This is a genomic window from Agrobacterium sp. BT-220-3 (assembly GCF_025910175.1).
GTDB classification, from domain to species: domain Bacteria; phylum Pseudomonadota; class Alphaproteobacteria; order Rhizobiales; family Rhizobiaceae; genus Agrobacterium; species Agrobacterium oryzihabitans.
On record NZ_JAPAIX010000016.1, the window covers coordinates 1 to 47,445 of the forward strand.

The following is a 47,445-nucleotide window of genomic DNA, read 5'->3' on the forward strand; positions in this document are numbered from 1 at the left end:
GCCGGGCTGTGGTTCCGGCGCGGTCGTCTCGTCATGGTATCTCCTGTTCACGGCATCTAAGCCGAAGTCAGGCAGAAATTCCACTTATCCCCGCTGTTCAAATTTCCCGAGCCAGCTCTCATCCAAGATAAGCAAATTGATTTGAACCTGCTCAAGGACCTTCGGATCGGTTGCCCGCTCAATCGAGTCGATAATATCCATCGCCGTCGCTACACCGGAGTTATCGTTGTACCCTCCGTCGACCAAACGGAGGTATGCGCGCTTCTGGATATTGTCACCATCGTCTGGAGTGAACGGCAGTTCGGCTTCGACGGAAGCAGGGGGAGTAACGAACGGAAAGCGAGCGCTTATGGCCGCTGCAGTACTAAGAGCTAGGTTCTTCGACGCATTCAAGTCCACGAAATAGTCGATAGTGAAATGACTGTTGGCATAATTCTCAGCCTCTCCTTCACGATCTAGCGCCGCCTGCAATCTCTCAGACTCTGAAAGATGAGGTCTCTGCCACTTGGCGTGAGAAATTGTGAGGGGAGAGATTACAACCCGACTGCCGGTCTCAACATCGGTGGCATTGAGGAAAAGAGCAGGACGGATGGACTTCGGCGTCCAATTCAACATATCCGAAGAAGTGTAAGGGTTCGGTTGATTGGGGAATATCTCTGCCCAAGACAGTTCGAAAGATCTCTCAAGTGATCTTACCCTATCAAAAGTCTGAATAGGATAAGGTATAAATCGTTGGGCAAAGTCATTGAAAAGTGTGGCGGCGAGCAACGGCGACAGAAAATCGGCTGAAAAAAAGGCCTTCGTCTGACGCGCGAGCTCACCAGACTCCTCTTGTGGCGCCTCGCATCCCTTGTGATCATTGGCTGGTGGTGCGGCGCCGAGAAGGCTATGGAAAAGCGAAGACCCGACGCTTCCTCCTGAGACACCGCTAATCGCGAAAATGTGCGATGCGAAGTCCGGGCATCGATCCTGCATCTTCGCTAGATAGAGGGCCGAATAGTACCCAGCGTATGCACCGCCACCTGCTGCAGCCACGATGTAGACCGGATATTTTGAGCTCTCGAACTTAGTTATGTCTGGACGGTGGGCGAGCCAATCAGCGAAGTCGTAGGTAGATGGACGCTGAGCGCTTGAGACGCTCGCGCTCTGTTCGGCACCTACATCAGCCGACCTCACTCGGTGATTGTCGTTGAGGTTGAAGCCCGAAAACACGAAGGCCAGACCCGCCAAGATGGAAATCATAGGGATTCCGGTTTTCGTATTGAATATCACTAGAATATTTAGCGCGAACGCCAATGAAAACCCGAAACAAAACAGCAGACCAACGGGCGCAACCACACTTGGCAAAGATTGAGGTGAAATAGTGAAGGCGACGCAGAACAAGGCAAAGGGTGCGACTGCGACAACTAACATAGTCCACGACGCCATTTCCTGGCGAAGTATCCCGGTCCGCCTAGGGAAATGCCTGAGAAGAAGCCAGCCTAACACACATGTTTGAGCCAAAAATAGTGCGGGTGGCGTTATGCCTGCCTCCAGCATGGACGTGGCGAATTGCGAAAGAGATACGTCCTCGGGTGCAACTGCATAGGCGACGGCGACACTGATCGTCACAGCTGCATAGATAGAAAAATGAACCACACGCCAAAGTCGCTCGCCTTGTGCACTATTGCGCCTGCGGACATGGGCGGCTACCAAGGCGACCACGACCCCAACAAGTAGTGCGACTAGAGTTTTGGAGTAACGAAGTAGAGCATTCATTGCTGAATCAAGTTCGTCAATACTTCCTGGAACGGTGGCAATGACCAAGCTCGCTATCGGAAGCAAGCTAAGCCCCACACAAAACCACCAGGGATCAATCCGCCACGAGATTTTCTGCCTTAGCGTGTTGGAGTTATCCGTGCAGCAGGCCTCGTACGTAGTCGAGGAAACTATTATCGCGTAAAGTGTGCCCGTGACGACTGTAGCCAGGAGGAAAGGGAACTTGATTTTAAGTTCCGTATTCTCGTCGAGGTACGAGAAAAGAAGTTCGCGGGTTTGATCGGGAACGAAAATTGCGCCCATCAGAATCATCGTGACCGCAATGCCTCCGCGCAGACGACTGACACCTGCGAACACGTTAGCGACAGACATATGTCCCTCCCTTTTGACGCGTCTATTCAATCAGAGGGTGTCACCTTGATCCAGCCCACTCTGGCTGTTTTGAAAAGCTTTTTCGTCATCCCAAGATGTCGGATAAAAGCGCGATGGAAATGCCCCGAGCTATCGCTTAGTCGTCGGCATGCAACCACCGATATCAATATTCGCTGGAAGTTCTTGTGTAAAAGCAAGATATCGACATCTCTTGTCAGTTCACGCTTATGAGCATTCGCTAAGTTGCTGATCGCCGAACAACAGCGTCAAAAATTTGCTCAGCAACCCTTAGTCCGTTCACGCCACTCGTAGCGCCGTTTCTTCCTGGAAGCGGTAGCGTTGCGGAATGCATTCGGTCTTCCGATGACTGGATCGATTGAGCTCAAGCGTGACCAAACTGTCATCAGCGAATGCAGGACTCAACTCCAATCGCAAATACTCAAACAACTGGCGATCATGCACTGCGATCATAATCTGCCGGCCATGCTCCTTTGAGAGTGTTCGCAGCAGCGCCGCGAAATGAGCGATATGGATGTCGTCCATTGACTGCACCGGATCGTCCAGAATCAACCATGGCAATTGCGCAGGCACCGACAGGTGGAGGGCAATGAACAAGGTCAGCGCAGCAGTATTGAGGTTTCCGGCACTGAGCATTGCCCCAGGTGTACCGCCTGCGACTTCATCACCCAAATCCCGATGTGGTGTGTACAGCGCCGGCTGCAGGCGACGCGTCCCTGAGGTCGGAATGCGAAACGCCGGTACAAACGTTTCACCCGGCGCCAAGCGGACGAACAGGTCGCGCCATAGTTTGTTCAAGCGGTCGTTGAACTCGCGCCGGATGATGGTCGAACGAACGGTGTCAACTTCACTAAGAATCGTTTGCGCTTGACCACGCAATGCCTTTCCACGTTCGAGCGCCTGCGCCACGCGCTCTACAACGGCCTGATGTCCGGCGATCACACGGTCGATTTCTTCCACACGCGACTTCATTCCACTGATATCCAGAACGATATCACGCACTCTGGTCCGGACTCTCACGCGTTCATCAAGCCGCTGACGCTCCTCCGTCAGCAGTGCTTCGATACGCATTGCAAATGCAATGAGTGCCTCCCCTTCGCTAAGGCTTTCGAACTGCATCGCACCAGCGATATCGGCCAGATTGCCTTGGATCGCTAAACGGCGGCTCTGCCGCTGCTGAAACTGGGCGAATGCACGGCGGGAGGCAACGTCCGCTTCCACCAAGCGTTGCCCCGCTTCGGAAACCTCACGTACTGCATCAAGTAATTGAAGTGCGTCACCCACCTCACTCGCACGGCGCCCCTGAGCAGCCAACACCTGAGGATCGATCTGCCGAGCCACTAGTTGCTCGATTTGCTCCCCCACCCGATCAAGGGCACTCTGCTGCTGATTGCGGGTCTGACCCAACACGATCAAACGCTCTGCAGAACTCGAAAGAGCACGCGTGCGCGCATGCACGTGATCTTGCAACGCGCCCTCATCCAGCTCGCTGTAATCGCGTCCGCATACTGGGCAATGATCGCCCTCGATTAAGCTCGCAATCTCTGCCAACGCCGCGCTCAAGGCACCGGCATTGCCGGAGATCGCCGCCACCTCGCGATCGATGCTTTGCAACTGCGTAATGGCAACCTCGAATCGGTCTCGTGCCTGCGTCAACGCCGCGGCTTCATCTTGATTGCGCTTCACACGGGCCGTCAGCTGCGCTTGTTCTACTGAAAGCAACCGATGCGCTTCAGCATAGAATTCATTGAGGTTTCCACCTAACGCAACGTCCGGCAACAACGCCTCAACCCGCAACCTTACATCCAGCGCTTGCGCACCATGTGCTTCTCGCCAACTGTTCAACGTCGCGCCAGACTCTCTCACGCGTGCGGCCAACACCTCCTCGGTATCGGCGTCATTATCGGCGCCGTCTGCCATATCGCGACGGATCGAGGCGAGCATACGTAGATGGTCAGTGACGCTGGCCAGCCGGGCCTCATCCTCAACAGCTTCGCGCTCAATCTCCTGAACACCATCTTCCGGCGATCTGTCCTTCGGCTGCAGATCCAACCCTTGGAATAAGGACACCAGCTCCAATCGCCGGTTTGTCAACATTTTCACAATGGGAGCTTTATTGTCACGCTGCACCTTTACGAGCGCTTCTAGACGCTCCTTCTCCTTCTCGACATGCGACCAGCGATCAACGGCTCGACGAAGATTGCGGACGTCCACGACAGGCTTCAGCCCCGCCTCCAATGCATCAAGCCGATCCAACCCCAGCAGACTGCTGACGAAGCGCGCCAACGGCGAGTCGAGCTCTGATCCGGACTCCTGATAAATTTGCAACAACTGTCCCAACAAAGACTGGGGAAGGTAGGCGCGCTCGGCGAAGAATTCCGCAAGCTCAGCAGTCAGCGACACCCCTACCTTCACAGCGCTAGGCGTCAGATCGGTCCGATAAGTCGCGAGTTGGTGTTCCATTCCAACTTTGGCCTCAACGTATCCACTTGTGGCGCGCTTATGCAGCAATTGCTTCTGGTAGTGCGGATCGGCGCGACGCAGCGCATCGACTTGGCCGGTCAACGCCAATTGGATCGCCGATAAGAGGCTCGTTTTACCCGCACCGTTTTCACCGTGTATCAGCACCACCTTCGCATCCAACGGTGCATGAACATGCCCGCGGATACTACGGAAATTTTCGATATCAATGCTATGCAGTTGTGCATACATCAGGACGTCTCCTTGACTTCCATGCGCCTACTGATGAAGCGCCCTAGTTCGCGCTCCACGGCACCATCACCCTGGCGCGAACTCTCAAGTAACGCAGTCACGAACTCTTGATCGAGTGACGCCGGCAGTCGTGCCAGCAAGGTGTCTTCGGCTGTCTGCCCGCCCTCCGATCCCTCCTCGCGCGGAGGAATGTCGAGCGGGAGCAGTAGCCGAATGCGATCATCCAGTTGCTGAAACGCCAGCGCATCTTCCGGCACGCCATCCAGATCGACCTTGATCGGTTCGACAATCAGCACGCGGCAAATTTCGGCTAGTCCATCCATGTCACTGCCTGTAGCCGCACCCGCAAGCACGACGGTCAAAACTAGGCGCGAGCCAGAAATATCCAAGGCACGGCTGAGCGCTTCAATCCGTCGGCGCACACGCGGGAACTCGGTATCACCAGCATCGCCGGTGGTCGTGTCGACCAAAATGACCAGATCTAACGCCCTGCCATCTTGTCCCCGGAGCGCGCCGGTGAACTCAAAATTCACCGAAGCCACCTTGAAGGGTGTGGCAACGTCTCGATAACCCGCATCGCGCAGGCGTTGGCCGATAGCCAAGATCAGCGGTGAATGACTCATAGCGCCAACTCCGTGTAAAACTCACGCGCAATGCCCACGGTATCTGCCCCGCGTTCCAGCACCTTCTGCAGACTGATGTGCTGGGTATCCACACGGCCAGTTCGTCCCGGCGCCGCTCTCACGCGCCTCGCGTTGCCGCCACGCTCCATCATCTCGCTCCATGTTGCATCGGCATGGATCACGATCGCGCCGTTGTCGTCCAATGCGCCAGCATTTTGCAAGCTCAACGCCTCGCCAGCCCCCTTCACGACAAAAACGGGCCGAATCGGAGCCCCCTCCCATGTGCCTTGCGCGCGCAGCGCCCCTTGGGACAGCGGCTCATTAGAACGAGTAACAAGTTGCCAACGGCCGTCCGTCTGCCCGTGGTGGAGCATGGCCATCGCGATCGCGAAATCACCTAACCTCGCCGTTACCGCATTGGCGTCAGCCGCAAGTTGCTTCGGGCCGGACGCGCTGACCCGCTCGTACTCACCGGCAATTTTGGGCAGCCCTCCGGTACGGAAAACTGCGAGGACACGCGACCAAGCTGAAAGCGCTTGAACCACAAATGGCGTTCTACTCTCATCACTGGCATCAACCACCGCATGCCCTGCGACAGCATTGCGCAACTCCCGAAGAAAGGCAACGCAATCATCGATCGCCACATCTCGCCCAACGCCGTGCAGACGTTCGCGCATCAACAATACAAGTTTCCGCTCCAACACGCCGAACACCAACGCGATCAGCACCTGCTCTGCCCATGCCCGCAAGTGCGAAGCGGATTCAATCGCCGCCATATGTTCGTTATAATGATCCCCATAGACAATCTTCAGGACATCCCGCTGCCCTTCTTTGATCGTATCCTCGCAAAAGACATGCCCTGGTGCCCCGGGATGGGCCGGCCACGGCCACGGGTTGGCTTTCTTGGCCCTAGAGAACACACCTTGCAGATTGGCATCTTGGATCGAAAGACCCATCACCAATGAATGGTGGTTTGTCGCCAACCCCGTAATTGCTGCAACGACCGCCGCAAATTTGTCCTGAGTGGGCCACTCTGTGATTTGCGTGTGACTACCGGTCAGATAGGGCCTGAAGGTGCCCGCCTCATCAGTGGCATGACGGATACAGCCGTGAAACTTCAGCAACCGCGCATTCCCTGCGCCTCCTCGCAGATGATTCGGATCAACAACGACCTGCAGCAATCCATCCGCACCGCCGCTGAGCTGCGCAACAGCCGCCTCAATAAAACCGTCCCAGTTCCCCGATGCCATTTCCCGCACGGCACCTTCCAGCACGAGAACTGCAATACAAAGATGCTCGGCAGCTGGAGCAGTCGGACGCGAAAATACCGTTCGAATGTCGACGGCCTCCCACAGCATGAAATCCGCGGACTGACCGGGAATACGGATGTCCAAAAATCTGGAATACTTGTTCCAGATTTTGTTGCGTATCGCCGCAGACTGCGGCCATTCCACAAAAGGTTGATCATAGAGGGGACGCAGATCCGCCAGCGTACCCTCGCCCATAAGCAACGCTTCTTCCAACTTTGGACAGAACACCTCTTTCGTCGCCGGAGCCACAGCACGCACGCGCAGCGCCTCGATCCCAACCTCTATCAAGCCTCCAAGACTGGGAGCTTTTCTCGATATGCCTGAGCCAATCCACAAAGCGAACTCGCCATTGGCAACCCCTTCTGCTACCCTTGAGAAGTCGCCATCGAACATCTCGAGCACTTCCCGTACGGTCACTTCACTTGCAGTGGGCACCTTTCCCCCTTGTCATCTATGCGGTGAACTACCGATTACTTACCGTCCAAACTCATCCGTAAACAGTAACAGCACCTCACAGGTAATATAAACACATCAAACAACTTAACTATGTATTTATCGACCGACTGGGTTGGAAGGACTAAAAGCGCACCGAAGCTGCGAGGATCGACTCCACGTTCTTTGGCTGCAGTGGGCGCTTCTGGCCTACCAGGATGCCCTTGTTCCGTGGATATCGATTACGCAGTACGCCGGTGTCCGTGCCAAAGCCTCGCCACTCCTCCCACCGCGTCGCCTCAGTCAGGCCACCGGATTATAGCACGTCTCGTCGCTACTCGGCCCGAAGCGCACAAAAGTAACGAGAAATCAGTTGACGGATGGGGCGCATTTCGGATGCTTGCCTGACCATCGTGCAATCCATTCCGATTTTGAGGTCTTACTTGGAAACTGAACGTTTGATCCTGCGCCCGCCCTGCCGTGCGGACATTCCACAGCTATTTGAATTCCTTGGAGATCCTGTGGCGATGCAGCATACCCATAGAGATAAATCGCTGAGGGAATGTCAGAGAAGGGTAATGATTCATGAATGGCGAAGACGCCGTGATGGGAGTGCGCCATGGGTGGTAATACGTCGCGCAGACGGCCGTATCATAGGATGGGGTGGCTTGTACGAGGACCCATTTGATCCAGGTTGGGATTTCGAGGTTGGGTACTACTTCCGCCCGGAAGTTTGGGGAAATGGTTACGCTTCCGAGCTCATCAGCGCAGCATTGAGCTTTGCAGATAGTGAGCTAAAGCTACCGGAAGTCTGGGCAATGGCCCATCCGGATAACAGCGGCTCGAAGAGGGTTTTAGAGAAGGCTGGTTTTGTATTCGCGCGCCACATCCATGATCGAAACCGCCTTTTGTTTCGCAGGCCGCATCCAGTCGCATGACCACGTCCGCAATTGGCGGAAGCCGTCATAACGGCAGTCACCCCAAACCGCGCCATGTAGCCGCCCTTAATCGTCGTTCTCGCCCCGCGCCACGCTCCTCCGCGGGCTAACCTTCAAAACAAACGCATTGAAGCTTGGTACCAGACCCCTTACACGCTGCTCGCAATTTCCTGATGATTGCGATAGCCCGCCACTCATTTAGGGAGCGCGCATCAGTATGCATGGAAGCTGACAAAGGAACACAGATGTCGATCACTGTACAGAAGACAATCCCCGCTGCGCGTATGCACCAGTTCCATCAGATGGTTGATAGGTGGCTTGAGGAGGGGCCAATCAAGCTCGCGACGAATGCCACAATAACCGCAATGGACAATGCCGGAATCCCGAAAGCTGAACAGTCCGCTATCATCGAGGATCGCGATATCATCATGAAACACAATATGCGTCTCGGTGTAATCAGCGAAGTATTCGCACCAGCCATCGAGAGAACAGTGAATTCGTCTCGGTCGGGAAGTGAAGCACAGGATGAGATTGCTCGGTTAATTGTGACTGCAGTTGGCATCCGTCAGGAAGATGATAGTGAACTGGTCACATTCACCTTTACGACTGAAGATGAGGCAGACGCATTCGACAAAGCCATCTAATGCATCGCGAGCGGTTTTGAATTTGATTGATTGACAGGCACCCTGCCGATGATAATTACGTTCGTCTTCTGTGGCCCTAACCGGCCATCTGCCGTTGGAGAAATAGTCGCAAATGTCCTGATTTTTGCTACAGGGGCGGCAAACGTCGTTTGACGGACGTTCCCTTGATGACGGCGGTGCTGGTGACGGCGCGCTCGGAGAGCGCTTCAAGAACATCGTCCATCTGCTCGATCGTATGAACCACGAGGCGGGCAAGGAATGGATCGTCGCCGGTGATCTTGTCGCATTCGACAAATTCCGGGCGCTCCTGAATGAGGCGTTCGATGAGGTGGAGTTTGCCAGGCAGCGGCCGGATTCGCACCATCGCCCTGATCTGGTAGCCAATGGCGAGCGTGTCCACATCGACGGTAAAGCCCTGGATGACGCCGGTGGCCTCAAGCCGGCGAACACGCTCCGACACGCTCGGCGATGACATTCCGACAAGGCGGGCGAGCTCGCTCATCGACAAGCGAGCATCGGAATCGAGGGCGGCAAGAATCTGCGCGTCCGTCGCGTCCAGAGTTGACTTCCTAAATTAAAGGTTTTGAGCTGGGTTCGCCTTCTACATAACAGGTAATCTACAGAAGCAGCCTTTGCTTTTGCATATAAATCGAGCGGATCGCATTGCATGATGGCTCCAATAGGAGAAAATCATGCTGCTTGGGATCATCGCCGGCCTCACCACTTGCGCCCTATGGGGGCTGACCTTCATCGCGCCCCGCGCCGTCGGGCCGTTCACGGCATGGGACTTGACGATTGCCCGCTATGGCATCTTCGGCCTGGCCTGCCTGTTGCTGATGGCTGACCGACGGTTTCGCCCCATCGGCATTACTCGCTCACGGATTCTGATCGGGTTGCTCCTTGGCGGGGCCGGATATGTCGGGTACTTCATCAGCGTTGCTTTCGGCGTCCAGCTCGCCGGTGCTGACGTACCCCCTTCATCATCGGCACCATGCCGGTGTTCCTGGCCATCATTGCCAATATCCGGGACCGTTCCGCACCCTGGAAAGCTCTCGCTCTGCCCTTGGCGCTGATCGCGATCGGAGTAGCTATCGTAAACGCCGCGACGGTCAGCGCCACCGACGTCGCGGATACAAATGCAATTTTGCACGGAGTTCTCGCCAGCTTGGCGGCACTGGCGATCTGGATCGTCTATGGTCTGGCGAACGCGGCTGTCATGCGAGCGGCAGACGCGCCGGACGGACTGCAATGGACAGGGTCGCAAGGAATTGGCGCGGCGATCGGAAGCCTTCTCCTGTTACCATTAGCTTCGTTTGATCTCGCGGACACGGCATCCGCTTCGGAGACCACTCGCTTTATCGTATGGGCGCTGGTGACGGGGCTGGCCGCGTCCTGGTTTGCAACCTGGTGCTGGGTAGTTGCCTCCTGTCGCTTGCCGCTGGCGCTCGCGACTCAGCTCATCGTAGCTGAAACGATCTTCAGTCTCGCCTACGGCTTCATGTTTGAGGGCCGTTTCCCAACCCCTGCCGAAGCAATTGGGGTAGCTATGCAGTTTGTCGGCGTCTGTTCCGCCATTGTTGTTTTCAGCAAGCCGCGTACGCCGTCCAGTTTGTCACGAAACTCCCAATTGAAGCGACACTTGTTTTTCTGACTTTTGCGACGCTGCAGAATAGGGAGTTTTGCGGTAGCCGCAATGTCTGGTGTTGGCGCTCTACGGAAGTGATAACCGGACCGACTGCTTATATGCGTCCGCCCAAGTTGTCTCAACGGCCGAAATGAAGGCGCGTTGCCGACGTTCAACCGCCGCGCGCCGAAGGACAGCTTCGAGCCCAATCTGGACATCGACGAGCAACTATGCGCACCGTGGATCATGTCCCTGACGCAAGACCTCGAGAAAATTCTGGTGACTGTTCTGCCAACCGATCCCAGCTTTCGGCGGATCGAACAGGCGTTGATAGACAGCTGCATTCGTGACACTCGACAATACGCTTTGGAGGGTTCCAAAGAGGCCTTTCTGTTTTCCGCGATGCGCCTGCTCGCGCTTCCCGACAACGGACACACACGGCTGATCCCGAATGATTCCATCTCGGTCCTCCCTTTGAGGTTTGTGAGCGTCGGTAAGGCGGTCCAGTTAACTGACACGGCACTGGAAACAACTGCTCCAAGAGGAGAGCTGATAGCAGTCAACGGCACACCTTTGGGCCAAATTGAAGCCGCCGCAGAGAAATTTTTGGCCGGAACGCGCCAGAGGAAACGCGTCATCGGACCGATTCTTCTCGCATGGCCGTATGCGTTAGCTCAGCTCGGTTTTTCTTCAAAAGAGAATACGACTGAATATCGCGTGAAAGACGAGAATGGGCAGATAACCGATTTGAAAGTGGAGAACGGGCATACGGTTCCTGCATCGATGCTCTACCCGAGAAACGAGCATGGGAAGGCTGATCCCGCCTGGGGACCCGAGAGATTTGTGGAGATTAAGGACTGGCAGGGGCTTGGGCTTTCAATATTACTGCCAAGTTTCTTCGATCCAAGCGAAAGTGCGCTGCCGAAAGCCGTCTCTAGTGCAGCGAAGCATGTAAGCACCTTCTCGAACAAAAGACTCTTGATTGACGTTCGCGGAAACACCGGTGGCGACTTCCTTCAAACGATGCCCTTGATCGACGCCATCTCTGAAAACGCAAGCAGGCAGGTTGTTGTGCTTGTCGATAAATTCACGTTTTCCGCAGCGATAGTGTTTGTAGCCATCCTCAAACATCGTCTGGGACGTCGGCTCAAAATCATCGGGGAAGAAATGGGCGACGGATTGATGTTTTTTGCCGAGGGAGGGTTGCTCGATTTGCCGATCAGCGGAGCGGTCGTTCGATACTCGTCAGCCTTTCACGACTGGGAGAACGGAACCAGCAACGAAACCACACCGGCTGAGATCGCGCGGCAAGTGGTACCGGCAGGAAAGCTGAACGTGGATTGGGAATGGGTCGTAAGGTCTACTGCCGAGAATGCACAAGGCGCGTTCTATCAACAAGTTCTAAAGAGTCTGGACCATTAGACGAACGGCGGCTCGGTCCGCACTGCTGGCGGCCGACCCTCGGAAAATGGATCAAGACGCTGCGCAAGGAACTGACCCGGTTGCGCGAGCTTCTGCGCAATGGGCGCTGTCTGGTCTGACCGCAGGCCCGTCTACCAGACCATGTCGCAGGCCTTGACGGCCTCGACCCGCGTGACGATGCTGTCTCGATGAAAGACCATCGCATCGAAAAGGTTCTAGACGACGCAGGTGTGTGAACGATGATGACTTACACTATCCAAATGCTGGGTCACAATCCGGACCTGCTACAAAGCGTTGCGGATTTGATGCAGGAAATGCAGGCGTATTATCAAGTGCCCTGCCCACCCTACGATGAAGTTCTGCAGGGGTTGGCGGAACGACCGGAAGCTGCCGAAATCATCGTCGCGACCGATCAGCGTCTCGTGGTCGGGTTTGCTGCATTCAGCGCCATCTACCCTGGCCCATACCTGCAAACAGGCCTTTTCCTCAAAGAGCTTTATGTTCTCAGCGCCTATCGTGGCCGCGGCATCGGGCAGGAACTCGTTGCACACCTTGCGCAGCTGGCACTGGAGCGCAAACTGTCAAGAATAGACTGGACCGCAGATGCAAATGATGAGCGCCTGCTGCGTTTCTATGACAGCATTGGCGGACAGCAAAAACCTGACAAGATTTTCTATCGGCTGGATGGTGATGCCCTGAAGCGCATCGCCTCCTGACGTCGGGATGAACTCGATCTAATCTTTCGTTGAACGGGCCTCTTCGTGCAGCCATTGTTCAAAAAGACGCATCGACTGGCTTGTGGGAATGTTGCCCGGCTTGGTGAACCAGTATCCATGGTCACTCCGGAAGCCCAACCCTCCGGGATTGACAAGGCGGCCGGCAACAAGTTCATCGGCAATCAGGCCATGCGGGATAAGCGCCATGCCCTGCCCTGCCAGAGCCGCGCGGATAACCATTGTATAATAGCCGAAACGCATCGTGTGGCGAACCTCCAGCCCGTGCAATCCATTCGCCTGCACGAAGAATGGCCAATGGAACGGGGTCTGTGGATGCTCCAGCATGACACCCCGCGCTGCGGCTTCGATGGTCCCGGGATTGCCAAGCTTTTCCCAGTAGGATGCGGCGCTGACCAGGCGAATGTCATTGCCGAAAAGATATGTGCCGTCCTCATCTGGAGCTGGACTCACCAGGAAGCGCACGCTTCCATCTGGAATCTCGGTCTGTGTTTTTGACACGAAGGTCGTAAACTGCACTTCGATTTCAGGATGGCCCTCAGTAAATTGAACAAAGCGCGGTAAAAGCCAGCGGTCACCGAAGATCGGCGGCACCTGAAGACGAAGAACACGCGGCCCTGGTTTGAGGCGAGCGACCTTTAGAGCCGCATCTTCCATTGCCTTGATCGCGGTACGGGCATGCTCGATGTAGATGGCGCCCAACTCGGTTGGAACCATGCCGTTCGGCGTGCGCTGGAAAGCCGGACCACCGATGAGTTCTTCCAATCCGATCAATTGCTTGCTGACTGCACTTTGCGAAAGCGCGAGCGGCTCTGCGGCAGCACTTGTCGAGCCGCGTTCGGCCACGGCCAGCAGAACCTGTAGTGCCGTCATGGAGGGAAATTGCTTGCGGCCAGACATACGCGCACCTCGCCCTTTCAGTCGATTTCAGACTAATCCTCTGCGCTAAATCTAACTAGTCGTTTTTGTCATAGGCAAGCGAATTAACTTCGCTTGCCTTAATTCCCGGCAAATAGGAGCATTGCCTCAATATTAAACAAAAAGGGAACTATCATGTCGGAGCCGACCCAGCTCTGGGGTGGACGCTTTAAGTCCGGCCCCTCGGAAGCACTTGCCAATCTTTCTCGCTCGCACCCCTCTTACTTCCGGCTTTACCGCGAGGATCTTGCCGGTTCGCGTGCCCATGCATCCGAATTGAAGCGTGCAGGCGTACTGGATGAGGCAGAATTCGCCACGATCCGTGAAACGCTCGACCATATCGAGACCGATGTTGCGACAGGAAACGAAAAACCTATCGCTGCCGATGAAGACATTCACACCTTCCTCGAACGCTTGCTGATGCAGCGTCTCGGCGTGCTGGGGGGCAAGCTGCGCGCCGGGCGCTCGCGCAACGACCAGACCTCCAACAATACCCGCCTGTATCTTCGCCGCATGGCGCGGGAGCTGTCCCGCGGCATTGTCGAAATCGAACTGGCGCTGGTCTCGCAGGCCGCACGGCACACGGAAACGGTGATGCCCGGTTTTACGCATCTGCAGCCTGCCCAACCCGTCGTGCTCGGCCATCATCTCATGGCGCATGCACAGAGCCTGCTTCGCGACCTGGAGCGCTTCGAGGATTTCGACCGGCGTTTCGACCGTTCGCCGCTGGGTGCCGCCGCACTGGCTGGTTCGGGCATCGCCTGCCGCCCCGATCTGTCGGCGGTCGAGCTTGGTTATACAGCAGCCTGCGAGAATTCCATCGACGCGGTTTCGGCACGCGATCATGTGGCCGAATTCCTGTTCATCTGCTCGCTGGTGGCCATCAGCCTGTCACGCCTTGCGGAGGAAATCTGCATCTGGAGTTCCAAGCAGTTCAGCTGGGTCAGGCTGCATGATTCCTACTCAACCGGCTCCTCCATCATGCCGCAGAAAAAGAACCCGGATATCGCTGAACTGACCCGCGGCATGAGCGGCACTCTCATCGGCAACATCGCCGGTTTCCTGGCAACAATGAAGGCAATGCCGCTTGCCTACAACCGTGACCTCGCAGAAGACAAGCGCGCACTCTTTGAAAGCATCGACATTCTCGAACTCATCCTGCCAGCTTTCGCAGGCATGGTAGAAACGCTGGAATTCGATGTGGTCAAGCTGCGCGACGAAGCGCCAAAGGGATTTACGCTGGCAACAGAGGTTGCGGACTGGCTTGTCTCGCAAAATGTTCCGTTCGCGCAGGCGCATGACATCACCGGCGCTGTGGTCCGCTATTGCGAAGAGCAAGGCCACGACCTTGGCAGTCTGAGCGAGGAAGACCTGCCCAGAATCGACGCGCGCCTCGCACCCGCTGTCCTCAAGGCGATCACATTGGAAGGCGCGCTTGCCAGCCGCACCGGCTTTGGGTCGACAGCGCCGGTCAAGGTCCGCGAGCAGATCGAACGCTTCACCGTTGCGCTGGAAGCAAGGAAGACATTCGCTGTCAGCACGCTGAATCTTTCCGGCCACGACGCGGCCTCAAGACGCGAACGAGGTGCACGATGAGCATGTCCGACACCCATCCCGCACCCCACGACCAGAAATACGAGATCGCCCACCTGACGCTCGTTCCCAAACGCCATACTGGGCGCATGGTCGCGGCAGCACTCGTTCTTCTGGCTCTCGCAGCGCTTGTCCGTGCCTTCAGTGTCGGCCAGATCGAGTGGAGCTATGTCCGCGATTTTATCTTTGCACCGGCGATCCTGCAGGGGCTGCAGAGCACGCTGGTCATGACCGTGGCCGCCATGACGCTCGGCATCGTGCTTGGTGTGATTATCGCCCTGATGCGCGTATCGGGGAATCCGGTCCTCTCCTCCATCGCAGTTGGCTATGTATGGATCTTCCGGGGCGCGCCGGCGCTGCTGCAACTGATGATCTGGTTCAACCTGGCGCTGATTTTCCCCACGATGGGAATTCCCGGCCTGTTCGAGGTCCGCACGGTCGATATCATGACGCCGTTCGTCGCGGCCATGCTGGGCCTTGGTATTTCCCAAGGCGCCTACACGTCCGAAGTTGTGCGTAGCGGTCTTCTGTCTGTGGATAGCGGACAGTATGAAGCAGCCCGCTCCATCGGCATGACGCAAATGATGATGTTGCGCCGCATCGTGCTTCCGCAGGCCATGCGCGTCATGGTTCCGCCGATCGGAAACGAGGTGATCGGCATGGTCAAGCTCACCTCGCTTGCAAGCGTCATCCAGTATTCGGAAATCCTGCACAATGCGCAGATCATCTATTTCGCGAATACGCGCGTGCTGGAATTGTTGCTGGTTGCCAGCTTCTGGTATCTCGCGGTCGTCTCCGTCCTGTCCGTCGTCCAGCATTATATCGAGCAGTATTTCGGCCGCGGCAGCAAAGCCGTCAGCGCATCGATGTGAGGGGGATGAGATGAGCAAGGAAATCGTTGTAAAGGCCGTTGACGTCACCAAGCTTTATGGGACTTTCACGGCGCTCGACAAGGTCAGTCTGGAAATCGCCAAGGGAGAGGTCTGCTGCATCATCGGCCCTTCCGGGTCGGGAAAGAGCACCTTTCTGCGTTGCATCAACCAGCTCGAAAAAATGAACGCCGGAGCAATCTGGGTCAATGATGAGCTGGTCGGCTATCGCCGCGAAGGCGACAACCTGCACGAAATCAGCGATGTGGAAATGTCGCGGCAGCGCCGCCGCGTCGGCATGGTATTCCAGCGCTTCAACCTGTTTCCGCACAAGACTGCGTTGGAAAACGTCATGGAAGGCCCGGTCCAGGTTCTGCGCGAGCCGGTAGCCGATGTCCGCAAGCGCGCACAAGATTTGCTTGTCCGCGTGGGGTTGGGCGACAAGGCCGGACATTATCCCTCGCAATTATCCGGCGGTCAGCAGCAACGCGTGGCAATTGCCCGCGCGATGTGCATGCGCCCCGAGCTGATCCTGTTCGACGAACCGACGTCCGCGCTCGACCCGGAACTCGTCTCCGAAGTCCTGGATGTGATGAAGGATCTCGCCGCAAGCGGCATGACCATGATCGTGGTGACGCACGAACTTGGCTTTGCCCGCAACGTTGCAAACACCGTCGCCTTCATGGAGGCGGGCAAGGTGGTCGAGGTCGGCCCTGCTTCTGAAGTTCTCAGTACGCCGAAAAGCCCTCGTACCATGGAGTTTATCAGGGCAGTTCACAGCTGAAATCGATCGGGCCGGTCATTCCGGCGCGGCCCGCGCTACACAACTACACCAAACCAGTCAGCTTATAAAAAGGGGAATTCACATGAAAACAGCTCTTATCACCGTCGCCGTACTTGTCGCCTCTACGGTGGTGCATGCCGAAGGCCTGCCGGACCGCATCAAGTCAGCGGGCAAGGTCGTCGTCGCAAACCAACCCAATTATCCGCCGATGGAATACAAGGACCCGGCGACCAACACGCTGGTGGGGGTCGATATCGATCTTGGCGTGGCGCTTGCCAAGCAACTTGGCACCACGGTCGAATGGGCGGATATCGGTTTCGAACAGATGATCTCGTCGCTCCAGACGGGTCGCGTCGATCTCATTCATAGCGGCATGAGCGATCTTCCGAAGCGCCGCGATACACTCGACTTCGTCGATTACATGAAATCCGGTGCGCAGTTCTACACCTCAGCGGCGCGCAAGGAGGAGTTCAAGACCCCGGCCGACTTCTGCGGCAAGACGGTGGGCATGAGCCGCCGGACGTCCTTCCCGGATGAAACTGCAAAATGGAGCGTGGCAAATTGCGAGGCCAAGGGGCTTGCCGCCATCAAGGTGGTTGGCACGGAGGGCTCGGCGGATGCGCGCGCCCAGCTGAAGCAGGGCCGCCTGGATGGTGCGGTTCAGGGCTCGGAAACCCTGCCCTACCTGCTGACACTGGAAAAGGATACCTATGCCATCGTCGGCGAGCCCATCACCACCGTTTACCAAGGTATCGCTTTCTCCAAGAAGGACACTGCATTGCGCGATGCCTATGCAGGCGCCCTTAAGGCTCTCATGGACTCAGGCGAGTACAAGGCGATCTTCGCAAAGCACGGACTGGAAGGCACGTTGCTGGACGGCATCTACATCAACGGTGAAGCTGCCAAATAAACAGCAGAACGTCGGTTACAAATTCACCCGGTCGCGTTCGTTTCGCGACCGGAAGCTCTCCCGCGTTGATCTTGCGGACCTTCCCTTGTTCCAGAGTTTACCCATGACCCGTCCTGTCGCCAACACGCCAATTGACAAGCTCGCGCAATTCGTCTCAGCGCTTGACCACGATGCCATCCCCGCCAGTGTGGTTGCAAAGGTGAAGGTTCACATCGCCGACACTCTGGCGGCCGCCATCGCCGGTGCCCGTTCTGGCGAATTTGCAATCACGCACCAGGCGATGCACCCGAAGGGCGCGACGCGACTTTGGGGGACAGGCCTATCCGGCTCGCCGCGAGATGCAGCGCTGATAAATGGTGTCGCGGCCCATGCCTTCGAACTGGATGATGCGGGCGGCTGCGATCATTCGGGCGCGGTGATCATGCCCGCCGTCTTTTCGGCACTGCATGAAGTGGCGCGGCCCGTGGACGGCAAGCGGATGATCGCCGCCGTTGTCGCCGGCTATGATGCGGGACGCCGCATCCTTGAAGCGACCGGCGGCTATGATGCCCATAATGGACTTGGCTGGCATTCCACCGGTACCTGTGGCACCTTTGCTGCTGCCGCCGCCGTCTCAAACCTGCTCGGATTCGATGCGTCGGCCACCCGAGACGCTATGACCTTGGCGACAAGTTTCTCCTCTGGCCTTTGGGCCTTTATTCATGACGGTTCGCAGGCAAAGAAGCTGCATGCCGGTCGGGCTGCGGAAGGCGGCCTGGTCGCAGCCTTGCTCGCCGCCAAAGGCTTTGCCGGACCCTCACGGGTATTTGATGAGGTATGGGGTGGCTTCTTCACCTCGTTCAACAGGTCTGCCTGCGAGCCTGGCCTCTTGTCGGAGGGGCTCGGCGATGTCTGGAAGGTCAACCGGGCGGTGCTAAAACCCTACGCGTCCTGCCGAGGCGCGCATTCCGCCGTCGATGCGCTCGACGACCTGCTCGCCGAAACCGATCGCGCGCCCGAAGTGATCGCCCGGATCGGCCTTCGCATGAGCGGCATGCTGGCGAATATGTGCGGCGCAAAGGTCGCGGGTGCCATGGCGCCGACCCAGATGAGCCTGCCTTACGCGCTTGCCGCCCGATGCGCCTTCGGCACCGCGGGCCTTCAGGCCTATACCGAGGAGCGACGTAAGCATCTGGAGGTGCAGGCGATGATGGACCGGATCGACATTTCCGTTGATCCATCGATGGATGCCATGGCTGAGCCTGTGGTGACACTGACCTTCCGTGATGGCCTTGTTGTCGAGCGGATGGTACCGCGCGCCACCGGCTCTGCCGAGCGACCGATGCCCGCTTCCGCCGTTGCAGCAAAATTCCGAGAACTGACTGCCATGAGCCTGCCCGAAGACCGGGTGGAGACGCTCTGGCAGATGCTCGGCAAACTTGAGCAGATAAAGGATTGTACGGAGATCGAGGCACAGATGTCCGGGCATGCCGAAACACGTCCCACCTTCCGCTGAAAGGCAGGTCCATGACCTTCGATATGACACCACGTCCCCTCAACCCGGCAGCGAAGGCACCGGACATGACCTGGCCGAACGGCGCAAGGAGCGCGCTGTTCATCGGCTTTGACGTCGATGCTGAGACCGCCTGGATCGGCAATAACCCATCCAATGTCGATCGCATGGTCACTACCTCGCATGGTGGTTATGATGCCCGCGTCGGCATAGCCCGGATCCTTGGCCTGATGGACGAGCTTGGTCTGAAGGCCACTTTCTTCACACCCGGCTGGACAGCGCTTGCGCATCGGGCCGAATGCGAAGCCATGGTGGCAGCCGGCCACGAGATCGGTCATCACGGATATCTGCACACGCTGCCCGATCGCACCAGGCTTGATGACGCCATGGAGGAAATCGACCGCGGCTTCGAGGCACTGCAGTCGGCGCTCGGGGTTCGTCCGGTCGGCTACCGCGCCCCATCTGGCGAAAATTTTCCCGAGCTCCTCGCCTACCTGAAAAAGTCAGGCATCCGCTATTCCAGTTCCTTCCGGGACGACATTTTGCCCTACCGGCACGCGGCAAGCGGTGGCGTTCCAGGCCCGGTCGAAATCCCTGTCAACTATGCTTTCGACGACTGGAATTTCGGCATGACCAGTCGAACCAGTCCGCGCGCGATCTTCGGGCGCGACACGATCCTGCCGCTCTGGATTGACGAGTTCGAGGCAACCCATGCCTGGGGCGGGGTGACCACGCTTGTGCTTCATCCGCAAGTATCGGGCCGGCCGATGCGCTGGCACCTGCTGCGGGACTTTCTGAAGCATGTGCTTGCCAAAGGCGATGTGTGGATCGCGACCGGCCGCGAAATCACCCACCATTTCGAGGCCCAGGAAGCGGCCCGTCTGTAAATTCCACCGATCAAAAAAGGATATATGCCCATGGCTTTCGATGAAGATGCACTCATGCGCCTGCGCGCGCGTTATGGCGAAGGCCACGGCGGAACCATTCACGATCCCGAGTTCCGCGCCGTAGCCGACCGTATTTTTTCGGCAAGCGGTACACGCGCCGCGCCCTATAGCGGCATACCGACGTTGCTCGATGCCGCCTATCGGGCGATCGATCCCGTTCAGCCCGATGTTGATGATCTCGACGTCGCCCTGATCGGGGTACCGATGGACCTTGGCGTCACCAATCGGCCGGGTTCGCGCTTCGGGCCACGCGCCTTGCGATCGATCGAACGGGTCGGGCCTTACAATCATGTCCTCAAAACCGCGCCGCTGTTCGAGATGAAGGTGGCTGATATCGGTGACGTGCCGTTTCGCAGCCGCTACCGGCTCGAGATGAGCCATGAGGATATCGAGGCGTATTTCAGAAGGATCGTACAGGCAGGCGTCATCCCGCTGTCGGTTGGCGGCGACCATTCGATCACTCATCCGATCCTGAAGGCCGTCGGCCGGGACCGTCCCGTTGGCATGATCCACATCGATGCGCATTGCGACACCGGCGGTGCCTATGATCTTACCAAATTCCACCACGGCGGCCCATTCCGCAACGCGGTTCTTGACGGCGTTCTCGATCCCACCCGCGTGGTGCAGATCGGCATTCGCGGTGCGGCGGAGTATCTCTGGGAGTTTTCCTACGAGAGCGGCATGACCGTGATCCATGCTGAAGATCTCGGCAGGATGGGCATTGACGCCATCATTGAGAAGGCACGCGCAGTGGTTGGCGATGGCCCGACTTATCTGTCTTTCGATATCGATAGTCTCGATCCGGCCTTCGCGCCGGGCACCGGAACGCCAGAAATCGGCGGCCTCACCAGCCGGCAGGCGCTCGACATTCTTCACGGACTGAAGGGGGTGAACTTCGTGGGTGGCGATGTGGTCGAGGTCGCCCCACAATACGACACAACAACCAGTACCGCCCATATCGGCGCCCAAATGCTCTTTGAGATCCTCAGTTTGGTCCGCTTCAGCCCGGCGATTGCCTCAGGCACATAAAACTGCACCTCGGCGGGCTACCAACGAACGGCGGAAAAAGCTTAAACGCCTTGATGGGATGCGAACTTTCGACCCGCTGGGGCGGAGATGGAAATTGCGGTCCCAAGAATAGCTTCACTTCGTACGTTCGCGAAAATCGTAATAGGCGCTGAGGCACAAAAGAGTGATCGCAATTACCGATATAAGAATGCCCCAAGCAACATAATAGAAAATCGTGTTTTCAATCCCGATCACGGTGGGCGATATATAAATTGCCATACCCATGAGGCTGACGATCATAGATGCCGCCGCCCGCACTCGACCGATTTCTTCGGTTTTCGCCAAAATCAATATGCGACCGTCACAAATGGCTCTCCCCAGTGCAAACATTCCACCGAGCAGCGCATAAAGGATGACAAGAACTGGAACGCTTCTTGACGTCGCAAATGCAACCATGACCAATCCCACCAGGGTCAGAATAACAAGTTCCCAACGATGAGCGGTGAAAAGCTTGGTTTGTGCTGCCGCAGTCACGAGAATGGCTCCGCCCCCGATCGCCCATGCTGCTTCAAGAAGACCGTAAACGTCACTGCCTCGCCCAAGGGTGTCTTTGACAAATCCCGGCACAAGAACGTTTGCCATTTGAGATGCGGAAAAAAACAATCCGACATTCACGATGGTGAATGTCAGGGTGCGCTGATTCAGCATGGCTCGTAAGCCTTGTTTCCAGCCAGCAACGATATCATGTGGGTTTGCCGCGGGCTCGTTTTGATAGTCGGAAAAGAAGCGGTTGATGATGAGAAATTGTACCCCCATGAGGGCGACCATTAACAGGACCGACCATATGGTTGGAACATAATGGAGCAAAACGCCGCCAAGTCCTGTCCCGCACAAGATGCCGAGTTGGCGGCAAATAGAAACTCGGATCGAGAGCTTCATACGTTGTGATGCATTCACTGCTAATTGGACGATTCCATCCAGGGCGCCCGCGTTGAGGACCGTTCCAAGGGAAAATAGTGCGGCGTATGCAAACAGCCACGGAGCGGGGGTGCTGACGAGTGCTCCAATGGTCAAGGCAATAACACCCAAAAACCTCAAAGCCTGTCCTCGACGAATGACGGACAGACGATTTTTGCTATCGACAATAACCCCAGCATAGATTGAGAAAATGAACGACGTGGCGCTACTGACGAAGAACAATTGTCCGACCAGCGAAATCGACCCTTCAACTGCTGCGATCCAGGAGGTCACCACAAGGCTAAGCCCAATGGTTGCGAAGGACGCAAACGAAAACACCATGACCGCGACTTCAATTATCGCGACATCACGTAAATGCTGAACTAGCCGGATGGAACGCGTTGGATCTGCCAAAGTCGCGCCTGTTTTTAGAACTCAATAACAATGTTACCCGCCGACCATCTGAAATCAGCGGATAACATTAGCGACTGTAAGCTTCTCTATCTATTGCATAACATAACCGGTTTTGACCGCGTCCGTAGATACACTCCGGAGATAGTTGCGAGTTTCCTCGTGTCCTATAATAGGGTCTTGAAAAATGTCCCGTGCATGGAAGCCACTTGAATTGTTCAGTACGATCATCCGGCGAGATTTTTGTGGGGCGGCGTATCTAAAGGGATTGCGAGCAATAGCAGTCTGAAACGCCTTTAATCGATCAGTGTAGTCGGCGTCGCAATTGTCTTTCCCTGCAAACTTTCCGTTCATGAAAGTTATGAGACTTCCGTCTTCATCCTCACTGAAGATTGCGGTTTTCACTTTTCGCTCAATAACGGAATCGATCTTAGTGCCGCTCTCGCCATATATCGAAGGAGTGAGATCGAAGGTGAAATCGTCGTCGAAGCCTATCCCCTCCACGTGCTCTCCCAGACCTTCAATTGAGGAAATGGGAACCCAATAGAAGCTACCGCAATTTCTATAGTTGATGAACGTATTGTATATAGCAATGTAACGCGGCACACCTAATGTGTTGTTTTGAATACGTCCGTCAGAATGAAATTCGAGGATATCGGTGGGAGATATATTTAAAAGTCCCGCCTCGTTAAGAGCTCTGTTGCTTTCATAGGACGCGCTGAACATCGTGAAGGGTGTGAGGTTCTCGACATCCCTCGATGGATTAATGAGCACTGACGTAAGAGCAACTGACACTAACGCACCTGCAATCGCGTCATCGGTGAGGTCTTCGTAGATCGAGGGCACATCTACAGCAGCGATGCCGCATGTCCTGTCTGAAATATTTGAGTTAATCTCCAAAATCACATCAGAAAACGCAGCTTCGAACTCGTTAGCCAAGTGTTGCAGGGTCGGGGTATCTCGGGTGTCCGCGAGCGATCGCAATTCACCGTCGACATCTAAAACGTCATGGCAAAAGTCGCGCACTTTCTCACGGTTCAGGGCAAATGAAGGCGCTTCCGTGTAGGCGGGGTCGTGTGACATGGGGCTGTCCTTATTCTACGTTAATATGTCGAATTTAAAGACAGAGAGGGGCCGAAAATCGGCCCCTCTCGCATATTCACACTGTGGTTGTGTCGCTGCATTCCGGTCGCGTCAGGCTGGGTTTTACGCCCTTAGCCAGACGCTTCATCGAGACTGTCGTAACGGGTTTGACATCCTTGCGATCATCGTTGGTTTGCATCGTATACTCCCTTGTGAGCAAGATCTCCTGCTCGTCTCGGTTTCTAAACAGCCAACCACTGGCTGCGAGATTCATCCAACCCGAAGTTTTATATTAAATCGAGTGCATGATGTCGCGGGTACCTTTTCGCGCTGTCGAAGGTTCTCACTCGTGCACGACCTTCGAGATGGCTACTGGAGCGCCTGTGAACGCAAAGGTCGCCGAGCATATTGCGCGACCTTAACCGGCAGCTCGTTTGTACCGGCGCAGACGCGAACTCTTTTGCTCGTACTGCATTTTTCGTCCGGCTTCAGGGAGAGGTTATTTGGGAATGTATTTTGTCTTGCAAGGCTAGGAACTGCGCATTTCTCCACCAAACACAGCCTTGATCCACTCGATGATAATCTGCGTAGGTGGTGTCGGCTTCGTGACCGTAATCATGCGGATATCAAAAGATGGAAGGCCAGAAAAACCTTCCATCATACCAAGGATAACCATGTCTTCGGTGACATAGGAGGCTGGAAGCGGGGCAACAGCCAAGTCAGCGCCGATCACCGACCGCTGCATCATGCTGTGGTTGCTGGCATAGGCTATGCGGTACCGTCGGCCGCTTTCTTCTAGCTGTTTGACGGCCGCCTCTCGCCAAATGCAGCCGCTCCCGTAGAGTGCCAATGGTAGAGGCTCGCGCTGGTACGCAATACCACCCTTGGAGCCTACCCATACCATGTGCTCGCTCGCCAGAAGCTCACCCGGTTTGACCGCGCTGTCAGATGCGAAGTTTACGATCGTGAGATCAAGTTGCCCCATCGCCACGCGGTCAATAAGTGTTTCACTGTTGCCCACGACGACGTTTACCGTGATCGAAGGATAAGCATTGTCGATTTCCCTGAGAACCCTTGGTAGGATCCGCTCCGCAATATCGTTCGGTGCGCCGAGCGTAACCAAACCCACGAGATCAGGCGTCAAGAGCTGCGCTACCACCTCATTGGACATCGCTAGCAACCGTCTCGCGTAAAATAGAAGCTTCTCCCCCGATTGCGTCAATGCGACATGTTGTGAATTTCTCACGAAGAGGCTGGTGCAGAGTTGGCCCTCGAGTTTTTTGATCTGCATCGAGACCGCAGACGGAGTCCGATTCACCTCTTTTGCTGCGCTCCCGAAACCGCCTGTGTCAACGATCGCAACAAAGGTTCGAAGGAAATCGATGTCGAGAGGGTTCAACCGCGTTTCAATTCTAGTTTGCGGCACTTCGATCCCTCTCGATATCTATCGCACATGCCGCGTTAGACCGGTCATCCGCGTCCAGGATTAGGTAGCGGAAGGAACTAAAATCCTTGTTCCGGGAACAGGTGGCAGTTGTAAATCTTATGCAATTCATGTCAATTTAATCCAAAGGCAAGGATTCCGGTAAATGGACGACAAAATCAAAAACAATGACAAGCCTGCTCCCCTCGTGGTGCGGGATGGCCTGCGCGCGGCTATTTTCGCCGGTGAGTATGCGGCAGGAACACCATTGCGCCAGGATGAAATAGCAGCGATGTACGGTACGTCGCGCATCCCCGTGCGAGAGGCACTGCGCCAACTGGAAAGCGAAGGCCTTGTCAGTTTTGAGCGAAACAAGGGCGTAATCGTCAAGGGTTTCTCCATCGAAGATGTTGTCGAGATGCTCGAAATCCGGATTGCGCTCGAGTGCCGCGCGCTGAAACTCTCCGTTCCCAATATGGCGCTCGAAGACTTCGAAGCGGCGGAGGCTATTCTGAAAGCGTACGACGAAAGCGAGGACCAGTCGGCGTGGGGTGAACTCAACTGGCAGTTTCACTGGACACTTTATCTTCCATGCCAGCGGCACAAGCTCCTGGACATGATCGAAACCAACTACGGCCACGTCAGCCGATATATCCGCCGCCAGGTTTCCGCGGCGACAGGCAAGACAAAGCCCCAGCACGATCACATAGAACTGCTCGGACTATGCAGATCAGGTGATGTGAATGGTGCCGTGAGTTTGCTCGAGCGGCACATCGAACAAACCCAGAAATCGCTCCGGGCCTCGACGCGTCGCGCAGAAGCCCGGTGATCTTCTTCAGATAATTCCCCGCTCGTGAAGCGGCACGTTGTCGACGACACGCTGCCATCCGAAGCGTGTCAGGTCGATCGTCTCGTAACGACCGTCGAGGAGGAGCTCGGCCATGGCAAGGCCACAACCCGGAGCGTGCATCAAGCCGTGCCCGGAGAATCCCGCCAAGAGATGGAAGTTGGTAAGGCCGTCAGCACCGCTCCCGATGATCACGTTGCCATCGAGATCGTTCTGATCATAAAGGCCTGGCAGAGTATTCTTACATTTCGTCTTTTCGAACTGTGGGAAGCGATGAGCCAGCGCTGGCCAAACGACATTCTCGAAGTAGTCGTGGTCCACCTCGAAATTATATCCGCGCGGCTCGTCGAGTGTCGGCACACCACCGGAATAACCCTTGCCCTCGGGACGGAACGCCAGGCGCTCCGGGTCCTTCAGGTAAGGCAGAGGCTCGATTGGATCTTCGGATTCGAAATAGTGTTCGTACCGACGTAGAGGCTCAATCGGCACCTTGAAGTCCAGCATCTCGCAGAGGTCCTTAGCCCAGGCTCCGGCCGCATTGACGAACTGGCTGGCCTCCAGCGTCCCGCCAGACTTGAGCTTCGCGCGGATGACGATAATGCCCTGCCGGTCAAAACCGAACACTTCATCGGCGACGAAGTCGACACCAAGGCTCTTCGCCTTCTTCCGGAACCCCATGAGAACGCTATGCGGGTCAAGCCAGCCATCGTCCGGCGAGTGAACCGCGGCACCGAGGTCCGACACGTTCATTGAGGGGAATTTGTGCTTGATTTCGTCCGGCTCGAGCCAGAGGACGTTGCAGCCCATTTCCAGTTCAGTGTCGAAATTCTGCTTAAGCATCTCGCGCGATGTCGGAGGTACGATGAAGAGGTAGCCGTTCTTCTTTAATCCGATCTCTGCTTTCTCACCGTCGACCGCCATAGTGTCGGCGAAGTTATCGAAGAACGGAATGCTGAAGTTGGACAGCGCGATGTTCTCGGGAAGCGAAAAAAGACGCCGCACACCGCCTGACGCACGCGGTGTAGAGGCGAGGTTATAAGTCGGATCGCGCTCGACCACTGTCACGCCGACGCTTGGGTTCTTAATCTTGAGAAAATACGCTACGGCCGAGCCGATCGCGCCGCCTCCAATAATGGCAATATCCGTCTTCATCGCCTCTTCCTTGTGATTAGCGGTCAACTGTTATGAGGTTAAAGCAGGCCACGACTGCCTGCCAAAATGTCGCCTGCCAACGACGGGTCTGAGTATCTGTCAGCACTTAGGGCCTTGGCGTATGGAACGAGAGGACCACCCATCACCCAGTCAGCGCAAATTGAGCCGGTCATACAGGCAGCCATCGTACCAAATCCTGAGAGAGCACCAGCGACGAACGCGCCGGGAGTGCCGCTTGGACCAATGAGCGGCCAGTTCTCCTTGGTCATCGTGTAGTATCCACCGTAGTGATGAGCATTGCGGGGAAGCCTGCCGACGTACCGCGCCAGACCGGGTTGAAGACGGCTTGCGCCGCGCAGGACGATATCGGGGAATTCGGGGTCGATCGGTTCTGGTGCGTGCGGGTCCGTAGCCGTCTTATTGTATGCCCAACCCAATTTGATCCAGGCACCATCGACAGCCCCATCGGGTCTGCAGTGGATGCCGCCAATCATCTGCTCCGTAAACCTTGCTGTTGCAGGGTTTTCGCGGAGTAAGTCCATCTCCTCGTCCGTCCAGGCAAGCGTCTGTGGATCGAGGTCGATCGTGAACGGGAGATCGCGCGGCACAACACGCTGCCTGTCTTCGAAGCTGATCTTCTGTTGATAGACACACTCGACGGGCAGATCCTCGCCAAGCATCGCTGCAACGTCGCGGACAAATGGTCCGGCAGCGTTGACCAACCGGTCCGCAACCACACGAACGTGCTCGCCCGCCATCTTGACATTCAGCCAGAAGGGCTCGCGGTTGTCGATCGACATTAACTCCCCGCGAAGTATCCGCCCGCCTTTGTTCCGGATACGCTCCAGCATGTATTGGCCGAGTTGCTGACCGCTGATCGAGCCGGCACGACGCACGTGAAGGACGGTGTGAACGTCCTTTGCCAGTGTCGGGAACACGCGCTGAATCATTGCTTGATCGCAAACTACGTCCACGCCTGCCGGAGCGCCAGCCCAGTCGGAACTGGACTCTTTGTAGGAGCTTTGCGGCGCACCACCTTCATATACTCTCAGGCGGCCGGGATTATCGCGGTACGACTCCTCGAGCTCCCCCATCAGGTCATCCGGTCGCTCTCTGCGGGTGATGAGGGCATAACCCCGCCGCGTCATATTGATCATGTTGCCGGAATCCCGGGCAATGCGATCCATGAGATCGATGCTGTCATCTGTAAATTTTCGCATGACCGCATCTGGCCACCAGTTGCGGTAGTTCTCGCCGGATTGGGCAGAGGTGAGACTCATCGGATCGCGAGGATCGATAATGACAACGCGCTTCACACCGTATTTTTCGACGAGATAGTAGGCGACCGAGATGCCGACAATGCCAGCCCCTATGATGGCGACCTCGGCATGTTCCTGCCCACCTGACATTGCAATCTCCCTGCCTCATTACCCTGCCCTCAACAAAGGCGAGATATTATCCAACTTCTGATAATTGAATACGATACAGAAATCTTTTATACAATACCGAAGTTTCACTTTCCCGCGGTGGGATCGTTGAATGGCGGATGTGAGGAAGATGATTATGTACGGTGAAAAACTGGCAATGCTGATCGACGGAGAGTGGATCGGTGCTGACGCGCGCGATAGCGAAGCCCTTTTTAATCCCGCGACCGGAGAGGAGCTTGCCGCGCTTCCCCGGGCAACAATTTCGGATCTCGACCGGGCGCTCGACGCGGCCGGACGTGCGTTCCGGACGTGGAAGCGGACGACAGCCGCCCATCGCTGGCAGGTCCTCAGCCGTGCCGCCGACCTGATTGAAGAACGCAAGGCCGAAATCGCGCGCGTACTGACTCTGGAGAACGGCAAGTCGCTTCGCGAGGCCGCTGGCGAAATTCAGTTTTGCGCCGACGCGACGCGGTGGTACGCCGAAGAAGGAAAACGCGCCTACGGCCGCACTATCCCGTCGCGTAGCCTCGACATACGCCAGACCGTGCTTCGCGAGCCCGTCGGTCCTGCCCTCGGCTTCGCGGCCTGGAATTTCCCCGGTGGCAACGTGACGCTCAAGATCGCCGCCGCCCTTGCCGCAGGCTGCAGCATCATCGTGAAGCCGAGCGACGAGACCCCGGGGACGGCAGTTGCCATCGCGCGTTGTTTCCAAGATGCCGGGGTGCCGGACGGTGCGCTTAACCTCGTATTCGGTCCTCCTGCGCCGATCTCGGAACACCTGATTGCGTCAAGGATTCCCAAGAAGGTGTCACTCACCGGCTCGACCCCGGTAGGTAAGCTTCTGCAGCGACTCGCATCCGACACCCTCAAGCGCTGCACGATGGAGCTTGGCGGTCACGCGCCCGTCGTGGTTTTCGCAGACGCCGATATAGAGAAGGCACTCGACGCTTTGGTGCCGTCCAAGTTCAGGAATGCTGGACAGGTCTGCACTTCACCGACCCGCTTTTACGTTCAGGAAAGCATCTACGATCGATTTGTTGACGGTTTCGTCGAACGCACCAAGAAGATCGTTGTTGGCAACGGGCTTGACGATGCGACGCAGATGGGACCGTTGATCACGAACCGCCGGCTGGACATGATGGATGAATTCGTGACTGACGCCAAAGCTCTGGGAGCACAGGTTCTGCTCGGCGGCGAACGCATTGCCGGCACGGGTAATTTCTATCTGCCAACGGTTCTGCGCGACGTCCCTGACAACGCAAAGGTTATGACGGAAGAGCCGTTCGGCCCCCTCGCCCAGTTCGCGTCCTTCAACACTATGGACGAAGTCATCGAGCGGGCAAACGGTCTGCCTTGGGGCCTTGCGTCGTATGTGTTCACAAGAAGCGCCGCAATCTCGGCCACGATGAGCGAAGAGCTTGAAACAGGTTGCGTCGGCATCAACCACACCTCCGTCCACGAAGCCGAGACGCCATTCGGCGGTGTGAACGAGTCAGGTTACGGTTCAGAAAGCGGAATGGAGGGGCTAGACGCCTACCTCCGCACCAAGTTCGTCGCAGAAAAGCGCGTACTGTGACAGACAGCGACCTGGGAAAGAGCGATCGCACTCGCCGTCCCGCACCTGAACTGGTACGGGACGGCCTGCGAACGGCTATCTTCAGCGGAGATTTGACTGAAGGCACACAGCTTCGACAGGATCAGCTTGCCGAGCAGTACGGCACAAGTCGCATCCCGGTGCGTGAGGCACTCCGGCAGCTGGAGGCTGAGGGCCTCGTCAAAATTGAGCCAAATCGTGGTGCGGTGGTGACTAGCCTCTCGCTCGACGATGTCCTCGAAATGCTGGACATCCGCATAGCTTTGGAGTGTCATGCCCTTCGCCTGGCTATACCGAATATGGCGGAGGAAGACCTGGAGCATGCGGCAAGCATCCTTGATGCTTACAATTCGGACCCGGACCCCGGGAACTGGGGTACGGTCAACTGGAGTTTTCACTCGACGTTGTATGCGCCTTGCCACCGGCCGAAGCTCTTGCAGATGATCGAGGCCAATAACGGACATGTGAACCGCTTCGTGCGAATGCAGGTCTCGCTGGCAGCGGGCAAGGAGCGACCGCAGCGCGAACATGAGACACTGCTGGAGCTCTGCCGTGAAGGAAGGATCGAGGCGGCCGTAAAGCTTCTCGAAACACATATTGAGCAAACCCAGAAATCCTTCCGAGCCAGCCGACGCCAACGAGGTTGAGCACCAAAAGCGTTTCGTCTTCAAGCGGCGCAAAGGGTTGGCTGAAGATGAAGAGCTCTAGGATCAGGGGGAAAGCTGCTATGACGCAAGCCGGCGCGGCAGTTCTATCGGCCGCAGGACCGCAGGCGACTGTGCCGCCGCGCCTGTCGCCCGCCACTTCAAGCGCCGGCTTTGACCCATTCATGACATCGCGGCCCATGGCACCATTATTGACAGGCAGGATGGCGTGCCAGGCGCTCGACGAGAAAATCCACGAAAACCCGCAGGCGGGCAGGCACGGTATTGCCCCCAACGAACACCGCATGGATGGCCTCGCGGTCACCGGGGTTGAACGGCTCGAGCAGCGGCACGAGCCGGCCCGAGGCGATATCCTCGGCGACATGGAAGCTGCCGACCCGCGCAATGCCGGCCCCCTCGCGGGCGAGCTGGACGAGGGTCTCGCCGTTATTGGCTTCGATGGTGCCGTGGACCGCAAGCGCATAATCGCGCCCATCCTTCCGGAACGGCCAGCCTGGTTCGATGCGCCGAAAGTTGAAATTCAGGCAATTGTGGCCTGTCAAATGCTCGGGAATTTCCGGAATGCCGGCGCGAGCGAGATAGTCCGGCGAGGCGACGATCGTGCGGCCGGTCTCTCCCAGCCGTCGTGCCGTCAACAAACTGTCAGGCAGCGGGCCGAAGCGGATGGCGACATCGGCCCGGCCGCCCATGATATCGGCCAGCGCGTCGCTCAGGCTGATGTCGAGCAGGATGCCGGGATAAATCGTCGAAAACTCCCCGAGAAGCGGCACGATCTGAAGACGCCCATGGGCCAGCGCTGCGCTGATGCGCAACCGGCCGCGCGGGGATGCCTGATCGGCGATGGCATCTTCGGCCTCTGTCATGTCGGACAGGATGCGCAGGGCGGCGCGATGATAGGCCTCGCCCTCCGGTGTCAGGGTGATCGAACGGGTCGTTCGCACGACGAGACGTATGCCCAGGCGGCTTTCAATGCGGCTGATGATGCGGCTGACGGCCGACGGGGTCAGGGCGAGAAGACGCGCCGCCGCAGACAGGCTGCCTTCACGCACGACGGCCGCGAAAGCTTCCATCTCACCCGATCTGTCTGCCATGCCACGTGCCACTTATGAATCCTACGCAAAGAACCTGGTCCGAATGACGGGATACTCAAGGCTTTTCGGTTCATTCATAAGTTTGTGACGCATAATGAGGACATTTGCAATGAAACTGAACCTTCCTTTGCTGGCGCTCGCCATGGGCGCCTTCAGCATCGGCGTCACCGAATTCGCCCCCATGGGTCTCCTGCCGGTGATGGCGGCCGATCTCGGTGTCTCCATCCCCACGGCAGGATTGCTCGTCAGCGCCTATGCCATCGGCGTGCTCGTTGGCGCTCCCGTGATGACGCTCACCACGGCGCGCGTGCCGCGACGGACCTTGCTGATGGGCCTGATGGCGGTTTTCACGCTCGGCAATCTGCTCTCGGCGATCGCCGGCGATTACACACTGCTGCTGATCGCGCGCGTGGTCACCTCATTCAATCACGGCGCCTTCTTCGGTGTCGGGGCGGTGGTGGCAGCAAGCGTCGTGGCACCGGAGCGCCGGGCGGCGGCCGTCGCCACCATGTTCATGGGGCTGACGATCGCCAATATCGGCGGCGTTCCGCTCGCCACCTGGGCCGGCGAGGTCTTTGGCTGGCGGTCGGCCTTCTGGGGCATTACCGGTCTCGGCATACTGACCATGATCACCCTGTGGCTGGCTTTGCCACATCAGCCTGCAGACAAGGATGCGGACATGATGCGGGAACTGCGGGTGCTGAAACGCCCGGCCGTTCTCGCCGCCCTGGCCCTGACCGTCGTGGGCGCCAGCGCCATGTTCACGGTCTTCACCTATATCGTGCCCATCCTGCAGGTCGAGACGGAAGCGTCGTCCGCGTTTGTGACCGCGATGCTGGTTGTTTACGGTCTCGGCCTGACGGTGGGTAACTGGCTGGGCGGACGCTATGCCGATCGCTCGATCGATGGCACACTGATCGCCACCCTGGCCGGTCTGGTGGCTTTGCTGGTTCTCTTTACCTACGGCATGCACTGGCCCGCACCTGCCGCCGTTCTGATCTTCCTGTGGGGCGTGGCAAGCTTCGCCCTCGTGCCGCCGCTGCAGACACGGGTCATGGTGGCCGCCGCCGATGCCCCGAACCTCGCATCTGCGGTCAATGTCGGCGCTTTTAATCTCGGCAACGCCATCGGGGCCGCCCTTGGCGGGGCGGTCATAAATGCCGGTCTCGGCTATCCCGCGGTGTCGTTGGCTGGAGCCACAATGGCGGCCGGCGGACTGGTGATGGTGCTGGTCTTGCGGCAGGGGGCGGGCAAACGCGCCCTCCCGCAAAATTGCGGGTGATGGCGCGTGCATCATGTCATAACCGCCTTTTAGAGCGCTTCATCTTCATCCGGACGCCTTCTGCCGGAAGGAATGTCGGCCTGGACCAAGGCGGTTGGCGAAGAGCGAAGCTGAAGCTGCAGTCGAGACGGCAGCCACCGGTAGTGAGCGAAATTCATCCGGCCCGATGGGTTGGCTGAAACCGGCCGTCCGCAGCGTCGGCCCGCTTGTATGATGGGCCCGGCATCGCCCTGCGCCGACCTTCTCGCGGCCCGGCCGGTTTGAGCCAGCAGAATTACTTCCGTTTGAAGATGAAACGCTCTAAGGGCGCTCAACCTCCGTTCAGCCATTTTTGCCGCGCTGGGAGATCAAGGTTCCGCCGAAAGCCCAGTTGTCGGCGCTGACGTCATTGAAGACGATGCTCACGGTTTCAGCTGTGCAGCCGCAGTGCTCGACGAGGGCATCGGTAACGGCCTTTGCGGTTTTCTGCTTCTGCTCGACCGTGCGCCCTTCCGAAAGATCGATAGTGATCCAAGGCATTGCTTTTCCTTTCTTTTCAAGCGCCTGCGGAATTCGCCTCAGGTCGCCAGTTTCGATTTGACAATACTTTATACAATAAATATAAATCGTATCCAATCTGTTTCTTGACGAATAGGGCGATCCCAGGGTGAGCGCATGCAGTATGATTACATAGTCGTGGGCGCCGGTTCGGCGGGCTGTATCGTGGCCGCCCGCCTGGCCGAAGACCCCAGGAGTAAGGTATTGCTCCTCGAGGCCGGAGGCTCAGACCGTAGCCTCGTCATCTCGATGCCGGCCGCCCTACCCTTCGCCTATCAGAGCAAGAAACTTGGCTGGGGCTATCAATCTGGCCCGGAACCCCATCTTGGCGGCCGGACCATCGATGAGAAGCGAGGCCGGGTGATCGGAGGCTCATCTTCCATCAACGCCATGTTGTTCAACCGCGGCAATCCGCTGGACTTCGACAGCTGGGCTGACGATGGCCTGACCGACTGGAGCTACGGTCATGTGCTTCCGTATTTCCGTCGCATGGAGACTTTCCAGGATGGCGCTGACGATTTCCGTGGTGGCGATGGCCCGATGAAGATCAGCCGCTGCAAGGCGGATCACAAGCTCCACGACGTGTTCCTTCGAAGCGGCGAACAGGCTGGTTACTCGGTAACGCAGGATCACAACGGCTACCGACAGGAAGGCCTTCATATCGCACAGGCCTACATCCACCATGGGTCACGGTGGACGCCTGCCGACGGCTACCTGCGCCCTGCCCTGAAGCGTGGCAACCTGACGCTTCTCTCCAACGCATCCGTCCGGCGTGTGATCATCGAGAACGGCGCCGCAATCGGCATCCAGGTCGAGGACAAGGACGGAACGCGACAGATTACGTGCGATCGCGAGGTCATCCTCTGCGCCGGCGCGTTTAACAGCCCGCAACTGCTGATGCTGTCCGGCGTCGGTGATCCGGACGATCTGCGCTCGCTCGGGATCGAACTTAAAGCCGAAGCCAGGCAGGTTGGACGGAACCTCGAAAATCATCCCGGCGTCAACTTGCAGTACACGACCGGTTACGAAGATTCCCTCGTCTCCGAGCTTAACCTCTTCGGGCAGGCAAAACTCGGAGCTGACTGGCTGCTTCGCAAGAAGGGTCTTGGCACCTCGAACTTCTTCGAGACCGGAGCCTTCCTGCGTACACGATCCGATGTCACCTATCCGAACATGCAGTTTGAGTTCCTGCCCCTGACCCGCCAGCTCAAGAACGGAAAGCTGGTCGCCATACCCGGTTTCCAGTTCTGGATGGACCTTTCCAGGCCCCAGAGCCGCGGCCAGGTGAAACTCCGCTCGGCGAGCCACAAGGACGCCCCTTCGATCGTGTTCAACCATCTGAGCACGCAGCAGGACATCAAGGACATCATCGACGGCATCCGAATGGCGCGCGAGATGATCAGACAGCCAGCTTTCGACAGGTTCCGCGGCATCGAGCTTGCTCCCGGTCCGGACGTCCAGACGGATAGCGAGCTGGAAGCATTTATCCGCGCCAATGTCGGCACGTCGTTCCACCCGGCGGGAACTTGCCGGATGGGTACGGATGCCGATGCAGTCGTTGACGGCGAAGGCAGGGTGAACGCCGTTCGACGCCTGCGCGTCGTCGATGGCTCGATCATGCCGAAAATCGTCACCGCCAATCTCAGCGCCTCGATCATGATGATGGCTGAGAAGATTTCGGACTGTATCCTCAACAAGGCTCCGCTGCCCGCCTCCACTGCAACCTATTACCAATCTGCCAACTGAGCGCCCCCGGCGTCTCATCGGAGACACGCGACATGAAAATTCTGGTCACCGTCAAACGGGTCGTCGACTACAATGTAAAGATCCGCGTCAAGCCTGATGGCTCGGGCGTCGATCTTGGCAACGTGAAGATGTCCATGAATCCCTTCGACGAGATCTCCGTCGAAGAAGCGCTTCGCCTCAAAGAGGCCGGGAAAGCCGATGAGGTTGTCGTCATTTCCGTTGGCCCCACAAAGGCGGAAGAAACGCTTCGCACCGGGCTCGCCATGGGCGCGGACCGCGCCATCCTGGTCGAGACCGAAGACAATCTGGAGCCGCTTGCCGTCGCCAAGGTCGTCAAAGCCATTGCCGAACAGGAGCAGCCCGGCCTGATCATCGTCGGAAAGCAGGCAATTGACGACGATTCCAACCAGACCGGACAGATGTTGTCGGCGCTTCTGGGCTGGCCACAGGCGACATTCGCGTCAAAGGTCGAACTGAAGGAAGGTTCCGTGGACGTCAGCCGCGAAGTGGACGGTGGTATCCAGACCATCAACGTCAAGCTCCCTGCGATCGTTACCTCCGACCTGCGTCTTAATGAGCCGCGCTACGCATCGCTCCCCAACATCATGAAGGCAAAGAAGAAGCCGCTCGACAAGAAGGCCCTGGCGGACTTCGGCATCGAAACCTCGGCACGCCTCAAGGTTCTCAACACAGAGGAGCCGAGCGGACGTAAGGCCGGCATCAAGGTGAGCAGTATTGCCGAGCTCGTCGACAAGCTGAAGAACGAAGCTGGCCTTCTGTAATTGGCCGAATTGAGGAGTATTCACACATGACCATCCTTCTTCTCGCAGAACACGACGGCTCCACCGTTTCGGACCAGACTGCAAAGGCCCTGACGGCCGCTCTCCAGATCGGCAGCGACGTCGATATCCTAGTGACGGGCAAAGGTGCTAAAGCAGCCGCCGAGAGCGCCGCAAGACTGACCGGTATCACGAAGGTCATTCTGGCGGACGACGTATCGCTTGCGCACGGCCTCGCGGAACCGCTCGCCGCCCTTATCGTCTCACTGGCGGGTGGCTATGACACAATCATTGCCGCCGCGACCTCCTCGGCAAAAAACGTCATACCGCGGGTCGCGGCCTTGCTTGACGTCATGCAGATTTCGGAGATCACGGATGTCGTCTCCGCAGATACCTTCAAGCGTCCGATCTATGCCGGAAACGCCATTCAGACCGTTCAATCCATTGATCAGAAGAAGGTCATCACAGTCCGTGCGACCTCGTTCTCCCCCGCCCCACAGGGCGCACCGGCTGGCATTGAGGAATTATCGGCCGCAGCCTTTCCTTCCGATCTTTCCAGTCACGTATCGGACGAACTTTCCAGATCAGATCGCCCCGAGTTGACTTCGGCGAAGATCATCATTTCGGGCGGCCGGGCGCTCGGCTCGTCCGAGAAATTCAGGCAAGTCATTCTTCCCGTAGCGGACAAGCTTGGCGCTGCCGTTGGCGCGAGCCGGGCAGCGGTCGATGCGGGATATGCGCCGAACGACTGGCAGGTCGGCCAGACCGGCAAGGTGGTCGCACCGCAGCTTTACATCGCGGTGGGCATTTCCGGTGCGATCCAGCACCTGGCCGGGATGAAGGACTCGAAGATTATCGTCGCAATCAACAAGGACGAGGAAGCACCGATCTTCCAGGTTGCGGACTATGGTCTCGTCGGCGACCTCTTCGAAATCCTGCCTGAACTCGAGAAATCCCTCTAACAGGAATTGGAAAAGCCCATGGCGCACATCGTACTTGTCGGAGCCGGGAACATGGGCTTTGCCATGCTTGGCGGATGGAAAGCTGGAACCCACCACCGTTTTACAATCGTGGAGCCAGACGACCGTCTTCGCGAACGCGCCGCTGCGCAAGGCATATGCGTCCTTGCGCGTCTTGCCGACTGGACGGGTCCCGCATCGGCCGATGCGGTCATCGTGGCCACGAAGCCGGATGCCGTTCCAACTGTCGTCTCGAAAGTCCCTGCCGTTGCCAGCAATGGCGCGGTGGTGATCTCGGTCGCCGCCGGCGTGACAATCCAGGCGATCACAGCCGCTCTCGGGACCATGAGCATCGGCGTCATCCGAGCCATGCCGAATACGCCCGCCGCTATCGGCGAGGGGATGATCGTCTGCTGTAGCGCAGAAGCCGTGACGGAAGCCCAACGCGAGTTGGCCCAGGAATTGATGTCCTGCGTCGGCACGACAATCTTCGTCCGCGACGAGACATTGATGGATGCCGTAACTGCTGTGTCTGGGTCCGGCCCGGCCTATATCTTCCACTTCGTCGAAGCGCTGACAGCTGCGGCTCAGGCAGCAGGCCTTGATGACGAGACTTCGTCCCTGCTCGCCAAGCAGACCGTGTTCGGTGCGGCAAAGCTGATGATCGAGAGCGCCAACTCTCCGTCCGAGCTCCGTCGCCAAGTTACTAGCCCCAAAGGCACCACCGAGGCAGCTCTCAATATTCTTATGCGCGAACGAAGCGGATTGACCGCCCTGCTCACGGAAGCCGTCGGAGCAGCAAAAGCGCGTTCGATCGATCTGCGGGAATCAGCCTCCAGGTAGCCACAACGCTCTCCAGTCACAACGCGGTCGCAAGCGACCACGTGTCGGGTTGGTACAGTCGAGGACCGACAGCATTTGAATAGGTGCTGTCGGTCCAAAGCGGACGTAGATCATTCCGTCCAGGATTCGATTTGCGCCAGTTGCAGTCATTGCGCCTGGTCTTGACTGCAGGCACTCTCTCGAAAACAAACAAGGCCCAGAGGATTGCAATGCTTCGAAAAGCGATTGCCGCTGACATCGCGGCCCTCAAAGTGGTCCGGTCGACTGTCGTTGAGAATACCCTCAGCGATCCGTCGAAGGTCTCGGACGACGATTATGCGTGGTTTCTTAGGAATCCAGGCATTTTTGTTTGGGAGGAGGTTGGAATGGTTGTGGGTTTTCCGCAGCCGACCCACGCGATGGCAGTATTTGGGCACTCTTCGTCACACCGAGCTTTGAAAAGAAAGGCATAGGATCGAGTCTTCTCGCAGAAGCCTGTGCTTGCCTCCGATCGTCGGGCGTCAAGCGGGCATGGCTTACGACCGACCCGGGAACCAGAGCCGAACAGTTTTATCGATCGGCGGGGTGGCAACATATTGGCGAGAAGGACAATGAACTTCTTTTCGAGATGCAATTGTAAACTCTCAGGCAGGATGGGGCTGCATTGGTCCGACTGCGATCATTGGGAATCTCATAAATCGGTCGTGAAACTTTGACCCTGGCGATTGAGTGATGCGACCTTCGTTGTGGGCGTCTACTTCTAAAGAGCGGGGAGTACGTCTTCGGCAAGCTGAGCCAAGATCTCGTTCACCGGGCGTCCCGTGTCGTTAAGATTGAGAAGGACTTGGTGGGTGCCGGAATGAAATGGTCCCGTCGATTCCCTCATCAACAATGCGGGCTATGGTCACGAAGGTTTTGTGGAATGGGCCATAGTGGACCTTGTCCGCGGCCCGTCGATGTAATCGCTCCCGACCCCGCGCAATTCGGACAGCGAGTCCATCGCCGCGCACGTCCCTGGCGGTGGGCATTTTATTTGACTGGATGGTGGCCCGGCGTGAAAGGGGCCACCATGGAAACGGAAGCTTGGCTTCCGCAAGACATATCATCCTATCGGATGTGCTGAAGGAAGGTCGAAAGGCGATCGCTTGGCGGGTTTGACAGCAACTCCTTGGGGTCACCGTCATGAAGGATGTGGCCTTTGTCAATGAACAGCAATCGGCTGCCGACGTCCCTTGCAAATCCGATTTCATGCGTGACGACGACCATCGTCATTCCCTCGATCGCAAGTTGCCTCATGACCTGAAGCACTTCGTGACGGAGTTCCGGGTCCAAAGCAGACGTGGGTTCATCAAAAAGCATTAGCTTCGGCTTGATGGCAAGAGACCGCGCAATGGCCACACGCTGCTGTTGCCCGCCGGAAAGTTGGCTGGGATAATAGTCAGCTCTTTCCCTGAGTCCCACCTTGTCCAACAAATCACGGGCGATGGATTCGGACTCGGCCTTACTCGCACCGCGAACCTTCCTCGGTCCGAACATAACGTTCTCAAGTGCCGTCATATGCGGAAACAAGTTGAACTGCTGGAAAACCATTCCAGCTTCCAGTCGGATTTGGCGTATCTCTGCCGCGGTTCCTTTGGCACTGATCCCATCGACGATCAGGTCGCCGCCCTGGATCGTTTCAAGGGCGTTAATGCAGCGGAGAAGGGTGGATTTTCCAGACCCGGAAGGACCGATGAGGAAGACAATCTCGCCTGGATCGATTGAGAGATCAACGCCCTTCAGCACTTCGAGGTTGCCGAAGCTTTTCACGACTTTTTTGAATTGGACGATACTCATGACAGTTGCGCTCGCTTCTCGATCAGACGAAACGCGATCGCCATGATGCTGATAATCACAAGATAAATCGCGCCGACCGCCGTCCAGATTTCGACGGCGCGGTAGTTCTCAGTCATGATCTCCTGCCCCGTTCGGGTCAGCTCGGCGACGCCAATTACGATCAGCAGCGACGTATCCTTCAGGCCGATGATGAACTGGTTGCCGAGGGCCGGCACCATCCGGCGAAATGCCACAGGTCCGATGATGTGGAGCAACACCTTGTGCAGAGGCAGTCCCATCGCCAGGCCGGCCTCGCGAAGGCCATGGGGGACGGCCAGGAAACCCCCACGCACAATTTCCGAGAGATATGCGGACGAGTTGACCGTCAGCGCGATCATACCGGCGGTCAGCGCCGTCAGCTTGATATCGAGCAATGAAGGTAGCGCGAAATAGATGAACATGATCTGCACCACCATCGGCGTGCCGCGGATCAAGCCGACATACACCTGCATGATGAAAGAGATATATTTTGGCGCATATGTCCTCGTGACACCAATCACCGTTCCCAGGATCATTCCCGCCAGAAGCGACGCGGCGGCAACCATAACGGTTACAGCCGCGCCGCGTAGCAATGCGGGAAGAGCGTCGTAGATTGCCGACCATTCGAAGGTCATGACAGCTCCCCTTCAGTGTAGATTACATCGATGTTAGTGAGTTCTCACTTCGCAGACTTGCCAAACCACTTTGTGTGGATGGCATCGTAACGGCCATCAGATTTGATGGTCTTCAGCGCTGCGTTGACCTTGGCGACGAGCTCGCTTCCCTTCGGAAATGCGATGCCTACCGGAATGCCGTCACCGACCGGTTTTTCGAGAACTTTCACCTTGTTGTCGCCTTCGGTCTGCGCGTAATAGGCTAGGAACGGATAATCGTAGACGACGGCATCGGCACGGCCTGCCCGCAACTCCATGAACATGTTGGTCACCTGCGGGAACAGGGTTACGTTGGCAGTTGGAGCGTTTTCCTTGAGCCAGGCCGTTGCGGCGGCACCTGTCACGGAAGCGACTTTTTTACCCGCAAGGTCTTCGCCGGACTTGATGGTGGTATTGTCAGTCGCCACGAGAACGCCGAGCGAACTGGTGAAATAGACGTCGGAGAAGTCCACGACCTTCTTGCGAGCATCGGTCATGAAGATGCTGGAAATCGCGAGGTCGATATTGGCTGTCTGCAGGGCCGGAATAAGGGCACCAAAGTCCATAGGGTTTACTTCGTATTTGAAGCCGGCATCTTTTGCGATTTCAGCCAATAGATCCTGGTCAAAACCGACGAATTTTTCGTTCTGAACAAAGTCGAACGGTTTTGAATCAATACTTGTGCCGACAACGATAGTCTTGTCCTGCGCCAAAGCTGAATGAGCCAAAGTTACGGTCGCAATGACCGCTGCAAGAAGTGTGCGTCTGTTCATTCTCTTGTTCCCCATTTTTTGAGTTGAAGCTGGCCTGGGTCCCGCCCGTCGAACACTCAGGGTCAACCAAAATGGATACAATCACACAGAATCACATAAATCAATTCGAAATCGTATAAAATAGTGACAGCACGCATACAGCTCGATGGTGGCGCTGCGGTATGCGCTCTCTGCGCAAAAAAGCTGAAATCCTTGACGATACTGGCTTGTCGTCGTGGGGAATGGGTATGGCCTCTCGGGAGACAGACCTGATCGAAGCAAGCGCACGCTGTGCAGTGATGCCAGACTAGATGGCTAGTGAAAGTTACGGCTTTTCACCCTCGATTTTCGGCGACGTGACGGGACTGTCGCCGCACTCGTCAAGGCGGGTTTTCCCGCCGAGATCAGGCGGCCGGGCAAATCGGTTGCTGGAACTGCGCCAAACAAGATTTGCAATCGTGGGAAAAGTCGAGCCGCGGTGCGGTTGGAGATCCTTCCATCGCTGATGGATCAATTTGCCAAAGCTCCCGAGAAACTGTCGCACTTTGCCACCGCCGTGGGTGTAGGGATGGGGAGCAGCATTTTTTACTTGCGACCTTTAGCGTATGCGATGCTCCGCTCGCACCCCGATCATTAACCGCCCTGCAAAGCAGGTGTCGCTTTATTTCGAAAGCCTGTTCAAAACCTGCTCCGCCCCTCTCATAGCATTCAAAACGATAGCAATGTTTCCTGCGCATAGCGATTGAGACTTGCTTTGGACCGGTTCTTTAGGCCCACTGACCGACTTCTCGAATGACCCGTCGCAGCCATTGATGTCCCGGATCGGCGTCGTAGCGGGCATGCCAGGTTTGAACGACCCGAAACGACGGGATCGCAATCGGAGGAGGAAAGAGCTGTAGAGGTAGCCTATTCGCGAGGGGTCCAAACAGGCGGCGAGGTTCTGTCGCCACAAGGTCAGATGAGTCCACTAGCAACGGCGCCATCAGAAAATGGCCTACAGTGACCGCCACCTTCCTTCTCAAGCCCTTCTCCGCCAAAACGGAATCCACATAACCGTGCGGATGGCCCTTCATCGACACTTGCAGGTGCCGCAAGCGCAAGTATCGGTCAAGATCCACTGAAGCATCGACCTCGGGATGATCCGCTCGACTGGCACATACGAAATCTTCTTCATACAATAGTTCCTCGCGCATATGAGAGGGCGGGTCTGGAAAGTTTCCGGCAATGAGCTCCACTGCGCCGTCTTCGAGCATGGTTAGACCTACGCTGCGGCTAGTGTTGCGGACTACGAGCGACACGTCAGGGGCCTCGTGGTCGAGACGGGCCGTCAAACGGGGCAGGAGCACAAGGGCAGCATAGTCCGAGAGGCCCATAACAAACTGGCGGGAACTGTCCGCTGGATTGAAGCCGCGTGAGCCGAAAAGCACATCATCCACCTGGTCTAGGATCGAGCGGACAGCGGGGGCCGCTTGCTTGGCGACGGAAGTAGGAACCATACCCCGCGGAGACCTTACGAACAGAGGGTCACCAAACAATCCCCGCAGACGCCCGAGCGAATGGCTCACCGCGGACTGCGTTAGTCCGATCCGATCAGCTGCTCGGGTGACGTGCCCCTCCGCGATCAGAGCATCAAACACAACGAGCAGATTAAGGTCGATACTTTTCAAATGAATTCTCTTCATGATCAATATGCTAATTATGAATTTGTGTAATCGCAAGAGTGCCGCCAATGTTCGATAAACGGTTACTCTAACACTAGGTAAAGCACGTTATACGGTCAGGAATCGCCATGGCACCGACTGTCGTTTCAAGACTGAGATCCGACCGAAAAACGGTCTTCGATCGACACAAGCCTCACGCTCTCAATGAAGGACATTCACATGATTGATCGCCGCACCATGCTGTCTACCTTGATGCTCGCAAGTTCCGGCTTTTTGGCCATGGTCGTCGCACCAACGTCTTCCGCCCAAGCCGCCAGCGCGCGCGTTGAACGCCGTTGGAATGGATTCAGTTCACCTGTGGGAATGGCCTTCGATTCCTTCGGAAATCTCTTTGTCGCGGAATGGAGTGTTGGGCGCGTCTCGCGCATCACACCCAATGGCGATCGAAGCACTTTCGCCAATGGTCTGTCGGGTCCATCCGGGTTGGCAATCGATGCGGATGGCCGAATCTACGTTGCATCCTACTCCAGGGATGAAGTGTATCGATTTTCAGCGGACGGAAGCAGGGAGACATACCTCTCCGGTCTTGCGACACCGGCCGGCCTTAGCTTCGATCGGACGGGGAGGCTCCTTGTCGCGAACCGGCAGACCAATGAGATCCTGGCATTCGGGCAAGACAGGAAGCGCGAAATCGCGGTCTCAGGATTGCAGACGCCCGTCGGCGCCGTGCATCGACCCGATGGCGGCTTCATTGTATCGAACATCGGCGGCGGCGTCACAATCCTTCGCGGGAATGGGAAGCGTATAGAGACTGGCGAGGCGCTAAGGACGCCGGGACCGGGAATTGCCCAAACGACCGATGGGCGTGTGTTTGTGGTCGACTATGGAGGAACCGGAATTCATGAGATCTTCGATGACGGTCGGACTGTGCTTTTCGCGGACGGTTTGTCGAGTCCCGTGGGTCTCACGATTTCCGCGTCCGGCGAACTCTTCTCCGCCGATTGGGGCAACGGGGCCGTCTATCGGATCGGTCTCTCCGCTTGAATTCAGCTAGCAGCTAGCAGTGGCGGACGTGGATGAAGCGATGTTCAGACAAGTACTGACAGCAGGCTGGAGCCGAAATCCAGCTGGGCAGGTGGCCATTTCCGCGGGCCTAATGGCCTGTCAGGAGAGAGGCTTGATCGACACAAGAGCGCACTCGCAGCGGTGCCAGATTACATGGCTAGTGAAAGTTACGGCTTTTCACCTTGAGAGTATCGATATGCAAATCCGGAATGAGAACATTCCGCGGCTTCACCGCTAGAGCTCGATCTCGTGAATCCGGACTTCCCGGCGCGCCGTGTGAAAATTCGTCACCTCGGCCGGTCGGCAGCTCGAAAGCCTGATCGCGATCGGCGAGAGCCGACAGGTCACCCGACAAATCGAAGAGTTGTTGAGCGATAAGGTGCACGACCTCCCCTTCCCGCTGGATACGACCATTGATCGCCATCATGCTCGATCCCAACACCACGCGTCGACGCTGCTCGAATAGCTTGGGCCAGACAACGACATTGGCCGGGCCAGTCTCGTCTTCGATAGTGAGGAACATCACACCCTTTGCCGAGCCCGGTTTCTGGCGCCCTAGTACCAACCCTGTCGTCATGAGCCAGCGACCGTCGCGGGCCGTCATCGCCTCCTCGCAGGTAACGATGCGTCTTTCGACAAGATCCTTCCGCAAAAAGGCGACTGGATGCTCGCGCAGCGTCAAGCCGGTATGACTGTAGTCCAGGACTACGTTGTGAGCCTAGATTGATCGATCTGGACAGCTTTTTTGAAGTCTTAAGCAGTCAGGTGCCTAAGGATGAGAGGCAGGAAAACCGTGCCGCTCCGACAAGGCGGCAAGAATTCTGTCTTTCTGTTGGATGAAAGCATGCCCGTTGTAAGTACCGGTTTGATGGGCCGATGTCTCCCCTTCAGCAAGAACAAGCAAAGGCAAAGATTGGTTTTTCTCCCCCACCAACTCAACGACCGGCAGTCTGGGTCGGGCCCACGCAATTCGCTCTACGTCGAGACGTTGCGCGAGTTCTGGAAAGGATGCGAGGATTCCTTCCAGCAAGGCACAGTGCCAGCAATAGAAAATTTGCCCTGGATAGGCCGGATCTTCGAAGCCAGGACGAAGCAGGAAGAGCTTATCTTTGTTCATAGTTCATAGTTCATAGTTCATAGTTCATAGCGCATTGCCTTCTGTACATGATCCCTACGCGCCGACGGCTTAAGGCTTTGTCGTGACAGCGTGCCGCATCGCTTCTCGCATCGCAACCACAAATGCGATGAGAGCGCACATAGCACAGAGGCCGACGATCATCGTTGCCCCGCCCCTGATGCGTTGCGATCGGCTAAAGCCGCCAAGACGACCGCGATGGCTGCTAGAGAAAATGCAAGGGGAGCGACTGCCTCCCATCCGAAATGCGATACCGCGAGGCCGAAGATTGGCGGACCGACGAGCGAACCAAGAGCTCCGCATTGCGCAAGGGCTGCATTCGCTGACAAGATCGCAACCTCTCCGTCCTTGCGGCCTGCCAGAGCCGTTTCAGGCAAGCGTGCAAAAATGAGGGCCGGGCACACGCCGAGGACTGCACTGAAGGCCCCCGCGACAATCGCCGCGGAGGCTTGCCCGGCGCCGGCGATTGTCGCGAACGGCGGAAACAAGAAGAACAACGCGAGCGAGGCCCCGAACAAGCTTAACGCAATCATTACCTGCCAACGCCGACGATAGTCCTGCCCTAGTACAGAGCGCGTTCCGACATGCGCGCAAAGACTGCCGAGGACGCTTGCAAGCGACGCGATTCCGGTAATTGCGCCCGCATCGCTGTAACTGCTTGCATACTGCGTCATCAGATAGGTCGGGAGTAGCACGATAATCCCAACGACGATCATCGCGTAACAGCCAAAACTCGCCGCCAATCCCCAAACCGCCCCAAGTCTGAATTCAGTACGCGGATAGTGGATCTGTGCTGACTGCGGCAGTTGAAGGCAAGGCAATAGCAGCAACAGACTTAGAGGTGCCCAGACAATTAGGGCGGCAGAGACCGACCAGTGCTCAGCCAGATATCCCGATAGAAACGCACCTAGTGCAAAGCCTACCGGGACGAAGGTGCTCCAAAGAATAAGCGCAGCACGACGGTCCCGTTCGTCCGGCATGAGAGTAAGAATGCTGGGCGCTGCGATGGCGATCAGCATATAGGCGACACTTTCCGCGAACCTGAGTGCCGCGAAATATGAAGCCGTGACGACGATCCCTTCCAACAGAGTTGCGACGGCGAGTAGCGTTAGAGCAATTAGAAGGGCGGCCTTTCCGCCGAGATATGCAACGAGGCGCCAGGCCGAAAAAGCCAATACGGCCGTCGTCAGTTCGAGCGCTGATGCCAGCCAAGCCGCCCCAGTGAGGGTTAAATGCAGCCGTTCACGGAGGGCGGGTAAAAGCGCCGCCGCCTTACCAAGCTGAGCAGCCGCTACGACGCCGACAATCCAGATCGTGATGTAGAGTTTACTTTGCATTTTTCCACGTTTCAAAACGTAATTATTTGAATAATCGAGATATCTAAAACAAATCATCATTTTCGGCAGAAATTTTCAACTAAATACCATGCATAAAATATGCACAACCGTGGACAAAATTCATATTTACAAGCTTTAATATCAGTATTTACGAAATAGAATGCGAAAAAGCGCGAATATTTGTTGAATATTCGAAAACTACAATAATTATAATCACAATTTTACTATGACATGAATGATGGAAGCGAGCGAGAGGCTGAACTTGGTGTCACGAGTTGCTGCCACGGAAATCAATTCGGGATCGCGGTATTGTTTTACCGGTTGAAAGCTCGAATTGAGCATCCTCGCTATCTTCAAGTGTCGTCACCAGACGGCCGATCATACCATTCGATAGCAAGATACGTTCCCAGATAGCTCTGCTTTGCGGAATATGAATTATCGGATGATTGTTAGGTCCGGTCGAGATGATCGTCCTCGCGCCCAATTGATCCGTCCAGCCACTCTTTTTAAGAGCCAGCTCGGCATCCAATATCTCTTGCGATGCATAAGGCAGCATCGACTTTCCAATCACGTCGGGCAACGACGTTTTCCATTCGTCGAGCCGGCGCCCCGAAGCGCTCAGCAGACAATGGGTTTGGTCGCAGATAAGATGTACTTTAAGGCTTGATGTAGTGACGAGACGTTTGATAGCGTCATCCTCTGGGAGCGTCACAAAGCGATAGAAAATGGTGTGAAGCCGTGTTTTTGTGTCCTCTGGAAGCAGGCTCTTTCTGCGCTCCCACCGCGAAATAGTCGCTTGGTCAACGCCGGCAAGCTCCGCGAGATGTGACTGCTTCATATTTCGCATTTTTCGAATGTGGCGCAAGGTGGGGCCATCAATCTGCATCAGTCATATCCTTCTCGATTTGGTATCCACTATCTCCTGTGATGCAAAAGGCAGCATGACGTCTCCAATCGTGTCGGCAACGGTGTTCTTCATTCATCGAACAGAGCTGGCTCGGGAAATTTGAACAGCGGGGATAAGTGGAATTTCTGCCTGACTTCGGCTTAGATGCCGTGAACAGGAGATACCATGACGAGACGACCGCGCCGGAACCACAGCCCG

General features: G+C 56.9%; 44 protein-coding genes and 2 pseudogenes. 24 read left to right on the plus strand and 22 right to left on the minus strand.

Translation table 11 applies throughout. The features are described 5' to 3' along the window. Nucleotides 1–84 precede the first annotated feature (84 nt). From OK142_RS23310 to OK142_RS23325, 4 genes are all read right to left on the minus strand, one after another. Nucleotides 85–2,130 (minus strand): patatin-like phospholipase family protein, encoded by a 2,046-nt coding sequence (locus OK142_RS23310; RefSeq protein ID WP_498685518.1) that lies wholly within the window; start codon nucleotides 2,128–2,130, stop codon nucleotides 85–87. 297 nt (nucleotides 2,131–2,427) lie between these two features. Next, the gene (locus tag OK142_RS23315; RefSeq protein ID WP_498685520.1) at nucleotides 2,428–4,860 is read right to left on the minus strand and encodes an AAA family ATPase; all 2,433 of its coding nucleotides are present in this window, start codon (nucleotides 4,858–4,860) and stop codon (nucleotides 2,428–2,430) included. Next, on the minus strand, nucleotides 4,860–5,483 hold the full coding sequence (locus OK142_RS23320) for a hypothetical protein (protein ID WP_498685522.1): 624 nt from the start codon (nucleotides 5,481–5,483) through the stop codon (nucleotides 4,860–4,862). Before OK142_RS23320 ends, OK142_RS23315 begins: the two co-directional genes overlap by 1 nt. Next, nucleotides 5,480–7,186, minus strand: coding sequence for a hypothetical protein (locus OK142_RS23325; RefSeq protein WP_498685524.1), 1,707 nt, complete (start codon nucleotides 7,184–7,186; stop codon nucleotides 5,480–5,482). The genes OK142_RS23320 and OK142_RS23325 overlap by 4 nt, the downstream gene beginning before the upstream one ends. Nucleotides 7,187–7,605: 419 nt before the next feature. Between OK142_RS23325 and OK142_RS23330 the strand changes: the two genes are divergently transcribed. After that, nucleotides 7,606–8,163: a GNAT family N-acetyltransferase gene (locus OK142_RS23330; protein WP_498685526.1), complete on the plus strand. Its 558-nt coding sequence runs from the start codon at nucleotides 7,606–7,608 to the stop codon at nucleotides 8,161–8,163. Between the two features lie 245 nt (nucleotides 8,164–8,408). Continuing rightward, the gene (locus OK142_RS23335) at nucleotides 8,409–8,807 is read left to right on the plus strand and encodes a hypothetical protein (RefSeq protein WP_498685527.1); all 399 of its coding nucleotides are present in this window, start codon (nucleotides 8,409–8,411) and stop codon (nucleotides 8,805–8,807) included. Nucleotides 8,808–8,934: 127 nt separating this feature from the next. Here the strand turns inward: OK142_RS23335 and OK142_RS23340 are convergent, their stop codons facing one another. Next, a complete protein-coding gene (locus tag OK142_RS23340) occupies nucleotides 8,935–9,366 on the minus strand; it encodes an Lrp/AsnC family transcriptional regulator (protein WP_498685599.1) in 432 nt (143 codons plus the stop codon). 133 nt (nucleotides 9,367–9,499) lie between these two features. On the opposite strand from OK142_RS23340, the gene OK142_RS23345 reads away from it, so the two are divergent. From OK142_RS23345 to OK142_RS23360, 4 genes are all read left to right on the plus strand, one after another. After that, nucleotides 9,500–9,880 carry a hypothetical protein gene (locus OK142_RS23345; RefSeq protein WP_498685529.1) on the plus strand — a complete coding sequence of 127 codons (381 nt, stop codon included), beginning with the start codon at nucleotides 9,500–9,502 and terminating at the stop codon, nucleotides 9,878–9,880. Further along, nucleotides 9,871–10,458 carry a DMT family transporter gene (locus tag OK142_RS23350; protein WP_498685531.1) on the plus strand — a complete coding sequence of 196 codons (588 nt, stop codon included), beginning with the start codon at nucleotides 9,871–9,873 and terminating at the stop codon, nucleotides 10,456–10,458. Before OK142_RS23345 ends, OK142_RS23350 begins: the two co-directional genes overlap by 10 nt. 135 nt (nucleotides 10,459–10,593) lie before the next feature. After that, entirely contained in the window at nucleotides 10,594–11,853 is a 1,260-nt protein-coding gene (locus OK142_RS23355) for a S41 family peptidase (protein ID WP_498685533.1), read from the plus strand. Nucleotides 11,854–12,092: 239 nt separating this feature from the next. Continuing rightward, entirely contained in the window at nucleotides 12,093–12,569 is a 477-nt protein-coding gene (locus tag OK142_RS23360; RefSeq protein WP_498685534.1) for a GNAT family N-acetyltransferase, read from the plus strand. Between the two features lie 18 nt (nucleotides 12,570–12,587). Here the strand turns inward: OK142_RS23360 and OK142_RS23365 are convergent, their stop codons facing one another. Then, nucleotides 12,588–13,487 carry a LysR family transcriptional regulator gene (locus tag OK142_RS23365; RefSeq protein ID WP_498685536.1) on the minus strand — a complete coding sequence of 300 codons (900 nt, stop codon included), beginning with the start codon at nucleotides 13,485–13,487 and terminating at the stop codon, nucleotides 12,588–12,590. Between the two features lie 153 nt (nucleotides 13,488–13,640). Between OK142_RS23365 and argH the strand changes: the two genes are divergently transcribed. From argH to speB, 7 genes are all read left to right on the plus strand, one after another. Next, entirely contained in the window at nucleotides 13,641–15,101 is a 1,461-nt protein-coding gene (gene argH / locus OK142_RS23370) for an argininosuccinate lyase (protein ID WP_498685538.1), read from the plus strand. Further along, nucleotides 15,098–15,970: an amino acid ABC transporter permease gene (locus OK142_RS23375; RefSeq protein ID WP_498685540.1), complete on the plus strand. Its 873-nt coding sequence runs from the start codon at nucleotides 15,098–15,100 to the stop codon at nucleotides 15,968–15,970. The genes argH and OK142_RS23375 overlap by 4 nt, the downstream gene beginning before the upstream one ends. Nucleotides 15,971–15,980: 10 nt before the next feature. Continuing rightward, nucleotides 15,981–16,751, plus strand: coding sequence for an amino acid ABC transporter ATP-binding protein (locus OK142_RS23380; protein WP_498685542.1), 771 nt, complete (start codon nucleotides 15,981–15,983; stop codon nucleotides 16,749–16,751). 82 nt (nucleotides 16,752–16,833) lie between these two features. Continuing rightward, nucleotides 16,834–17,661: an ABC transporter substrate-binding protein gene (locus OK142_RS23385; RefSeq protein WP_498685543.1), complete on the plus strand. Its 828-nt coding sequence runs from the start codon at nucleotides 16,834–16,836 to the stop codon at nucleotides 17,659–17,661. A 103-nt stretch (nucleotides 17,662–17,764) separates the two neighbouring features. After that, complete coding sequence (locus OK142_RS23390; protein WP_498685545.1) at nucleotides 17,765–19,156, plus strand: MmgE/PrpD family protein; 1,392 nt, start codon at nucleotides 17,765–17,767, stop codon at nucleotides 19,154–19,156. A gap of 11 nt (nucleotides 19,157–19,167) precedes the next feature. Continuing rightward, a complete protein-coding gene (locus OK142_RS23395; protein WP_498685547.1) occupies nucleotides 19,168–20,040 on the plus strand; it encodes a polysaccharide deacetylase family protein in 873 nt (290 codons plus the stop codon). Nucleotides 20,041–20,070: 30 nt separating this feature from the next. After that, entirely contained in the window at nucleotides 20,071–21,129 is a 1,059-nt protein-coding gene (gene speB / locus OK142_RS23400) for an agmatinase (protein ID WP_498685550.1), read from the plus strand. A 114-nt stretch (nucleotides 21,130–21,243) separates the two neighbouring features. Here the strand turns inward: speB and OK142_RS23405 are convergent, their stop codons facing one another. The 4 genes from OK142_RS23405 to OK142_RS23420 all read right to left on the minus strand — a co-directional run bounded on the left by OK142_RS23405 (nucleotide 21,244) and on the right by OK142_RS23420 (nucleotide 24,958). Next, nucleotides 21,244–22,479 (minus strand): MFS transporter, encoded by a 1,236-nt coding sequence (locus OK142_RS23405; RefSeq protein WP_498685552.1) that lies wholly within the window; start codon nucleotides 22,477–22,479, stop codon nucleotides 21,244–21,246. Between the two features lie 90 nt (nucleotides 22,480–22,569). Continuing rightward, nucleotides 22,570–23,559, minus strand: coding sequence for a hypothetical protein (locus tag OK142_RS23410; protein ID WP_498685553.1), 990 nt, complete (start codon nucleotides 23,557–23,559; stop codon nucleotides 22,570–22,572). Nucleotides 23,560–23,635: 76 nt separating this feature from the next. Continuing rightward, complete coding sequence (locus OK142_RS23415; RefSeq protein ID WP_498685554.1) at nucleotides 23,636–23,758, minus strand: hypothetical protein; 123 nt, start codon at nucleotides 23,756–23,758, stop codon at nucleotides 23,636–23,638. A 330-nt stretch (nucleotides 23,759–24,088) separates the two neighbouring features. Continuing rightward, nucleotides 24,089–24,958 carry a LysR substrate-binding domain-containing protein gene (locus OK142_RS23420; RefSeq protein ID WP_498685556.1) on the minus strand — a complete coding sequence of 290 codons (870 nt, stop codon included), beginning with the start codon at nucleotides 24,956–24,958 and terminating at the stop codon, nucleotides 24,089–24,091. A gap of 190 nt (nucleotides 24,959–25,148) precedes the next feature. On the opposite strand from OK142_RS23420, the gene OK142_RS23425 reads away from it, so the two are divergent. Further along, nucleotides 25,149–25,811: a GntR family transcriptional regulator gene (locus OK142_RS23425; protein ID WP_498685560.1), complete on the plus strand. Its 663-nt coding sequence runs from the start codon at nucleotides 25,149–25,151 to the stop codon at nucleotides 25,809–25,811. A 6-nt stretch (nucleotides 25,812–25,817) separates the two neighbouring features. On the opposite strand, the gene OK142_RS23430 is transcribed toward OK142_RS23425, so the two are convergent. Together OK142_RS23430 and OK142_RS23435 are read right to left on the minus strand one after the other, a co-directional pair. Continuing rightward, nucleotides 25,818–26,981: an NAD(P)/FAD-dependent oxidoreductase gene (locus OK142_RS23430; protein WP_498685562.1), complete on the minus strand. Its 1,164-nt coding sequence runs from the start codon at nucleotides 26,979–26,981 to the stop codon at nucleotides 25,818–25,820. Nucleotides 26,982–27,019: 38 nt separating this feature from the next. After that, nucleotides 27,020–28,390 (minus strand): NAD(P)/FAD-dependent oxidoreductase, encoded by a 1,371-nt coding sequence (locus OK142_RS23435; RefSeq protein WP_498685564.1) that lies wholly within the window; start codon nucleotides 28,388–28,390, stop codon nucleotides 27,020–27,022. Between the two features lie 154 nt (nucleotides 28,391–28,544). Between OK142_RS23435 and OK142_RS23440 the strand changes: the two genes are divergently transcribed. Continuing rightward, nucleotides 28,545–29,984, plus strand: coding sequence for an NAD-dependent succinate-semialdehyde dehydrogenase (locus tag OK142_RS23440; RefSeq protein ID WP_498685566.1), 1,440 nt, complete (start codon nucleotides 28,545–28,547; stop codon nucleotides 29,982–29,984). Further along, nucleotides 29,981–30,649 carry a GntR family transcriptional regulator gene (locus OK142_RS23445; RefSeq protein WP_498685567.1) on the plus strand — a complete coding sequence of 223 codons (669 nt, stop codon included), beginning with the start codon at nucleotides 29,981–29,983 and terminating at the stop codon, nucleotides 30,647–30,649. The genes OK142_RS23440 and OK142_RS23445 overlap by 4 nt, the downstream gene beginning before the upstream one ends. A 206-nt stretch (nucleotides 30,650–30,855) precedes the next feature. Here OK142_RS23445 and OK142_RS23450 read toward each other — a convergent pair whose 3' ends face one another. After that, nucleotides 30,856–31,770 carry a LysR substrate-binding domain-containing protein gene (locus OK142_RS23450; RefSeq protein ID WP_498685568.1) on the minus strand — a complete coding sequence of 305 codons (915 nt, stop codon included), beginning with the start codon at nucleotides 31,768–31,770 and terminating at the stop codon, nucleotides 30,856–30,858. Nucleotides 31,771–31,867: 97 nt separating this feature from the next. On the opposite strand from OK142_RS23450, the gene OK142_RS23455 reads away from it, so the two are divergent. Beyond that, the gene (locus OK142_RS23455) at nucleotides 31,868–33,040 is read left to right on the plus strand and encodes an MFS transporter (protein ID WP_498685570.1); all 1,173 of its coding nucleotides are present in this window, start codon (nucleotides 31,868–31,870) and stop codon (nucleotides 33,038–33,040) included. Nucleotides 33,041–33,361: 321 nt separating this feature from the next. Here OK142_RS23455 and thmT read toward each other — a convergent pair whose 3' ends face one another. Further along, a complete protein-coding gene (gene thmT / locus OK142_RS23460; RefSeq protein ID WP_498685572.1) occupies nucleotides 33,362–33,655 on the minus strand; it encodes a 2-hydroxymuconate tautomerase in 294 nt (97 codons plus the stop codon). A 39-nt stretch (nucleotides 33,656–33,694) separates the two neighbouring features. On the opposite strand from thmT, the gene OK142_RS23465 reads away from it, so the two are divergent. The 5 genes from OK142_RS23465 (at nucleotide 33,695) to OK142_RS23485 (ending at nucleotide 38,523) form a co-directional block, all read left to right on the plus strand. Continuing rightward, complete coding sequence (locus OK142_RS23465) at nucleotides 33,695–35,323, plus strand: choline dehydrogenase (protein ID WP_498685573.1); 1,629 nt, start codon at nucleotides 33,695–33,697, stop codon at nucleotides 35,321–35,323. Nucleotides 35,324–35,355: 32 nt separating this feature from the next. Next, nucleotides 35,356–36,105 carry an electron transfer flavoprotein subunit beta/FixA family protein gene (locus tag OK142_RS23470; RefSeq protein WP_498685575.1) on the plus strand — a complete coding sequence of 250 codons (750 nt, stop codon included), beginning with the start codon at nucleotides 35,356–35,358 and terminating at the stop codon, nucleotides 36,103–36,105. A gap of 26 nt (nucleotides 36,106–36,131) precedes the next feature. After that, nucleotides 36,132–37,064 (plus strand): electron transfer flavoprotein subunit alpha/FixB family protein, encoded by a 933-nt coding sequence (locus tag OK142_RS23475; RefSeq protein ID WP_498685578.1) that lies wholly within the window; start codon nucleotides 36,132–36,134, stop codon nucleotides 37,062–37,064. 18 nt (nucleotides 37,065–37,082) lie between these two features. Next, the gene (gene proC / locus OK142_RS23480) at nucleotides 37,083–37,904 is read left to right on the plus strand and encodes a pyrroline-5-carboxylate reductase (protein ID WP_498685580.1); all 822 of its coding nucleotides are present in this window, start codon (nucleotides 37,083–37,085) and stop codon (nucleotides 37,902–37,904) included. A 349-nt stretch (nucleotides 37,905–38,253) separates the two neighbouring features. Next, nucleotides 38,254–38,523: a GNAT family N-acetyltransferase gene (locus OK142_RS23485; RefSeq protein WP_498685582.1), complete on the plus strand. Its 270-nt coding sequence runs from the start codon at nucleotides 38,254–38,256 to the stop codon at nucleotides 38,521–38,523. A 467-nt stretch (nucleotides 38,524–38,990) separates the two neighbouring features. Here OK142_RS23485 and glnQ read toward each other — a convergent pair whose 3' ends face one another. The 3 genes from glnQ to OK142_RS23500 are packed head-to-tail and all read right to left on the minus strand — an operon-like array spanning nucleotide 38,991 to nucleotide 41,103. Next, nucleotides 38,991–39,719 (minus strand): glutamine ABC transporter ATP-binding protein GlnQ, encoded by a 729-nt coding sequence (gene glnQ / locus OK142_RS23490; RefSeq protein WP_498685585.1) that lies wholly within the window; start codon nucleotides 39,717–39,719, stop codon nucleotides 38,991–38,993. Next, nucleotides 39,716–40,372 (minus strand): ABC transporter permease subunit, encoded by a 657-nt coding sequence (locus tag OK142_RS23495; RefSeq protein ID WP_498685587.1) that lies wholly within the window; start codon nucleotides 40,370–40,372, stop codon nucleotides 39,716–39,718. The genes glnQ and OK142_RS23495 overlap by 4 nt, the downstream gene beginning before the upstream one ends. A gap of 44 nt (nucleotides 40,373–40,416) precedes the next feature. Next, complete coding sequence (locus OK142_RS23500) at nucleotides 40,417–41,103, minus strand: transporter substrate-binding domain-containing protein (RefSeq protein ID WP_498685589.1); 687 nt, start codon at nucleotides 41,101–41,103, stop codon at nucleotides 40,417–40,419. Nucleotides 41,104–41,518: 415 nt separating this feature from the next. Here OK142_RS23500 and OK142_RS23505 point away from each other — a divergent pair. Beyond that, nucleotides 41,519–41,779 (plus strand): annotated as a pseudogene (locus OK142_RS23505) (poly-gamma-glutamate hydrolase family protein); the annotation flags it as partial. A gap of 130 nt (nucleotides 41,780–41,909) precedes the next feature. Here the strand turns inward: OK142_RS23505 and OK142_RS23510 are convergent. Continuing rightward, entirely contained in the window at nucleotides 41,910–42,809 is a 900-nt protein-coding gene (locus OK142_RS23510; RefSeq protein ID WP_498685590.1) for a LysR family transcriptional regulator, read from the minus strand. A gap of 213 nt (nucleotides 42,810–43,022) precedes the next feature. On the opposite strand from OK142_RS23510, the gene OK142_RS23515 reads away from it, so the two are divergent. After that, the gene (locus OK142_RS23515; RefSeq protein WP_498685592.1) at nucleotides 43,023–43,847 is read left to right on the plus strand and encodes an NHL repeat-containing protein; all 825 of its coding nucleotides are present in this window, start codon (nucleotides 43,023–43,025) and stop codon (nucleotides 43,845–43,847) included. A 178-nt stretch (nucleotides 43,848–44,025) separates the two neighbouring features. Here OK142_RS23515 and OK142_RS23520 read toward each other — a convergent pair. The 4 genes and pseudogenes from OK142_RS23520 to OK142_RS23535 all read right to left on the minus strand — a co-directional run. Continuing rightward, nucleotides 44,026–44,583: pseudogene (locus tag OK142_RS23520) on the minus strand (OB-fold nucleic acid binding domain-containing protein); the annotation flags it as partial. A gap of 54 nt (nucleotides 44,584–44,637) precedes the next feature. Next, nucleotides 44,638–44,985, minus strand: a complete 348-nt coding sequence (locus tag OK142_RS23525) for a DUF3088 domain-containing protein (protein ID WP_498685594.1) — start codon at nucleotides 44,983–44,985, stop codon at nucleotides 44,638–44,640. A 158-nt stretch (nucleotides 44,986–45,143) separates the two neighbouring features. Continuing rightward, nucleotides 45,144–46,400 carry an MFS transporter gene (locus tag OK142_RS23530; protein ID WP_498685596.1) on the minus strand — a complete coding sequence of 419 codons (1,257 nt, stop codon included), beginning with the start codon at nucleotides 46,398–46,400 and terminating at the stop codon, nucleotides 45,144–45,146. 208 nt (nucleotides 46,401–46,608) lie between these two features. After that, nucleotides 46,609–47,226 (minus strand): helix-turn-helix domain-containing protein, encoded by a 618-nt coding sequence (locus OK142_RS23535; RefSeq protein WP_498685597.1) that lies wholly within the window; start codon nucleotides 47,224–47,226, stop codon nucleotides 46,609–46,611. Nucleotides 47,227–47,445: the final 219 nt, after the last annotated feature.

Bases quoted from the DNA above. Each gene is read 5' to 3' on its own strand.
- OK142_RS23310 (WP_498685518.1), bottom strand. From the start codon at position 2,130: ATGTCTGTCGCTAACGTGTTCGCAGGTGTCAGTCGTCTGCGCGGAGGC.
- OK142_RS23315 (WP_498685520.1), bottom strand. From the start codon at position 4,860: ATGTATGCACAACTGCATAGCATTGATATCGAAAATTTCCGTAGTATC.
- OK142_RS23320 (WP_498685522.1), bottom strand. From the start codon at position 5,483: ATGAGTCATTCACCGCTGATCTTGGCTATCGGCCAACGCCTGCGCGAT.
- OK142_RS23325 (WP_498685524.1), bottom strand. From the start codon at position 7,186: ATGTTCGATGGCGACTTCTCAAGGGTAGCAGAAGGGGTTGCCAATGGC.
- OK142_RS23330 (WP_498685526.1), top strand. From the start codon at position 7,606: ATGGGGCGCATTTCGGATGCTTGCCTGACCATCGTGCAATCCATTCCG.
- OK142_RS23335 (WP_498685527.1), top strand. From the start codon at position 8,409: ATGTCGATCACTGTACAGAAGACAATCCCCGCTGCGCGTATGCACCAG.
- OK142_RS23345 (WP_498685529.1), top strand. From the start codon at position 9,500: ATGCTGCTTGGGATCATCGCCGGCCTCACCACTTGCGCCCTATGGGGG.
- OK142_RS23360 (WP_498685534.1), top strand. From the start codon at position 12,093: ATGATGACTTACACTATCCAAATGCTGGGTCACAATCCGGACCTGCTA.
- OK142_RS23365 (WP_498685536.1), bottom strand. From the start codon at position 13,487: ATGTCTGGCCGCAAGCAATTTCCCTCCATGACGGCACTACAGGTTCTG.
- argH (WP_498685538.1), top strand. From the start codon at position 13,641: ATGTCGGAGCCGACCCAGCTCTGGGGTGGACGCTTTAAGTCCGGCCCC.
- OK142_RS23375 (WP_498685540.1), top strand. From the start codon at position 15,098: ATGAGCATGTCCGACACCCATCCCGCACCCCACGACCAGAAATACGAG.
- OK142_RS23380 (WP_498685542.1), top strand. From the start codon at position 15,981: ATGAGCAAGGAAATCGTTGTAAAGGCCGTTGACGTCACCAAGCTTTAT.
- OK142_RS23385 (WP_498685543.1), top strand. From the start codon at position 16,834: ATGAAAACAGCTCTTATCACCGTCGCCGTACTTGTCGCCTCTACGGTG.
- OK142_RS23390 (WP_498685545.1), top strand. From the start codon at position 17,765: ATGACCCGTCCTGTCGCCAACACGCCAATTGACAAGCTCGCGCAATTC.
- OK142_RS23395 (WP_498685547.1), top strand. From the start codon at position 19,168: ATGACCTTCGATATGACACCACGTCCCCTCAACCCGGCAGCGAAGGCA.
- speB (WP_498685550.1), top strand. From the start codon at position 20,071: ATGGCTTTCGATGAAGATGCACTCATGCGCCTGCGCGCGCGTTATGGC.
- OK142_RS23410 (WP_498685553.1), bottom strand. From the start codon at position 23,559: ATGTCACACGACCCCGCCTACACGGAAGCGCCTTCATTTGCCCTGAAC.
- OK142_RS23415 (WP_498685554.1), bottom strand. From the start codon at position 23,758: ATGCAAACCAACGATGATCGCAAGGATGTCAAACCCGTTACGACAGTC.
- OK142_RS23425 (WP_498685560.1), top strand. From the start codon at position 25,149: ATGGACGACAAAATCAAAAACAATGACAAGCCTGCTCCCCTCGTGGTG.
- OK142_RS23430 (WP_498685562.1), bottom strand. From the start codon at position 26,981: ATGAAGACGGATATTGCCATTATTGGAGGCGGCGCGATCGGCTCGGCC.
- OK142_RS23435 (WP_498685564.1), bottom strand. From the start codon at position 28,390: ATGTCAGGTGGGCAGGAACATGCCGAGGTCGCCATCATAGGGGCTGGC.
- OK142_RS23440 (WP_498685566.1), top strand. From the start codon at position 28,545: ATGTACGGTGAAAAACTGGCAATGCTGATCGACGGAGAGTGGATCGGT.
- OK142_RS23455 (WP_498685570.1), top strand. From the start codon at position 31,868: ATGAAACTGAACCTTCCTTTGCTGGCGCTCGCCATGGGCGCCTTCAGC.
- OK142_RS23465 (WP_498685573.1), top strand. From the start codon at position 33,695: ATGCAGTATGATTACATAGTCGTGGGCGCCGGTTCGGCGGGCTGTATC.
- OK142_RS23470 (WP_498685575.1), top strand. From the start codon at position 35,356: ATGAAAATTCTGGTCACCGTCAAACGGGTCGTCGACTACAATGTAAAG.
- OK142_RS23475 (WP_498685578.1), top strand. From the start codon at position 36,132: ATGACCATCCTTCTTCTCGCAGAACACGACGGCTCCACCGTTTCGGAC.
- proC (WP_498685580.1), top strand. From the start codon at position 37,083: ATGGCGCACATCGTACTTGTCGGAGCCGGGAACATGGGCTTTGCCATG.
- glnQ (WP_498685585.1), bottom strand. From the start codon at position 39,719: ATGAGTATCGTCCAATTCAAAAAAGTCGTGAAAAGCTTCGGCAACCTC.
- OK142_RS23495 (WP_498685587.1), bottom strand. From the start codon at position 40,372: ATGACCTTCGAATGGTCGGCAATCTACGACGCTCTTCCCGCATTGCTA.
- OK142_RS23515 (WP_498685592.1), top strand. From the start codon at position 43,023: ATGATTGATCGCCGCACCATGCTGTCTACCTTGATGCTCGCAAGTTCC.
- OK142_RS23525 (WP_498685594.1), bottom strand. From the start codon at position 44,985: ATGAACAAAGATAAGCTCTTCCTGCTTCGTCCTGGCTTCGAAGATCCG.
- OK142_RS23530 (WP_498685596.1), bottom strand. From the start codon at position 46,400: ATGATGATTTGTTTTAGATATCTCGATTATTCAAATAATTACGTTTTG.
- OK142_RS23535 (WP_498685597.1), bottom strand. From the start codon at position 47,226: ATGCAGATTGATGGCCCCACCTTGCGCCACATTCGAAAAATGCGAAAT.